Source organism: Flavobacterium sp., from assembly GCF_035292545.1.
GTDB lineage: Bacteria > Bacteroidota > Bacteroidia > Flavobacteriales > Flavobacteriaceae > Flavobacterium.
The window spans coordinates 1-57,528 of record NZ_DATDPV010000046.1 but is presented as its reverse complement, the minus strand read 5'-3'; the positions used below and the strand labels follow the sequence as shown (position 1 = coordinate 57,528).

The 57,528-nt window shown below is 34.8% G+C and carries 50 protein-coding genes, 1 tRNA gene and 1 pseudogene; 19 read left to right on the top strand and 33 right to left on the bottom strand.

Going from position 1 to position 57,528, the window contains the following annotated elements:
* From gldM to VI621_RS08105, 6 genes are all read right to left on the bottom strand, one after another.
* On the bottom strand, positions 1-1,003 hold a 1,003-nt coding region (gene gldM / locus VI621_RS08130; protein WP_324217881.1), incomplete at its 3' end, for a gliding motility protein GldM.
* A gap of 65 nt (positions 1,004-1,068) precedes the next feature.
* Positions 1,069-1,704, bottom strand: coding sequence for a gliding motility protein GldL (gene gldL, locus VI621_RS08125; protein ID WP_324217880.1), 636 nt, complete (start codon positions 1,702-1,704; stop codon positions 1,069-1,071).
* A 43-nt stretch (positions 1,705-1,747) separates the two neighbouring features.
* On the bottom strand, positions 1,748-3,151 hold the full coding sequence (gene gldK, locus VI621_RS08120; RefSeq protein WP_324217879.1) for a gliding motility lipoprotein GldK: 1,404 nt from the start codon (positions 3,149-3,151) through the stop codon (positions 1,748-1,750).
* A gap of 145 nt (positions 3,152-3,296) precedes the next feature.
* Entirely contained in the window at positions 3,297-4,448 is a 1,152-nt protein-coding gene (locus VI621_RS08115) for a formimidoylglutamase (protein ID WP_324217878.1), read from the bottom strand.
* 3 nt (positions 4,449-4,451) lie between these two features.
* Positions 4,452-6,968 carry a type I DNA topoisomerase gene (gene topA / locus VI621_RS08110; RefSeq protein WP_324217877.1) on the bottom strand — a complete coding sequence of 839 codons (2,517 nt, stop codon included), beginning with the start codon at positions 6,966-6,968 and terminating at the stop codon, positions 4,452-4,454.
* A 544-nt stretch (positions 6,969-7,512) separates the two neighbouring features.
* Positions 7,513-7,740: a hypothetical protein gene (locus VI621_RS08105; protein ID WP_324217876.1), complete on the bottom strand. Its 228-nt coding sequence runs from the start codon at positions 7,738-7,740 to the stop codon at positions 7,513-7,515.
* Between the two features lie 537 nt (positions 7,741-8,277).
* On the opposite strand from VI621_RS08105, the gene miaB reads away from it, so the two are divergent.
* From miaB to VI621_RS08065, 8 genes are all read left to right on the top strand, one after another.
* Positions 8,278-9,723, top strand: coding sequence for a tRNA (N6-isopentenyl adenosine(37)-C2)-methylthiotransferase MiaB (miaB, locus tag VI621_RS08100; RefSeq protein ID WP_324217875.1), 1,446 nt, complete (start codon positions 8,278-8,280; stop codon positions 9,721-9,723).
* Between the two features lie 288 nt (positions 9,724-10,011).
* Positions 10,012-11,268 (top strand): sigma-54 interaction domain-containing protein, encoded by a 1,257-nt coding sequence (locus VI621_RS08095; protein WP_324217874.1) that lies wholly within the window; start codon positions 10,012-10,014, stop codon positions 11,266-11,268.
* Positions 11,269-11,342: 74 nt separating this feature from the next.
* Positions 11,343-11,846: an LptE family protein gene (locus VI621_RS08090; RefSeq protein ID WP_324217873.1), complete on the top strand. Its 504-nt coding sequence runs from the start codon at positions 11,343-11,345 to the stop codon at positions 11,844-11,846.
* Between the two features lie 67 nt (positions 11,847-11,913).
* A complete protein-coding gene (locus VI621_RS08085; RefSeq protein WP_324217872.1) occupies positions 11,914-12,789 on the top strand; it encodes a tetratricopeptide repeat protein in 876 nt (291 codons plus the stop codon).
* Between the two features lie 2 nt (positions 12,790-12,791).
* Positions 12,792-13,172, top strand: coding sequence for a preprotein translocase subunit SecG (gene secG, locus VI621_RS08080; protein ID WP_324217871.1), 381 nt, complete (start codon positions 12,792-12,794; stop codon positions 13,170-13,172).
* Positions 13,173-13,312: 140 nt separating this feature from the next.
* A complete protein-coding gene (locus VI621_RS08075) occupies positions 13,313-13,588 on the top strand; it encodes a co-chaperone GroES (RefSeq protein ID WP_324217870.1) in 276 nt (91 codons plus the stop codon).
* Between the two features lie 41 nt (positions 13,589-13,629).
* Positions 13,630-15,258 carry a chaperonin GroEL gene (groL, locus tag VI621_RS08070; RefSeq protein ID WP_324217869.1) on the top strand — a complete coding sequence of 543 codons (1,629 nt, stop codon included), beginning with the start codon at positions 13,630-13,632 and terminating at the stop codon, positions 15,256-15,258.
* A 95-nt stretch (positions 15,259-15,353) separates the two neighbouring features.
* Positions 15,354-17,711 (top strand): MG2 domain-containing protein, encoded by a 2,358-nt coding sequence (locus VI621_RS08065; RefSeq protein WP_324217868.1) that lies wholly within the window; start codon positions 15,354-15,356, stop codon positions 17,709-17,711.
* A 111-nt stretch (positions 17,712-17,822) separates the two neighbouring features.
* On the opposite strand, the gene VI621_RS08060 is transcribed toward VI621_RS08065, so the two are convergent.
* From VI621_RS08060 to xrtF, 8 genes are all read right to left on the bottom strand, one after another.
* Entirely contained in the window at positions 17,823-18,548 is a 726-nt protein-coding gene (locus VI621_RS08060) for a DedA family protein (protein ID WP_324217867.1), read from the bottom strand.
* Positions 18,549-18,826: 278 nt separating this feature from the next.
* Positions 18,827-19,168, bottom strand: a complete 342-nt coding sequence (locus VI621_RS08055) for a heavy-metal-associated domain-containing protein (RefSeq protein ID WP_324217866.1) — start codon at positions 19,166-19,168, stop codon at positions 18,827-18,829.
* Positions 19,169-19,187: 19 nt separating this feature from the next.
* Positions 19,188-21,200, bottom strand: coding sequence for a TonB-dependent receptor plug domain-containing protein (locus tag VI621_RS08050; protein ID WP_324217865.1), 2,013 nt, complete (start codon positions 21,198-21,200; stop codon positions 19,188-19,190).
* Between the two features lie 77 nt (positions 21,201-21,277).
* Positions 21,278-21,700, bottom strand: a complete 423-nt coding sequence (locus VI621_RS08045) for an HYC_CC_PP family protein (protein ID WP_324217864.1) — start codon at positions 21,698-21,700, stop codon at positions 21,278-21,280.
* A gap of 53 nt (positions 21,701-21,753) precedes the next feature.
* Entirely contained in the window at positions 21,754-23,109 is a 1,356-nt protein-coding gene (locus tag VI621_RS08040) for an MBL fold metallo-hydrolase (protein WP_324217863.1), read from the bottom strand.
* 16 nt (positions 23,110-23,125) lie between these two features.
* Positions 23,126-23,956, bottom strand: coding sequence for an ATP cone domain-containing protein (locus tag VI621_RS08035; RefSeq protein WP_324217862.1), 831 nt, complete (start codon positions 23,954-23,956; stop codon positions 23,126-23,128).
* A 60-nt stretch (positions 23,957-24,016) separates the two neighbouring features.
* Complete coding sequence (locus VI621_RS08030; protein WP_324217861.1) at positions 24,017-24,460, bottom strand: exosortase F system-associated membrane protein; 444 nt, start codon at positions 24,458-24,460, stop codon at positions 24,017-24,019.
* Positions 24,438-24,992 carry an exosortase family protein XrtF gene (xrtF, locus tag VI621_RS08025; RefSeq protein WP_324217860.1) on the bottom strand — a complete coding sequence of 185 codons (555 nt, stop codon included), beginning with the start codon at positions 24,990-24,992 and terminating at the stop codon, positions 24,438-24,440. Before xrtF ends, VI621_RS08030 begins: the two co-directional genes overlap by 23 nt.
* 74 nt (positions 24,993-25,066) lie before the next feature.
* Here xrtF and VI621_RS08020 point away from each other — a divergent pair, with 74 nt between their 5' ends.
* The 9 genes from VI621_RS08020 (at position 25,067) to rpe (ending at position 36,797) form a co-directional block, all read left to right on the top strand.
* Positions 25,067-25,522, top strand: a complete 456-nt coding sequence (locus VI621_RS08020; protein WP_324217859.1) for a GAF domain-containing protein — start codon at positions 25,067-25,069, stop codon at positions 25,520-25,522.
* A 150-nt stretch (positions 25,523-25,672) separates the two neighbouring features.
* Positions 25,673-25,939 carry a 30S ribosomal protein S15 gene (gene rpsO / locus VI621_RS08015; protein WP_324217858.1) on the top strand — a complete coding sequence of 89 codons (267 nt, stop codon included), beginning with the start codon at positions 25,673-25,675 and terminating at the stop codon, positions 25,937-25,939.
* Between the two features lie 147 nt (positions 25,940-26,086).
* The gene (locus VI621_RS08010) at positions 26,087-28,228 is read left to right on the top strand and encodes a polyribonucleotide nucleotidyltransferase (protein WP_324217857.1); all 2,142 of its coding nucleotides are present in this window, start codon (positions 26,087-26,089) and stop codon (positions 28,226-28,228) included.
* A gap of 212 nt (positions 28,229-28,440) precedes the next feature.
* A complete protein-coding gene (locus VI621_RS08005; protein WP_324217856.1) occupies positions 28,441-29,193 on the top strand; it encodes a hypothetical protein in 753 nt (250 codons plus the stop codon).
* A 5-nt stretch (positions 29,194-29,198) separates the two neighbouring features.
* Entirely contained in the window at positions 29,199-31,982 is a 2,784-nt protein-coding gene (locus VI621_RS08000; protein ID WP_324217855.1) for a TonB-dependent receptor, read from the top strand.
* Positions 31,983-32,000: 18 nt separating this feature from the next.
* Positions 32,001-33,182, top strand: coding sequence for a DUF4249 domain-containing protein (locus tag VI621_RS07995; protein WP_324217854.1), 1,182 nt, complete (start codon positions 32,001-32,003; stop codon positions 33,180-33,182).
* A complete protein-coding gene (locus VI621_RS07990; protein WP_324217853.1) occupies positions 33,170-34,945 on the top strand; it encodes a hypothetical protein in 1,776 nt (591 codons plus the stop codon). Before VI621_RS07995 ends, VI621_RS07990 begins: the two co-directional genes overlap by 13 nt.
* A gap of 153 nt (positions 34,946-35,098) precedes the next feature.
* Entirely contained in the window at positions 35,099-35,962 is an 864-nt protein-coding gene (locus tag VI621_RS07985) for a sigma-70 family RNA polymerase sigma factor (RefSeq protein ID WP_007137700.1), read from the top strand.
* Between the two features lie 172 nt (positions 35,963-36,134).
* Positions 36,135-36,797, top strand: coding sequence for a ribulose-phosphate 3-epimerase (gene rpe / locus VI621_RS07980; RefSeq protein WP_324217852.1), 663 nt, complete (start codon positions 36,135-36,137; stop codon positions 36,795-36,797).
* Positions 36,798-36,845: 48 nt separating this feature from the next.
* On the opposite strand, the gene VI621_RS07975 is transcribed toward rpe, so the two are convergent.
* From VI621_RS07975 to mraZ, 18 genes are all read right to left on the bottom strand, one after another.
* Positions 36,846-37,265: a CBS domain-containing protein gene (locus VI621_RS07975; RefSeq protein ID WP_324217851.1), complete on the bottom strand. Its 420-nt coding sequence runs from the start codon at positions 37,263-37,265 to the stop codon at positions 36,846-36,848.
* Between the two features lie 183 nt (positions 37,266-37,448).
* The gene (locus tag VI621_RS07970; RefSeq protein WP_324217850.1) at positions 37,449-37,868 is read right to left on the bottom strand and encodes a CBS domain-containing protein; all 420 of its coding nucleotides are present in this window, start codon (positions 37,866-37,868) and stop codon (positions 37,449-37,451) included.
* 79 nt (positions 37,869-37,947) lie between these two features.
* Positions 37,948-38,754 (bottom strand): zinc-dependent peptidase, encoded by an 807-nt coding sequence (locus VI621_RS07965; RefSeq protein ID WP_324217849.1) that lies wholly within the window; start codon positions 38,752-38,754, stop codon positions 37,948-37,950.
* Positions 38,755-38,870: 116 nt separating this feature from the next.
* Positions 38,871-38,944 (bottom strand) — tRNA-Arg (locus tag VI621_RS07960).
* Positions 38,945-39,015: 71 nt separating this feature from the next.
* Positions 39,016-39,465, bottom strand: a complete 450-nt coding sequence (locus VI621_RS07955) for a GatB/YqeY domain-containing protein (protein ID WP_324217848.1) — start codon at positions 39,463-39,465, stop codon at positions 39,016-39,018.
* A 268-nt stretch (positions 39,466-39,733) separates the two neighbouring features.
* Complete coding sequence (ftsZ, locus tag VI621_RS07950; RefSeq protein ID WP_324217847.1) at positions 39,734-41,671, bottom strand: cell division protein FtsZ; 1,938 nt, start codon at positions 41,669-41,671, stop codon at positions 39,734-39,736.
* Positions 41,672-41,769: 98 nt separating this feature from the next.
* A complete protein-coding gene (ftsA, locus tag VI621_RS07945) occupies positions 41,770-43,143 on the bottom strand; it encodes a cell division protein FtsA (protein ID WP_324217846.1) in 1,374 nt (457 codons plus the stop codon).
* 9 nt (positions 43,144-43,152) lie between these two features.
* Complete coding sequence (locus VI621_RS07940) at positions 43,153-43,887, bottom strand: cell division protein FtsQ (protein ID WP_324217845.1); 735 nt, start codon at positions 43,885-43,887, stop codon at positions 43,153-43,155.
* Positions 43,874-45,223, bottom strand: coding sequence for a UDP-N-acetylmuramate--L-alanine ligase (gene murC / locus VI621_RS07935; protein WP_324217844.1), 1,350 nt, complete (start codon positions 45,221-45,223; stop codon positions 43,874-43,876). Before murC ends, VI621_RS07940 begins: the two co-directional genes overlap by 14 nt.
* Before the next feature lie 41 nt (positions 45,224-45,264).
* A complete protein-coding gene (gene murG, locus VI621_RS07930) occupies positions 45,265-46,359 on the bottom strand; it encodes an undecaprenyldiphospho-muramoylpentapeptide beta-N-acetylglucosaminyltransferase (protein WP_324217843.1) in 1,095 nt (364 codons plus the stop codon).
* Between the two features lie 3 nt (positions 46,360-46,362).
* On the bottom strand, positions 46,363-47,670 hold the full coding sequence (locus VI621_RS07925; protein WP_324217842.1) for an FtsW/RodA/SpoVE family cell cycle protein: 1,308 nt from the start codon (positions 47,668-47,670) through the stop codon (positions 46,363-46,365).
* A gap of 33 nt (positions 47,671-47,703) precedes the next feature.
* Entirely contained in the window at positions 47,704-49,035 is a 1,332-nt protein-coding gene (gene murD / locus VI621_RS07920) for a UDP-N-acetylmuramoyl-L-alanine--D-glutamate ligase (protein WP_324217841.1), read from the bottom strand.
* A gap of 1 nt (position 49,036) precedes the next feature.
* A complete protein-coding gene (gene mraY / locus VI621_RS07915) occupies positions 49,037-50,266 on the bottom strand; it encodes a phospho-N-acetylmuramoyl-pentapeptide-transferase (protein ID WP_324217840.1) in 1,230 nt (409 codons plus the stop codon).
* A 6-nt stretch (positions 50,267-50,272) separates the two neighbouring features.
* Entirely contained in the window at positions 50,273-51,736 is a 1,464-nt protein-coding gene (locus VI621_RS07910) for a UDP-N-acetylmuramoyl-L-alanyl-D-glutamate--2,6-diaminopimelate ligase (protein WP_324217839.1), read from the bottom strand.
* A complete protein-coding gene (locus tag VI621_RS07905) occupies positions 51,733-53,736 on the bottom strand; it encodes a penicillin-binding protein (protein ID WP_324217838.1) in 2,004 nt (667 codons plus the stop codon). Before VI621_RS07905 ends, VI621_RS07910 begins: the two co-directional genes overlap by 4 nt.
* Positions 53,730-54,080, bottom strand: coding sequence for an FtsL-like putative cell division protein (locus tag VI621_RS07900; RefSeq protein ID WP_324217837.1), 351 nt, complete (start codon positions 54,078-54,080; stop codon positions 53,730-53,732). Before VI621_RS07900 ends, VI621_RS07905 begins: the two co-directional genes overlap by 7 nt.
* A gap of 2 nt (positions 54,081-54,082) precedes the next feature.
* A complete protein-coding gene (gene rsmH, locus VI621_RS07895) occupies positions 54,083-54,991 on the bottom strand; it encodes a 16S rRNA (cytosine(1402)-N(4))-methyltransferase RsmH (RefSeq protein ID WP_324217836.1) in 909 nt (302 codons plus the stop codon).
* A complete protein-coding gene (gene mraZ, locus VI621_RS07890; RefSeq protein ID WP_324217835.1) occupies positions 54,966-55,439 on the bottom strand; it encodes a division/cell wall cluster transcriptional repressor MraZ in 474 nt (157 codons plus the stop codon). Before mraZ ends, rsmH begins: the two co-directional genes overlap by 26 nt.
* 373 nt (positions 55,440-55,812) lie before the next feature.
* Here mraZ and VI621_RS07885 point away from each other — a divergent pair, with 373 nt between their 5' ends.
* Both VI621_RS07885 and yihA read left to right on the top strand, forming a co-directional pair.
* The gene (locus tag VI621_RS07885) at positions 55,813-56,577 is read left to right on the top strand and encodes an alpha/beta hydrolase (RefSeq protein WP_324217834.1); all 765 of its coding nucleotides are present in this window, start codon (positions 55,813-55,815) and stop codon (positions 56,575-56,577) included.
* Between the two features lie 98 nt (positions 56,578-56,675).
* Positions 56,676-57,296, top strand: a complete 621-nt coding sequence (yihA, locus tag VI621_RS07880) for a ribosome biogenesis GTP-binding protein YihA/YsxC (RefSeq protein ID WP_324217833.1) — start codon at positions 56,676-56,678, stop codon at positions 57,294-57,296.
* 87 nt (positions 57,297-57,383) lie between these two features.
* Here yihA and VI621_RS07875 read toward each other — a convergent pair.
* Positions 57,384-57,528: pseudogene (locus VI621_RS07875) on the bottom strand (gliding motility protein GldC); the annotation flags it as partial.

The window sequence follows — 57,528 nt, the reverse complement described above, 5'->3', positions numbered from 1 at the left end:
AAATTGTAGCTGAATTAGGCTTAGGTACTACCACATAGTTTCCTTTGATTGGTATCTTAATGATTGAATCTCCCTCTTTAAATTGGAATTCACCAGTAATATCTTGTTCACCAATATTTCCAGCTCCGAAAGAGAATTCAGTATGTCCAGCTTTCATGGCATCAGCTCCAAGAGATCTTCCATTTACAGTTACGGCATGTGCTTTTAAATTTGGATCTTTTTTTCCTAAAATAATTCTACCCGATACTGTTTCACCAGCAAAAAAAGCAGTTTTGTCCGGATCTACAATGGCTTCAAAAGCTGACAAAGATGCCGCTCTTTTTGCTCCTTCAAGGAACATACCAGACATAATTTCGTTTTCAGTTACTTTGATATCATTTTGTAATTGAGTCAATTTAGTAACCGATGCAATTAAAGGAAATCCTTCAAAATTGTATTTTAACCAGTCAATAGTTTTTCCTTCTTTTTTAGAAACTACAGGAGCTACAGAAAATCTTTTATCTAGTTTAACTTTCACTTCTTCAAGTAAATCACTACCTGCGATTTTTTTAACTTCGCTTAGGTAATTTTTAATTTTGTTTACAAATTCATCCCCTTTTTTGGTATTTCTATCACCTGAAAAGAATAATTCATCAATTGTAGCGGTCTTGTCCATTGCTTCAAAAGGTAAATTACCATCAGAATCTACTTTGTATTCTTTAGTAATTTGAGTTTTGATTCCAGCAACATAGTTATTAAAGTCTGCTGACAATGCCATGATTTTGGCAACTTTCTCTTTTTTAGCACCATACTGACCTGCTTGATTGGCAGCACGCTCCGATAATTGACCAAATAAATCAGTGTTATTTGAATCTAAAAGAGTATTTGAATCTGAAATTTTATTATTTAAGATACCAAAAGCCGATAATACTTCTTTTGACATATTTAATGCTAACATCGCGATGAAAACCAAGTACATTAGGTTAATCATCTTCTGTCTAGGGGTTAATTTTCCTCCTGCCATTTTTTCTAATTAGTTTGTATTGTTATTAAAATATTTTGTCCTTTTAAAATATAGTTAGAAACTAATTATCCTTTGATACTCATTGCAGAAAGCATACCTCCATAAACATTGTTCAATGAAGACAAGTTTGATGTTAATGATTGCATTTGATCTTTTAATTTTAAATTGTTCTCAGCAACTTCATTATTGATTTGTGCATTTTTAGAAGCACTTTCCAATTGAATTTTATACAATCCGTTTAACGACTCCATGTGTGAAGCAGCTAATGTTAATTCTTCACTGTATTTCTTTTGACCAGCCATTGCGTCAACTGTTGGAGCAATACCTTTTGCTGCTGATTCAAAGTTTTTAATGCTGTTTCCTAAGCTTGCCATTAATTCACCATCAATTTTAGCTTCTTTAAGCATCATGTCTAATTTTTGAGACAAAAGACCTTGAGCTTCTTTAGGCTCTTCTTTCTTAGCCTCTTTTCTCATTGCTTCTCCTCCAGCTAATTCTGGATAAACAAGAGACCAATCTAATTCATTGTCTGGTTTATCAAAAGCTGATAATCCAAAAATCAAAGCTTCCACACTAAGTCCAACAATAAGCATAAGACTCGCTCCTGGCCAGTGTTGTATTTTAAATAGAGCTCCAATAATTACTACTGCTGCCCCCATACCGTAGGCGAAATTCATTGTTGTTTTGCTTAATAATGCCATAATAATAAAAATTTAGTTAGTTAAGTTATATAAATAGATTGGTTTAATTTTTTCCTGGTGTGCCAGTTGTTTGAAGTCCCATATAATCCTGAACGGTTCTAAAACCGATGTAACTTCTTGCTGAATCTGCATATTCAAAATCACGAGTACTTACTTGCAAGAAGTAAGAAACATCTTTCCAAGAGCCACCTCTGGTAACTTTACGTTGGTTAGTGGCATCCTGAACATTTGGGTTCATTGTTGATACATACTCATATGCTGAAGCATCATAAGACGAATCCGTCCACTCAGCTACATTACCAGACATATTGTAAAGATTATATCCGTTTGGTTCATACGATTTAGCTTCTACAGTATACAAAGCCTGATCTGCGGCATAATCTCCCCTATTAGGTTTGAAGTTTGCCATAAAACATCCTCTGTCGTTTTTAGTATAAGGACCACCCCAAGGATAAGTCGCTGATTCTAAACCACCTCTTGCAGAATATTCCCATTCAGCTTCAGTTGGCAAACGGAAAGAGTTAATCAAATCTCTTCCTTTTTTCTTTTTAACATAAGAATTCTTATTCAAAGTTCTCCAGGCACAAAAAGCTTTAGCTTGTTTCCAGGTAACTCCAACTACAGGATATTCGCCATAAGCCTGATGCCAGAAATAATCGTTGTGCATTGGCTCATTATAAGAATATGCGAAGTCTTTAATCCAAGTTGTAGTATCAGGATAAACTTTTACTTGCTCAGTTTTTATGAAGTCTTTTCTCTTACCAACTTTTGCTTTAGCCGCAGCCTGAATATCCATCCAAGAATAACGGAATTTCAATTTATTCACATCAATAGTTCTTAAACCATTGTACGCTTCAGCTACTGGCAAATACATAGTATCCATAACTTCTGTATAAAACTCGTCTGGATACTTAGCCGTATCTTTAATTAATTTTACTTTCCTGTTCAATTTTCTACCCGCATATTGATCATCAGCCGTACCAACACTATAGTAATTTTCATACATATATTTATCGTAAGCAGTCATTTTTGCCGGATCTGCATCATTAAATGCAAAATCACCAATACTTCCACCTTTTCCAGATGTAGCTTTTCCATCTTTACCACTAGTCATTCCTTGCTCATCGGCTAAAATCGCCAAACGAACTCTCATCGTAGAATCTTTTACCCATTCCACAAACTGACGGTACTCGCTATTTGTAATTTCCGTTTCGTCCATATAGAAAGATCTAACGGTAACGGTTTTTGTAGGCGCGTCTTGAACATTGGCTAAATCGTCGTCCGATTTACCCATGATATATGAGCCTCCTGGTACTAATGTCATTCCAAAAGGTTTCTCAGGATGCCATTTCTTTCCTTTCACTCCTACCAATTCACCTTTATCGCTTGAACGACCGCAACTAATCAACAAAGTGAATATTGCTGTAAATGCAACGAACTTCTTCATATAAATCTGGGTTATGTATGTATTCTTATTTGAGGGCGTAAACCTATTTATTATTTTTATAAAAAACAATTAATTTTATAAAAAAAAGTTAACTAATCAGCCAACAATTGTTAAAAAACAATCACGAACTAATTTACACCAATATTTAAACTATATTTTTTCTTTGTGCTTTCCACCATCTTTCGGGCACTTCTTGGTTGCATGCACCCAAATACTCGTCGTATGAACATGGTAATAACGTATTTCTTCTTAATTTATTATGCCCATTTGAAATAAATGGTATTTCTATCCACCATCGGTCTGTTTTATTGCTCTTATAGAAAATTAATTCCTCTTCTTCTAACGGAATTATGTATTTGAGGTAATTTTCCTTATTTCCAAAAGGATATTCTTTTGATCGATAATGATACCCTTCTATAAAATACCAAATAATTTGCGCGATTAAAACCGATTCCTGTTTTGAATTATTCTGATTAAAAATGCCAAATAACGAAACTTTATCACTAATTCCTGCATATCTGGATAAAGAACAAATTTCTTTTCCGTTAAAACCATTAGGTGTAAAAGTAGTGAAATTTCCTGAATCTGATGATTTTACAGAATTTAAATCCACACTTACCAAATCCGCATCCCTAAAAACTGGCTCCGCAATGGCTATATTATTTGAAACTTCTCCTAATCTGTACCCGTCAAAAAACAATTTCTCCACTAAATCTATCTCTTCCTGAGAATTGTAATACGTTTGATATCCAATATTGCAATAATTAAAAAGATTATTCGGTTCCTCAATTATTATTTTAGTCAAATAAGAATCGGAAGAAATTTCTTCTTTTTCTTTCCCAAAATCAAATTTACTGTCGATTGAAACCAAATTGACCATTTGTTCCAAATCATCGTAGGCTCTGTACAACGCGTAAGTTAAATCTTGCGAACCTCCAATAACGATTGGGATAATCTTTTTCTTAATTAAACTCGAAACTACTTTCTTTAATGCAAAATAAGTATCACTAGTCGAATTTCCGGCATGGATATCTCCTAAATCTGCAATTGAAGCATCCCAATTACCTGGAAATAAACCATATAATTCTTTTCGGATATTACTCAAATCAATATCAGCAACCGCATTTTCATCACCACGATTCTCCAAAACACCGATTATTGCAATTTTAATCTTATTTAAATCCGGAAACTGTTCTTTGGTATGCAAGACAATTTTACTTCCCAAATGCTGCGAAGACAATCCTTCAATTACTTTAAGGACCTCATTGTTCAAAGGCTGTAAAAAATCAAATTCCATAGCTTATTTCTTTTTGGCTACTGCTTTCTTAACTACCGTTTTCTTCGCAACTGCTTTCTTCGCAGGTGTCTTTTTCGCCGGCGTTTTCTTGGCAATCATTTCTTTTACCTCATCTAAGGTCAGTTTTGCCGCATCAACCTCTTTAGGTAATTCAATCTTGATTTTACCTTTGGTAATCACCGAACGTCCCCAACGGGCTTTTTCAACCAGAATTCCTTCGTCTTCCCAATTGTGTAAAACCTTGTCGATATTCTTTTGCAATTTATCTTCAATTAATTCCTCCACATCGGATTGTGATAAATTATCGAAATTGTATTTTTTACTGACATTAATAAACAAACCGTCCCATTTGATGAAAGGACCGAAACGACCCACCCCTTTTTGAACGCCTTCTCCTTTATAAATTGCTATCGGCGCATCAGCCAAAGCTTTTTCGTCGATTAATTCCTGTGCTCTTTTGAAATCTACATCCAAGGGATTTTCTCCTTTTGGCAAAGAAACGAAAGCGGCTCCGTGACGAATGTAAGGACCGTAACGACCATTGCTTACCTCAACTTCTTCACCTTTGTATTCCCCAAGATTTTTTGGCAGTAAAAACAAGTTTAAAGTTTCCTCTAAAGTGATGTTTCCAATATTCTGATCCGACATCAAGCTGGCGAATTTTTTCTCCTCATCATCTGCTGCTCCAATCTGAGCCATAGGTCCAAATTTCCCTAAACGAACCGAAACCGGCTTTCCTGTTTTCGGATCTATTCCCAAAATTCTTTCACCGCTTTCGCGATCTGCATTGGCTTCGACATCTTTCACCGTTGGGTGAAATTTATCGTAGAATTCCTGCATCATTTTGGTCCATTCCATATTTCCTTCGGCAATTTCATCGAAATCCTGCTCTACTTTTGCCGTGAAATTATAATCTAATATGTTTCCGAAATTCTTAACCAGGAAATCGGTAACAATGGTTCCGATATCTGTAGGAACTAATTTTCCTTTATCCGAACCTGTATTTTCTTTTAGTACTTTCTCTGCTAATTTTCCTGATTGTAAGGTCAGTTGGGTATAATTTCTTTCCTGACCTTCAAGATTGCCTTTCTCAACATAATTTCGGTTGATGATGGTAGAAATCGTTGGCGCATACGTTGACGGACGACCAATTCCAAGTTCCTCTAATTTCTTCACCAAAGAAGCTTCGGTGTATCGTGCAGCCGGACGCGAATATCTTTCGGTTGCTGTAATATAATTGTTTTGTAATTTCTCGTTGACTTTCATCGCCGGCAACATGCCTTCTTGCTCTTCTTCATCGTCATCGTGACCTTCAAGATATACTTTTAGGAAACCTTCAAAAAGCAACACTTCGCCTGAGGCTGTAAATATTTCGTTGTGGTTGTTGGCTTCGATTTTAACATTGGTTCTTTCCAATAACGCATCACTCATTTGAGACGCTAAGGTTCTTTTCCAAATCAAATCGTATAAACGCGCTTGATCTCTGTCGATGTTTACCGTGTGACGCGACATATCCGTCGGACGGATGGCTTCGTGCGCTTCCTGCGCTCCTTTGCTTTTATTGACAAAAGTTCTGGGTTTAGAAAATTCCTTACCGTACGATTTGATGATTTCAGCCTGAGCCGCTTCCATCGCGTCTTTAGAAAGGTTCACACTATCCGTTCTCATGTAAGTGATTAGTCCGGCTTCGTATAAACGTTGTGCCAATTGCATTGTGATGCCTACCGGTAAGTACAATTTACGCGCGGCTTCCTGTTGTAAAGTCGAAGTCGTAAATGGTCCGGTTGGTGCTTTTTTGGTTGGTTTTGTTTCCAAATCCGCTACCTTATATATAGAACCTATATTTTTGTTTAAGAAATCTTCGGCTTCTTTTTTAGTGGCGAAGTTCTTTGGCAATTTTGCTTTGAATGTTTTTCCGGATTCGTTAGTGAATTCGGCCACAATCGAATAAGAAGCAACTGCTTTGAAGTTTTGAATTTCACGTTCACGTTCTACAATCAAACGTACCGAAACCGACTGTACACGTCCGGCAGAAAGTCCTCCTTTGATTTTTCTCCATAAAACAGGAGACAATTCATAACCCACCAATCGATCTAAAACACGGCGGGCTTGTTGTGCATTGACTAAATTATAATCTATTTCTCGTGGATTTTCTATTGCTTTTAAAATCGCCGTTTTAGTGATTTCGTGAAAAACAATTCTTTTGGTTTTGCTTTTATCCAGTTTTAATTCTTCGGCAAGATGCCATGAAATAGCTTCTCCCTCGCGATCCTCATCACTTGCTAACCAAACCATATCGGCATTTTTTGCCAGGGTTTTTAATTTGCTGACCAAGGCTTTTTTGTCGGGCGACACTTCATATTTGGGTTTGAAACCATGCTCTACATCTACACCTATCTCCTTGGAAGGCAAGTCGGCAATATGGCCATAACTTGATTCTACCTGGTACTCACTCCCTAAAAATTTCTCGATTGTTTTTGCCTTTGCAGGTGACTCCACGATCACTAAATTCTTTGCCATGTTGCTCTTGTTTGAGCCGCAAAAGTATATTTTTTTTTTAGATATTGTGCTTTTGTGTTTTTAAAAGTAAATTTTATCGATGAATGGCAGGTTTTAGATTGTTCCGAATTACATGAAGAAACAACGAATTAATTCAAAACAACAATGTAGCTTTATTATTGTATGTATAAGTTTATGCATCTATAGAGTAACTTCCTAGTATTCACTTAGTACCACCCATGCACAAAAAACATTAGGATTAACGAATAAATCTAAATAACGGCTGCATATCTATACATTTAACAGAAAAACATCACTGATTACACCAAATTATCCCAAAAGTATACTCAATTCATCTTTGCGCTTTGCATCACAAAATATGTGAATTTTGTTATAGATTATATTTCCTCATTAGTGCCAAAGAAAATCGGATGGCAGGATTTTAAATATCCCGAATCTTTGAAAACAAAAAATTAAATAAAAACAGGTATAAATAACCCTTTGAAGAGTCATTTATACCTGTTTTTATTTAAAGAAGACAGTCTTAAAAAAGAGCGTAGTGTATTTAGTTACTGCTTTTACCTCTTACAAGCGCAACTATTATTATTAAAAAAACTGCTCCACCTACAACCCACATCCACGGTTGTGCATACCACTCATCCCCTCCTTTATCTATATTCAAATTCACATCCACTGTTTTATCCTGGGCCCATAGCATACTTTGAGAAAAGAAAAGTGCGGCTATTGCTAAATACTTTTTTGAGATTCCTTTGGTGTTTAATAACTGTTTCATGTTGAATTGGTTTTAAATTAATGATAAATATAATACTAAGAATTTTTAAAACACAAAAATAAAGCTGTTTTTTTGCGAAAATGTTACACAATTAAACGCAATAGTTATATAATTCCTATTGTTTAATCTAAAAACATGAATATAATACCAAATGCCTGGAATGGATATTTTTCAATCAGGGCGAGCATTTCATTCAGACAATATTATACATCATTCATATTCTGTCTTTGTTTAAGTCGATTAAGTTGCGTTTGAAATGGTTGTTCCAAATTCCTAAGTTTAGGATTTTATATTTACAGACACGCCAATAATTTCTCCCTTAGCCCCGAGTGCAGTGGAAATCCTTTTTTCTCGTTTCTTTAACGAGAAAAAAGATTACAACGGAAAGCGGGAATTGCATTTCCTAAAAATGCCCGAGCCATTCGCTACTGAGAAGAATTCTAAAACATTGTTAATTCTTCATCTGACATCTTGTCACATTCATTCAAATAATAGTATCTTTGTCCGAGAAGAATTTTACACTTTTGAAAGTGACTTATGGAAAAGATTATTGAAGAAAGCAAGCAGGGCGAAAGTCTTGTTTTAGAATACAAACCAGAGAATACCAAGAAACTTTTTATAGAAAGTTACGGCTGCGCGATGAATTTTTCGGACAGCGAAATCGTGGCTTCCATCTTGTCGGCCAACGGTTATAATACGACACAAATATTGGAAGAAGCCGATTTGGTTTTGGTCAATACCTGTTCAATTCGCGATAAGGCGGAACAAACCGTTCGGAAGCGTCTGGAGAAATACAATGCGGTAAAACGTATTAATCCAAAAATGAAAGTGGGCGTTCTGGGCTGTATGGCCGAGCGTTTGAAAAGCCAGTTCCTCGAAGAAGAAAAAATTGTGGACCTTGTTGTGGGTCCTGATGCCTATAAAGATTTACCGAATTTATTGCAGGAAGTTGAAGAAGGTCGTGATGCGATTAACGTGATTTTGTCCAAAGATGAAACGTATGGCGATATTTCTCCAGTGCGGTTGATGAGCAACGGGATTACGGCTTTGGTTTCTATCACGCGGGGTTGTGACAATATGTGTACGTTTTGCGTGGTGCCTTTTACCCGCGGACGCGAACGAAGCAGAGAACCGCAAAGTATCATGGGAGAAATTCAGGATTTGTGGGACAAAGGATTTAAGGAAATCACGCTTTTGGGTCAGAATGTCGACAGTTATCTTTGGTATGGCGGCGGATTGAAAAAAGATTTCACCAATGCAACCGAAATGCAAAAAGCAACTGCTGTTGGTTTTGACCAGTTATTGGAAAACGTAGCAGTTACTTTTCCGAAAATGCGTATTCGTTTTTCGACATCGAATCCACAGGATATGCATGAAGAAGTTTTGCACGTGATTGCGAAATATCCAAATATTTGTAAGCACATTCACTTGCCGGTTCAATCGGGAAGCAACAGAATTTTAAAAGAAATGAATCGTTTGCACACTCGTGAAGAATACATGACCTTGATTGATAAAATCAGGACTATTATTCCAAACTGCTCGATTTCGCAAGATATGATTGCCGGTTTCCCTACTGAAACGGAAGAAGATCACCAAGACACCTTGAGTTTAATGGATTATGTAAAATATAATTTTGGTTATATGTATTCTTATTCTGAACGTCCGGGAACCTTGGCGGGAAGAAAAATGGAAGATGATGTGACCGAACCAACAAAAGCACGCAGATTGCAGGAAATTGTCGATTTACAACAAAAATACGCCTGGTTGCGCAGTGAAGAATTCATTGGACAAACCGTGGAAGTATTGGTGGAGAAAGTTTCAAAAAAATCAAAAGAAGAATTTTCGGGTAGAAATTCACAAAGCATTACCGTGGTTTTCCCGAAAGAAGATTATAAAATTGGGGATTTTGTGAATGTGAAAATTTTGAGTTGTACGAGCGGTACTTTGATTGGAGAAGCTGTGGGATTGAGTGAGATGAATTAAATAATAAATATTCATAAAGAAAAGTTCAAAATATGATTTCAAGAAAAAACATAATAATTGCCTTAATTACCTTTATAGTCACATTTGGGATTACATTCTCTATCATTAGAACTTATTTCCCTAAACATAAAGTTGAAGAAACAACTACCGTAAAAGACACAGTAGCAAAACCACAATAATAGATCACTACGAATAGAATATTTTAAATAAGAAAGGTTCAAAATTTAAAGTTTAAAGTGCTCTCGATTACTTTCAACCTTAAACAAAGAAAACTTTAAACATAAAAATATGGAATCCATACAAGCCATAAAACAACGCTTTGAGATTATCGGGAATGACCCGAAACTCAACCGTGCGATAGAAAAAGCCATTCAGGTTGCCCCTACCGACATTTCGGTATTGGTAGCCGGTGAAAGTGGTGTCGGAAAAGAAAGTATCCCAAAAATCATTCATTCACTTTCGCACAGAAAACACGGAAAATACATTGCCGTAAACTGTGGTGCGATTCCGGAAGGAACGATTGACAGCGAACTTTTCGGACACGAAAAAGGCTCTTTTACAGGTGCTACAGGAACCCGTGAAGGGTATTTTGAAGTAGCCGATGGCGGAACAATATTTTTAGATGAAGTCGGCGAATTGCCTTTGACAACACAAGTACGTTTGCTGCGTGTTTTGGAAAATGGCGAATTTATAAAAGTAGGTTCTTCGCAAGTACAGAAAACGAATGTGCGAATTGTGGCAGCAACCAATGTGAATCTATTTGATGCTATTGAAAAAGGAAAATTCCGTGAAGATTTGTATTATAGATTAAGTACGGTTGATATTACTTTGCCGCCTTTACGAGAACGAAAAGACGATATTCATTTATTGTTTAGAAAATTTGCTTCGGATTTTGGACATAAATATAAAATGCCGCCCATTAAATTAGAGGACAATGCAGTTCCGTTATTACAAAAATTCCGATGGAGCGGAAATATCCGTCAGCTTAGAAATGTGGCAGAACAAATTTCGGTTCTGGAGACCAATCGCGAAATTTCATTGGCTACTTTGCAATCCTATCTTCCTGCGGAAGGCAGTAATTTGCCATCGGTTATTAAAGATCGGAAAACTGATAGCGATTTTGGTACCGAAAGAGAAATTCTCTACAAAGTGCTTTTTGATATGAAAAGCGATTTAAATGATTTGAAGAAACTGACTTTGGAATTGATGCAAAGCGGAACATCAAAAGTGCAAGAAACCAATCAGCATCTAATCAAAAAAATATACGGCCAAAAAGAAAGAGACAGCGAAATCGACTTTGAAGAAGAACCAAGAGCTTCATTAATGGCTTCTTCGGATGAGGAAAATGATTTTGAAGATCAGAACGATAATTACCAGTTTGCCGAAACAATTGAGGAGGAAGAAGTCTTGCGTCTGGAACAAAAAGAAATCGAAATGATTAAAAAATCATTAGAAAAAAATAAAGGAAAACGTAAAGCAGCAGCAGATGAATTGGGGATTTCCGAGCGAACTTTATATCGTAAAATAAAACAATTTGATTTGTAAATCAAATGACAATTGAAAATGAATATCTTTGACCCGAGCGTTAGCGAACTGGCGAAGCAATTTTAAAATTTATAATGAAATACTTAAAATACATAACCGTAATATTACTGTTCTTAACGCTTAACAGTTGTTCAGTCTATAACTTTACAGGAACCGGAAAAATTGATGCCAAAACCTTTCAGGTGAATTATTTTCAAAATAACGCCACGTTGATTGAACCCGGAATCGAAAGAACCTTTACACTTCGACTTCAGGATTTAATTCAGAATCAAACCAATCTGAACCTGACCAATTCTGGCGGTGATTTACTATATGAAGGCGAAATTGTAGATTACAGAATCAGTCCGATGACTGCTACTGCCGATCAACGTGCGGCACAAAACCGACTCTCTATTACTGTAAATGTTAGATTTACAAATAAAAACAAGGAAGCAGACGATTTCGAGAAAAAATTTACTTTCTTTCATGATTATGATGGAAACGATCAATTGGTTGGAGCAAAATTAACCGAAGCACTGGATGTGATTTTTGAAAGAATAACACAAGATATTTTCAACGAATCACTCGCTAAATGGTAAAGTTGTCTATTTGATAATTGGGAAACACAGCAAATAAACGAATAAACCTGAAGAACGAATAAAATAAATGAACGTAACTGATTACACCTATTTAATCAACAGTCCCAATGCAGTTAATGAACAGCAGACGGTGGCTTTGGAAAAAATCGTGGCTGAATTCCCGTTTTTTCAAAGTGCAAGAGCTCTGCGATTGAAAGGATTGTACAATCAGGACAGTTTCAGATATAATTACGATTTAAAAATCACAGCTGCTCACACCACTGACAGAAGTGTGTTGTTTGATTTTATTACTTCTGATACTTTTACTGCAATTCATAAAAATTTATACCACGAAAAAGTAGCCGAAATTCATGATATTTTGGTTGTTGGAAGTGAAGTTGTTTTTTCGGAAGAGAAAATTATACCCAAAATAAATCCATTAGAGCAATCTATTTTGACTTCAATTAAGGAAGCATCACCAATTGCTGAACAAGAGATTATGATTCAAAAAGAAGAATCTATTGTCGAAATCACTGAAGATAAATTAGCCATCGGAAAACCTTTAGATTTTTCTAAAGAGGAAAAACATTCTTTTCAGGAGTGGTTACAATTGTCTAAAATTCAACCGATAGAAAGAGAAGATACACTGCTAAGCGACGAAAAATTTTCCGAAATAGATTTAGAAAAAAAGAAACAAATGGCATTAATTGACAAGTTTATTGAAACGAGTCCAAAAATTCCACCGGTTAAACAAGATGCACTTCCAAAAATGGTTTTTGAGCCTAGCAAAGAGGACAAATCCTATTTAATGACCGAAACTTTAGCGCGGGTTTATCTGGAACAAAAAAAATATCCAAAAGCAATTCAAGCTTATGAAATATTAATTTTGAAATATCCAGAAAAAATTACTTTCTTTGCAGACCGAATTTCGGATATTAAGATTTTACAACAAAACAATAAATAACAATGAGCACATTTTCAATTTTTCTAGTTTTAATAACAATCGTTTGTTTTCTTTTAATTGTAGTCATTATGGTTCAAAACCCTAAAGGTGGCGGATTGTCTTCATCGTTAGGTGGATCACAACAAATGGGTGGTGTTCAAAAAACCACAGATTTCTTAGATAAAAGTACTTGGACATTGGCAACTGTATTAATTGCTTTAATTTTATTATCAAGTTTAAGCTTCACAGGAGCTTTGAGCGATACCGATTCGAAGATTATCGATAATACACAAACTGCGGCTCCAAAAACAGCAACTCCGGAACCTGTACAACCTGCAACAACTCCAACTGAAGCTACTCCAGTTCAGGCTGCACCTGTTGAAAGTGCCCCAGAAAAAAAATAATTTCACTTCAAAATATACAAAATGCCAGCCTGACAATGCTGGCATTTTTTTTAAGCAAAATTGTCAGTTTTTATCCATTGGCATAATTTCTGAAATCAGGTTATGCATTAAATTAATTGTAACAAAAAACATATAGTATTATGGCTTTAAACATTAAACCGCTTTCAGACCGTGTTCTTATTGAACCTATTGCTGCTGAAACCCAAACGGCTTCCGGAATTTTCATTCCTGACACTGCCAAAGAGAAACCACAAAAAGGAACTGTTGTTGCCGTTGGAAATGGTACAAAAGACCATACAATGACTGTGAAAATCGGAGATAGTGTCCTTTACGGAAAATACGCCGGTACAGAATTGAAACTGGAAGGAACAGATTATTTGATCATGAGAGAAGATGATATTTTAGCCATTATCTAAAATCGAATCAACCTATTAACGAATCAACAAATAAACATAAAATGGCAAAAGATATAAAATTTGATATAGAAGCACGTGACGGATTAAAACGCGGTGTGGATGCATTGGCAAATGCAGTAAAAGTAACCCTGGGACCAAAAGGACGTAATGTAATTATTGGAAAATCTTTTGGCGGACCAACCGTTACTAAAGATGGGGTTACCGTTGCAAAAGAAATTGAATTGAAAGACCCTTTAGAAAATATGGGTGCTCAAATGGTAAAAGAAGTAGCTTCTAAAACCAATGATTTAGCAGGAGACGGAACAACAACTGCTACAGTTTTAGCTCAGGCAATCGTAAAAGAAGGTTTGAAAAACGTAGCGGCCGGAGCCAATCCAATGGACTTGAAAAGAGGAATTGACAAGGCTGTTGAAGCTATTGTAGCTGATTTAGCAAAACAAGCAAAAGTAGTAGGAAGTGATTCTGAAAAAATAAAACAAATTGCTTCTATCTCTGCAAATAACGACGAAGTGATTGGTGAGTTAATCGCTAATGCTTTCGCCAAAGTAGGAAAAGAAGGAGTGATTACCGTAGAAGAAGCCAAAGGAACTGATACTTTTGTTGATGTTGTGGAAGGAATGCAATTTGACAGAGGGTATTTATCTCCTTATTTTGTTACCAATCCGGAGAAAATGGAAGTAGAATTGGAAAATCCTTACATCCTTTTGTATGACAAAAAAGTATCTTCTTTAAAAGAATTACTACCGGTTTTAGAACCAGTAGCACAATCAGGAAAACCATTATTGATTATCGCAGAAGATGTTGATGGCGAAGCTTTATCAACATTGGTTGTAAATAAATTACGTGGCGCCTTAAAAATCGCTGCTGTAAAAGCACCAGGCTTCGGAGACAGAAGAAAAGCGATGTTAGAAGATATTGCTATCTTAACAGGCGGAACTGTAATTTCAGAAGAAAGAGGCTACACGTTGGAAAACACCACACTCGAAATGCTAGGAACTGCAAAAAGAGTGACTATCGACAAAGACAATACCACTGTTGTTAGTGGCGCTGGTGAAGCTGATATGATTAAAAATCGTGTCAATCAAATCAAAGGTCAAATGGAAGCTTCGACTTCTGATTACGACAAAGAAAAATTGCAGGAACGTTTGGCTAAATTAGCCGGTGGAGTTGCTGTTCTTTATGTTGGTGCTGCTTCTGAAGTAGAAATGAAAGAGAAAAAAGACAGAGTTGACGATGCGCTTCACGCTACTCGTGCTGCTGTAGAAGAAGGAATTGTTGCCGGTGGAGGTGTTGCTTTGTTAAGAGCTAAAAACGTCTTAAAAGATTTAAAAGCTGACAATGCTGATGAAGCTACAGGAATTCAAATTATTTCTCGTGCCGTAGAAGCTCCTTTGAGAACTATTGTTGAAAATGCAGGTCTTGAAGGTTCTGTAGTAGTAGCAAAAGTGGCTGAAGGAAAAGGTGATTTTGGTTACAATGCAAAAACCGACGAATATGTAGACATGCTAAAAGCCGGAATTATCGATCCTAAAAAAGTGACTCGCGTTGCCTTGGAAAATGCCGCATCAGTTGCCGGAATGATTTTGACTACTGAATGTGCCTTGGTAGAAATTAAAGAAGAGAACGGTGGCGGAAACCCAATGGGTGGCGGAATGCCAGGAATGATGTAATACTTTTTTATTAAAAATATAAGAAAAACCCGAAGTATCTCTTTGGGTTTTTTTATATTTATACTCTAAAAAAAACCACATACTTATCCAAAATTATGAAAATTCAAAAAAAACTTTTTAATTTATTCTTGACTGTATTCGCTTTTTTTACAATTCAAAACATTCAATCACAATCAATTGAAGAAAAAATAGCCAATATTACCAGTCAATATTTTGAATTGGATAGAGAAAATTTTCACATTCAATTCAATAAAAGCATTTATTTAACAAATGAAAGTATCTGGTTTAAAGGCTTTGTATATGACAAAAAAAATAACATCCCAAATACAGAAACCACAAATATATATGTCATTTTATTTAATCCTGAAGGAAAAAAATTAGACACTAAATTGTTTTTTGCCGAAAATGGCGTCTTTCAAGGTGATTTTAAATTAAACAATAGCCTGAAATCAGGAAAATATTATTTACAGGTTTATACTAATTGGAGCAATAATTTTCATGAAGACGAGTCCTCTATTTTCAGAGTTAAAATCATCAATAGTAATGAAGGGGAAATTGCTTATGTGGCTTCCGATCCAAAAATAGAATTTCATCCAGAAGGCGGTATTTTTTTGGAAGGAATTAACAACACCATCGGAATCTCTGTAATGGATTGCAATAATGAAGGCTTATCTATTGCAGAAGCTAAAGTGATCAATGAAAAAGGAGAAGAAATCTCAAGTTTTCAGACCAATGCTTTTGGCTATGGCAAATTTGAAATAATGCGGGCCAGAAAAGAAAACTATAAAATTGTTTTCACTTATAATAATAATAAAATTGAGAAATTCCTTCCTTTACCGCAAGAAAATGGAACATTATTACTTGTAAACAATTTTTCAAATGAGGCTAAAACCTTTGTTTCGATAAGAACAAATGAGCAATCCAAAAGAAATTTGATTGGAAAAAATCTTTATCTCACAGTGAATCAAAATGACAGAATCAATATCGTGAATTTTCAAATAAATGAAAATGACCATCCCATAATTCTGTCAAATAAAGATTTATTTGATGGGATAAATGTTTTGAGAATCATTGATGAAAATTTAAATCAGCTCAATGAGCGAATTATTTATAAATCTCATAAAAATAATTTTGAACTTAATCTGGAAGTTTTCAAAAAAAAATCAGACAGCATTCAAATTAATGGCATATCAACTTCTTCAAATATAAAATTAGGCATTTCCATTTTACCGGAAGGGACCATTTGCTCCAACAATGAAAGTACAATTTTCAGCTCTTTGCTGCTAAATCCTTATTTGAAAAACAGTATTCCTAATAGTAATTATTTTTTTGAAAATCCTTCAAAGAGGAAATATTTTGATTTAGATCTCATTTTGTTGAACCAAAAAATAAGCAAGTATGAATGGGAAGCAATGAAAAAAATACCTATTGTTAAATATCCGTTTAACAAAGGACTTACATTAAAAGGGATAATTAACGAAACATTGGATGACAGGAAAAAATACAAAGTCCAGTTATTTTCATTTGTAGAAGGAATTAATGAATTAGCGGACATTAAAGAAAACAATGAATTCTACTTCAATAACTTTATCGCCAGTGATTCTTTAAAAGTTAATTTCACACTCGTGAAAAATGGAGAAAAATACAAAGAGTTGAATTACTACCCGCAAATCATCAACAACGACAAACCTTTCCTTAAATCTTTAGAAATCAAGAACAGCACTTGTAATCAAAATCAAACCAAGAATATTAATCCTGTACAAATTGATATTCCAACTTTAAAAGATGCTATCCAATTAAATGATATAAGTATAATTAGCGAACCTAAAAAACCGGTTTTAACCAATCAAGATAAATTTGGAAACAGCATGTCAAGAGGGTACAAAATAGCAGATGGTGATTATAAAATGTACAGCAATGTAATTCAATTCATTGCCGCACATGGATTTGATGCCGCTAGTCAAGCCGGAACAGTGTATATAAAAGGACGGACTCGAATATCGATTACAAGACCAAATATTCCATCGGTGTTTTTAGACGACGTTCAAATCTATGATTTTGACATACTTGACAATTTTTCCTTAAAATTTATCAATGAAATTTTCATAAATAAAAACGGCACAAACATTCAGTCGACCGGATCCGGCGTTATTAAAATTTATACAAACAAAGATTACAGAGCAGTTCCGAGAAAATCAAAATCAAAATCATTCTTAATCAAAAATGCATTTGCTGCTGAAAACATCTTCATAATGCCCGAATATGAATCTTTTGACAGTAATGGATTTAATAAATATGGCACCATTTTTTGGGAAGGCAATATTGAAAATGAAGGCAGTGTTGTTAAATTATCTATTCCAAATCTTAATCAAAAAAGTGTAAAAATCTTAATTGAAGGAATTTCGGCAGACGGAAAATTTATCTCCGAAGTTAAGACCCTTTCTTTAGAATAGTCCTCTCTAAAAATTAATCTTTTTCTTTAAACATATGACCAAACTTTTTAGGTTAAATAAAAAAACCCGTTCACAATGTGAACGGATTTTTTTATTTATGAAACTATTTCTTTATTCTTGTTTTTCTTCTTCCTTTTTTTGTTCTTCCAATCCTTCTTCCACTACTACTGGGAGTTTCTTGGCAAACTTATAAATAACTGGTAAAATAGTGATTGCAACCAAACCTATTACAATCAATTCGATGTGTTCTTTCAAATCTATTTGATACTTTTCAAGTAAAAAACCATACAAATAATGTCCAGCGAAAATTAAAGTGAATGACCAAAGAAAAGAACTTACAACATTGTAAAACATGAATTTCTTTTTCTCCATAGTCACAATTCCGGCAACTATTGGGGCGAAAGTTCTAAAGATTGGTAAGAATCTTGCAAAAATAATGGCTCTTCCTCCGTGTTTTTCAAAGAAATCTTTTGATTGAATAAGGTATTTTTTCTTAAACCAAAAAGTATCTTCCTTGTTGTATAAATAATAACCACTCTTTGAACCAAACCAATATCCTACGATATTCCCCAATATTCCAGCCACAGCTACCAACGTTGACAAAACTGTAACATTTAGGAAATCACTTCCAAGAATCATTACATTTTCCATCAACTCCCGGTTATAAATTCCCGCTAAAAAAAGCAGACTGTCGCCCGGTAAAAAAAAGCCGGCAAATAGTCCGGTTTCAGCAAATACAATAAATAAGACTATATAAATTCCTAATTTTATACCATTGACATCAAAGTGAATATAAAAAAGAGGATCAATCAAATTCTTCCAGTCAAAATCGTTCATTCTATGGGGTTTTATGCTTAAATTATTCGTGCGTGAAAGTACGGATAATTTACCTTAACCGCAATTTATTGCCTTCACTTTAAAGTTTAATTAACTATTTGAAGTAAAAAATCAATATTTCGAAAATCTTGATGCAATTTTATCAAATTTTACTATTGGTTGTTATAACAATATTTAAACACGCAATATCTTTTCTATGAATCATCGGAATTTTTGAATTTATCAGAGTTATCTAATTTCAAAAAAAAAGCCCAAAATTTTCATTTTGGGCTTTTAAATTATTTCCTTTCATATTGACAGCAAGTATGAAGATTATCATAATCTGCTTGTGTCGCTTTTGCCTCGTCGGTATCATGACCAGCTTTTGCAATCTCATTTTTAATATTAAGAGTAGAAGTCTTTTCTTCATTTACTATTAAATTCAGGTTTTGAGTTTCAATACTCCAAACTGCCGATTTTACTCCGGGAACCGAATAGGCTGCTTTTTCGATACGCTTTTTGCACATGTCACAGTTTCCACTTACCTGAAATTCCACTTTGGCATTTTTATTCTTTTTTTCTTGTGCTTGAGTTGTAAATCCAACAAATATCAGCAACATTACGATTATTATATTTTTCATAATTTGATATATTTAAAAATTATTTGATTTTAAAACGCAATCCGGCATAATACATTTGTCCAAAAACCGGCGCATAGATTATTGATGTATCAAAAGTAGGGCCAAATGGGTTTTCGCTACCAAGAATTGCTTTATCCTGTTTATAATTCCCAATGTTTTCCCCTCCAACGTAGACTTCAAAAGTAGAAGAAAAAGTTCGGGTTACCTGTGCATTCATCACAGAAAATGACGGAGAAAATTCAGGTAATCTGTCTGCTTCCGGATTTGTTGATGTATTGGGTAACTGTTGTTCTCCTAACCAGTTAAAGGTATAATCGAATTTCCATTGTTTTCCTTTTTCTGCAATATGCGTTTCATACCCTAAATTTCCAAAAAAACGATGTTTCGCCTGTAAAGGTCTTTGATAAGTTCCTGATAAATAATCCGTTTGAATATCATAGTATTTGTAAGCGGTTCTCAAATTGAAATGTTTCATCAATTCATAATTGAATTCGATTTGCAAACTATTTGCATAGGATTTTCCATCCAAATTATAAAACAAAACCTGTTGTGGACTTTGCATCAAATCAACTACCGCCTGATTCTGAAAATCGGTTCTGTAGAAATCGAAACCCACATCTGCAGTTCTATTAAATAAAATAAAACCCTGCATAAAACTTAAACCGTAATTCCAAGCAATTTCAGGATTCAGACCGTATATTTTTCCATTGGTATCCAGAATATCAAACGTTCTTGAACTGGCGAAAAGCTGTTGGTTTTCGGCAAAAATATTGGCGTTTCGTTTTCCTCTTCCGGCAGAAAATCTTAAAACTCCTTTCTCCCAGGGATTGTATCTCGCGTGTAATCTTGGCGTTATAAAAGTCCCCAAACGGTTGTGATTGTCAATTCTTCCTCCAAGAACTAAACTGAAATTATCGGTATTATCATAGGTATATTCAAAAAAAGCACCTACCGAATTATCTATTCTGCTAAAATCACTCACGTTGACGAATTCATCATACTGATCATACGTGAAATTCAAGCCTGTAGCGAACTTATGCATCGTATTACTGATAATTGAATTGAAAATCAGATTCGAATAGTAACTTTTTTGTTTGATATTGTATTGGTTCAAACCAAAATAAGAGCCTTGGTCATGGCTGTTAAAAGCATTTTGAAAACCAATGCTTTGATAAGGCATATCCGGAAAAACATAACCTAATTTAGTCGAAACATCAAAGCGTTCCGTATTGATTTCGGAACCCCAATAATTGGTTGTGCCTTTATCTCTGTCCGGATCGAAATCCAGTTCTCCGGTTTGCTTTTTGTCATTCATATACCGAAAATTGATAAAACTCACCCACCCTTTTTCGGCATTGGTATATTGCCAACGGTTTAAAACATTGATTTGTTTTGCCAAAGGATTATCAAGAAAACCGTCATCGTTCATATCGTTTTTAGAAACTCTGGTGTTTCCGTGAACGAACAAACTACTACTCCATTTGTCCGAAATTTTCTTATTGAAATGGGTGTTTAATTCAAATCGGGAATCTGTAGAACCGTAGACATTCAGGAAAAACGGAATGTCATTTACCGGTTTTATCAATTCGGTATTGATTTGTCCCGAAATACTTTCGAAACCATTCACCACCGAGCCTGCGCCTTTGGTGATCTGTATACTTTCAACCCAGGTTCCAGGCGTAAATGATAATCCATACGCTTGGGAAGCGCCACGAACCGAAGGGATATTTTCTTCGGTAATCATCAAATAGGGACTGGTTAAACCGAGCATTTTGATTTGCTTCGTTCCGGTCAGTGCGTCCGAAAAATTGACGTCTATCGAAGGATTGGTCTCAAAACTTTCGGCAAGATTGCAACAGGCAGCTTTAAGCAATTCTTTGCTTGTTAATATGGTCGTATTTGCCGTTGTGGTATATGATTTTTTTAAACTTTTACGACTGGCTTCCACTTTCACCGCTTGCAACGTATCTTGCGCAAAAGACTGGAAAAGAGAAAACAAGCACACTAAAAGTATTGAAATTTGTTTTTGCATAAAAATGATTTTAATGTTTTTAAAAAGAAATTTTAAACCGCAAAAAAGAACGATTTAACTTTTACAAAACATTAGAATCAGGCGTAGAAAATATATTGATGGTATAATTTGAAAAACGGAGGCGCATTCGCATCACAAAAATACGAAGTGATTTGACTGCTTTTGAAATTTGGAATTGAAGAAAAAACAACCGGTTTCCATTCTTCAATTAAAAAAGGAATATCTAAATGAAATGAGAATATTTTTATAACTGAATCATCCGCTTTGTCCTGAAGATTAACCACTTTGTCTTTGCAACAGCTTTCGTGCGATTTTGCTTTTTCAGCACAACATTTTTTTTCTGCAGGCTGAACCGGCATCTCACAAATCTCACTTTTTGAAAAAACAGAAGAAACAGATGATATTTTTCCTTCACAAAAATGCACATTAAATGCTATTCCTGAATTGGAAACCAACAGGAAAAATGCCAGAATGAAACTAATGTGCTTTTTGAATTTCATTTTGCAAAAGTAATCATTTAATGAACTTATAAAATCAAATTCCTGTTAAAAATTTACAAATCAAACTCTTGTCCCATTAAAGGAACAGTACAATCAAAACCATATTTTTCTTGAATTTTTATACGGAGTTCGTCTGCCGGTTCATTTTCGCCATGAACCAAGAACACTTTTTTAGGTTTATTTTCCAATGCGGAAAGCCAATTGAGCAGATCTTTTTGATCACCGTGGGCCGACAAGCCTTCTATTTCCAGAATGTTTGCCAAAACCGGATAATATTTTCCATACATTTTAATTTCTCTTGCCCCTTCCAATAATTTTCTGCCACGCGTCCCTTCAGCCTGATAGCCTACGATAATCACGGTAGTTTGTGGTAAGCCAATATAATGTTCGAGATAACTCAACACTCTTCCGCCGGTAACCATTCCGCTTGCGGCGATTACCACTTTAGGCTGCTTGTCAAAAATAGTTTGCATCGTTTCCTGGTAATCAGAAACCAAAGCAAACATTTTAGCCATTTCGTAACACTCTTCCAAAGACAATTTATGCCATTTTGGATTATTGGTAAAAATATCCAACGCACTAATTCCCATGGGCGTATCTATGATGTATGGAATAGTTGGAATTTTGCCTTCTTTTTTAAGTTGCCAAAGTAAATACATGATACTTTGGGCGCGTTCCACAGCAAAACTCGGAATAATGACGGTTCCGCCTTTTTCTACGGTGTTGTTGATATAGGTTTCCAGTTCTAATTTGGCATCCGTGTCGGGATGAAGGCGATTGCCGTAGGTGCTTTCCAAAAAGACATAATCAGCTTTTTTGGGTTTCGTCGGCGGATATACTAATACATCATTGTCACGACCAATATCTCCAGAAAAAACCAGGGTTTTATTTTCGAGCATCAGTTCAATACTACAGGCGCCAATGATATGTCCCGCATTGATGAAAACTGCTGAAATTTCCGCATCCAAAGGAATTGGCTCATTGATTTTAATGACTCTGAAAAGCGGGAAAACTTTTTCGGCTTGTTCCACAGTGTAAAGTGGTTCCGCAATTTTGTGTTTGGAATAATGTTCCTGATTGGCTTTATTGGCTTCTTCTTCCTGTATTTTGGCGCTGTCCAAAAGTATGAGCTTAGTAATATCTTTTGTTGGACTGGTACAATATATTTTTCCTTTAAAACCCTGATTGACCAATCTCGGCAACCAGCCGCAATGATCTAAATGACCATGGGTCAACAACACAAAATCTATCGTTGAAGGCAAAATGGGCAACGGTTCCCAATTGAGTTCCCGCAACGGTTTAATGCCTTGAAATTGTCCGCAATCTATCAGAATCCGAATGCCATTGCTTTCAACTAATGTTTTTGAACCGGTTACAGTTCCCGCGCCACCAATAAATTTTACTTTCATTTGATGTTGTTTTAATTTAAACCCACTTACATAATTCTGATGCTTCTCTCATCACATTTTTTATCCTATTGGAACTCAATCCAATTTTATCCAGACTATCAGAATTATTTACTAATTCTTTTACCAGAATCACATCCAAAATCAATAATTTTTCTTTCTCAGCTAGGGTCAAAGTTGTTAAACATGTTACCGGATACAGACAGTTATCATCATTTTTGGTTTTTAAATTGTTGTTTTTAGGATAATCCCAACTCAACAAATTCAAATCCATGCATTTTGCAAAATCGACAGCATCTGATGTAAATCTTTTATTGGTAACGATCCAACATTTGGTCACCATATCTTTATTGGTAAAAATGGATTGTTTTCTTTCTTTTAAATCATTAAATCTAGACAATACATACATCGGCGTTTTTACATCCGAAGCAGCGTCCCTTCCGACATGAAATTTACACTCAATCATGGAAAAAACATCATTTTTTTGTGCTAAAACATCGATCTCATGCGACACGCATTTACCAAATAAAGTTAAATTGGTTATGGTTTTATATTTTTCTGAAGCGAAAAGTCGGGCGATATATTTTTCAAAGAAAAAACCAGCCGGGCCTAATAATTGGATGGCGGCTTTCAAATTGTAACGTGCAGCATTAGAATTGGCCGTTTTCTTTAATAAACCAAAAGCCATTTTGTAGATTTGCTTGGTAGATATTCCTTCATAAACTTCCTTTTTAATCGCTTGTAGAATACTTTCGACCACTAAATTGCTAGCACCAGATTTCAAGAGTGAATTTTTAAGTTTTTCGGGATTAAATTCAACGATGTCTCCAGAATGCTTTACTATTTTCATAACCTTGGTTATCTGACAATTAAATAAATAAAAACCATCATTAAAGGTACAGAAAAAAGATTACTTATTTTGTTTCTGGTAGAAAAAAGCAGGGATAAATAATAATAAAAATAGTGGCTGAATCAGAAATCGACGGATATAAAATAACATCATTTTATTTTCTTCACCATAAAATGAAAGCACAAAAAAGAAAGCGGTAACAAGAATTATAAAAAACACAAGATATAAGACAGAAGCAAATTTGGTCAGCCCAAAATCTTTAAAAAGGATATAAATTATAGCCAACGATAAAATCATGTTCAGGAAATATCGAAAAAATAATCCGAAAAACAATTGGACATTATCAATTTTCGGCAGTGGCAAATTGGTATAATCCATTTTGAAATAATTCAAAAAAGGATCGTAAAACAACGTGTTTTCGTATGCCCGTACCAAAACTAAAAGTATGGCAAACATCATTGCTAAGGCTATTCTCAACTTATTATTTAGCAGTTTTTTTAGCATATAATGAAAATTTATTAACCCAAATAACCCACAAAATAAAGACAATACCATAAATAAATAACGGAAAAACCACTCCATGTAAAACAGGTTCCTGATTTGGAAAATGATATAAAGCTACCGCTAAAAGCGCAATTCGAGCAATATTCAGCACATGAATCAGCAAACTTCCTCCTATTATGTATAAAAGTGTGTGTTTTAATTTTCCGGTAAAAGCGACCACAAAAGCGACAAAAAGAATAATCACGCTTAATGCATTGCAGCCTTCGATAATTCGCGCTACATATTTTTGATTGTAAAAAAGTTTCACGTTAGGCTGACTAGGATGCAACTCGGTATTCGCATCTCCATTGAAAAACAACAAAGTTTGTTCGGTTTGTTTTGCAACCAATTGCGTAAACCCATCTACTTCGAAAGTTTTTTCGTCAAATTGATTCAGGTAACCCTGATAGATAATGGTCAGAACCAAATAGGTCAAGGCAAATTTTCCGAGAAAAAGCAAAAAAGGCTTGTATTGAATCCAGTAATTTTTCAAATTGGAATTTTTAACAAATTTATATAAAATTAGATACCCATATTTAAATACTTTTGCATAAAAATTTTAAGCACATGACTTTCGAAGCATTAAAACCAAAAGTAACTGAAATTACAGCAAACACATCTATTTCAAAAGACGAGAAGTTGATGAAAATTTGTGAACTTCTTGAAGCCAATGTAGATTATTATACTTGGGTTGGTTTCTATTTTGCAAACCACGAAACTAAAACGTTACATCTTGGCCCTTATGTTGGCGCACCAACAGACCACACGGTTATTCCTTTCGGAAAAGGAATCTGCGGACAAGTGGCGGTTTCAAACGAGAATTTTGTTGTGCCGGATGTTCAGGCACAAGACAATTATATCGCCTGCAGTTTTACGGTAAAGTCAGAAATTGTGGTTCCGCTTTTTGTAAACGGCGAAAATATTGGTCAGATTGACATTGATTCAAATGTTTTAGATCCTTTTACAGAAGCTGATGAGCGATTTTTGGAGTTTGTAACTGCTGAAATTGCAAAGTTGTATTAATTCGAATTCCACAATAGTTTAATTAACTGGCAAACAGAAAATTAAACTATTAAAAAGATTTATTCTTGTATTTCCAAAAATAAATATTACTTTTGCACGGTCGTATAATAGATATACGTCATACATAAAAATCATTAAACCAATATTGGAATGTATTTAACTAAAGAGATTAAAGCAGAAATCTTCGCTAAACACGGAGAAGCAACGAACACAGGTAAATCAGAAAGTCAGATTGCTTTGTTCACATTTAGAATTAGCCACTTAACTGAGCATTTGAAAAAAAATCGTCACGATTTCAACACAGAACGTTCATTAGTATTGTTAGTAGGTAAAAGAAGAAGCTTACTTGACTACTTGAAGAAAACGGAAATCAACAGATACCGTGAGATTATCAAAGAATTGAATATTAGAAAATAATCAATAAAAAAGAGGTGCTCACGCGCCTCTTTTTGTTTTTACACATATTGCGAAAAAAAGTTTGGTTTTTCATTGGGTTTTAGACAAATAACTACACAACAACTACAACACAACTAAAACCCATTGTTTAATCACGAAAATAAAATTATGATTCCAAAAGTTTCAAGAGAAATTATCGATTTAGGAGATGGAAGAAGCATCTCAATCGAGACAGGGAAATTGGCCAAACAAGCTGATGGATCTGTAGTAGTACAAATGGGAGACGCTATGTTGCTTGCAACCGTAGTATCTGCCAGAAAAGCAAGTCCAGGAATTGACTTCTTGCCTTTAACATTAGATTATCGCGAAAAATTTGCTGCTGCCGGACGTTTTCCAGGTGGATTCTTCAAAAGAGAAGCAAGACCTAGTGATAGTGAAATATTAACAATGAGATTGGTTGACCGTGTATTGCGTCCACTTTTCCCAAAAGATTATCACGCTGAAACGCAAGTGATGATTCAGTTAATGTCTCATGACGAAAACGTAATGCCAGACGCATTAGCAGGTTTAGCAGCTTCGGCAGCTTTATCTCTATCTGACATTCCTTTTTCAACATTGATTTCTGAAGTTCGTGTTGCAAGAGTTGACGGTAAATTTATCATCAACCCAAGCCGTACGCAATTAGAATTGTCTGATATCGACATGATGATTGGTGCTTCAAAAGATTCTATCGCGATGGTAGAAGGTGAAATGAAAGAAATTTCAGAACACGAAATGGTAGAAGCCATTAAATTTGCTCACGAAGCAATCAAAATTCAAATTGCTGCTCAAGAAAGATTGGTTGCTGCTTTTGGTAAAAAAGAAGTAAGAACTTACGATCAGGAAAAAGAAGATGAAGCCATTTTCGCAAAAGTAAATGCTGCATCATACGATATGTGTTACGCTATTGCAAAACAAGGAACAGCAAAACACGAAAGAACAGCTCAATTTGCAGCAGTAAAAGAAGAAGTAAAATCTTTATTTACTGAAGAAGAATTGGCAGAAAACGGAGATTTAATTTCTAAATATTTCTCTAAATCTAATAAAGAAGCGGTTCGTAATGTAACTTTAGATTTAGGAACGCGTCTTGACGGAAGAAAAACTACTGAAATCAGACCTATCTGGGCTGAAGTAAATTATTTGCCATCGGTTCACGGATCGGCTCTTTTTACAAGAGGAGAAACTCAAGCATTGGCAACAGCTACTTTAGGAACATCTAGAGAAGCAAACCAAATTGATTCGCCATCTCAACAAGGAGAAGAAAAATTCTACTTGCATTATAACTTCCCACCTTTCTCTACAGGTGAAGCAAAACCTCTTAGAGGAACTTCAAGAAGAGAAGTAGGTCACGGAAACTTAGCACAACGTGCTTTGAAAAACATGATTCCTGCTGATTGTCCTTACACGATTCGTATTGTATCTGAAGTTTTAGAATCTAACGGTTCTTCTTCTATGGCTACAGTTTGTGCTGGAACATTAGCGCTTATGGATGCGGGTATTCAAATGATCAAACCCGTTTCTGGTATTGCAATGGGATTAATTTCTGACGAAAAAACAGGTCGTTTTGCTGTATTGTCTGATATTCTTGGTGATGAAGATCACTTGGGAGACATGGACTTTAAAGTAACCGGAACTGCTGACGGAATTACTGCTTGTCAAATGGATATCAAAATCGAAGGATTGGCTTATAACATCATGGAAGAAGCATTAGCTCAAGCTCGTGATGGTCGTTTGCATATCCTTGGAAAAATAACAGAAACATTAGCTGCACCAAAACCTACAGTTAAGAAATATGCCCCGAAAATCATCAAGGTAACTATTCCTGGTAATTTCATTGGTGCGTTGATCGGACCTGGTGGAAAAGTGATTCAAGAATTACAAAAATCTACCGGAACAACGATCGTTATCAACGAAGTGGATGAGCAAGGTGTAGTTGAAATTCTTGGGACTGATCCTGACGGAATCGAAGCTGTATTACGTAAAATTGACTCGTTAACTTTCAAACCAGTTGTGGGAGAAGCTTACGAAGTGAAAGTAATCAAAATGCTTGATTTTGGAGCGGTGGTAGAATACCAAGCAGCACCAGGAAATGAAGTATTGCTTCACGTATCTGAATTGGCTTGGGAACGTACAGAAAACGTTGCTGATGTTGTAAAAATGGGTGATGTTTTTCAAGTGAAATACTTAGGTATGGATCCAAAAACAAGAAAAGAAAAAGTGTCAAGAAAAGCACTTTTACCAAGACCTCCGCGTGAGGAAAGAAAAGAGTAATCAGATCTTAGTTTACTAAAGGTTTATTTATAGGAAGTCCCGTTTCATTAATTTGAAACGGGATTTTTGTTTTTCAGACTTATTTCTTTTTCATAAATTTATATGTGAAAATATTTATTTAAATTTATGTTTTTGTAAGATTTAATTTTATTTTTGTGGAAATATAATTAAAACAACACCAAATTAATTATACAAGAAACCAACACAAAAGGATGCAATCAGGAAAATCAAAAATTCATTTATCGACAATAACTTTATTAGTCATTTTAATCAATGGATTCAGTACTTATGGCCAAATAAGTTCTGAGATTTCTCTATATAATTGGTTTGACAATATCGTAGGAAAAGAAAATTTGGCAATAAACAATGGAGCACTTCATATCTACCCTTACAAAACAATAGACAAAAGTGACAGCTATTATATCACGGACAAATTCAGCAAAGGGAATGTTAGCTATGATGGTCAGGTTTATTATGATGTTAATCTTAAGTATGACATTTACAGAGATCTATTGGTCTTAAAACCAAACAGTGCATATGATTATATGGGTCTAAATCTAACCCAGGAAAAAACAGACTCTTTTTTAATCCACGGAAAAAACTTTGTAAATTTAAGTAACCTCAAATCACCAAAACCTGAATTTATCAATGGATATTATGAAGAATGTGTAATTGGAAAAACCTATATATTTTATATAAAACATCACAAGGACAGAAGAGAATTTATAAATGTTAAAACTGTTTATGATGTATTTGAAGAGGACAACGAATATGTTTTATATCACAAAAACACCTTTCAAAAAGTAAGCTCTAAAAAAGACATCAGAACAATATTTCCTGAGTATAAAAATCAAATCAATGAATTTTATCTGATGAACCAAAAAATGGAAAGATTAGACAAAAAACAATTCATGGAAAACCTAATGAAATATATTAATAATTTTCTCCAAAACGGATCTAATTAAAACTCATGAGAAAACTTATATTAACAGTACTTCTTTTAACTTTTCATCTAATACTTTTCGCGCAGGAGAAAAAAGATAAAATATCATTAGAATTCAAAGACATCAATCGAAAAACAGCGTTACAAAACATTGAACAATCAACAAATTATAAATTTTATTTTGACCCAGAATGGTTAGAAAATGAAAACAGTCTAATTTCCGGAAGTTATATTAATATGCCAATTGAGGAAATCTTAGAAGCTATTTTTAACCGCACAAGTCTGAATTTTTTTATTGACAAAAACACGGTAATATTAACTAACAATAGTATTATTTATGATAAATTACCAGAAAATTATTTTGGTTTTTTAACTTCAAATAATACGACTAAAGTACCGAATGAAGTTTTGGAAAAACCGATATTCCATAAGGAATACAATTCTACAGATGATTCTGATTCTAAAAAAAATGATGCACTAACGCTTATTGGGAAAGAAACTAAAAATACAGATAAAAAACTTCTCATTCTCTCCGGTCAAATCAAAAATTCTAAAACTGGAGAACCGGTTCCAAATTTAACCATCAGGGTAAAAAACAACAATAGCAGTGCGGTCACCAATAATGAAGGTTATTATACAATTCAGCTTTCTCCAGGTGTTAATATAGTTGAAACTGAATCTTTGAATCACATAAAAGTGGTTAAAAAACTGGTGCTTTATAATGACGGAAAGTTAGATCTAAACGTTGATGAAAAGTCAAACATACTTGATGAAGTAATCATAAATACTAAACTTAACAATAAAATTAAATCCACCGTTACCGGACTGATTTCAATAGATATCGAATCAATCAAAAATGTTCCCTTAATTCTTGGAGAAAGAGATATTTTTAAAGTTGCCACAACATTGCCTGGCATAAAAACTACCGGTGAAGGCTCTGCAGGATACAATGTCAGAGGTGGAAAAGAAGACCAAAACCTAATTCTTTTGGATAATGCCGTCTTATATAATCCAGCGCACTTTTTTGGCTTTTTCTCCTCAGTCAATCCTTTTACAACAAAAAAAGCCGACATCTATAAAGGAAGTATTCCGGCAGAATTTGGCGGAAGATTATCTTCGGTTTTTGATATAACATCAAAAAAAGCCAATATGGAAAAACTAACCGGCGAAGGAGGTATTGGTCCGGTTACCAGTAATCTTTCCATTGGAACACCAATAATCAAGAACAAATCCAGTTTGTTATTAGGCGGAAGAGCAACTTATTCTGGCTGGATATTAAGATCCTTAGAAGAAGAATCCTTAAAAAACAGTGAAGCTTCATTTTATGATGGTATTATAAAATACAACCACGACTTCAACAGTAATAATTCTCTTGAATCAACAGTATATTATAGTCATGATGCCTATAGTGTATCTTCTGATTCAGTATATAAATATAGCAACCGATTGGCTTCCTTAAAATGGGATCATACTTTTAATGCCAAAAATAAAGGGGCTTTTATTTTTACAAACAGTGAATATAAATTCAATATTAACTATGAAAATACCAATTTGAATTCATTTGATTTTGGTTATAAATTAAATGACACCCAATTAATGTTAAAACTCAACTATCTGATTAATGACAGGCACAAATTGAGTTATGGTATTTCAAGTAAACTCTACAATATCAGTCCCGGTGATTTTAATCCAAAAAGCAGTGAATCTCTTTTAAATCCTATAAATATTCAAAAAGAACGGGGATTAGAATCTGCCGTTTACCTTTCAGACAATTTCAAAGTAAGCGACAAATTATTAATAGATGTCGGATTGCGCTATTCTTATTATGCCGCTTTAGGAAAATCAAATCAACGAATTTATCAGGAAGGCGTTCCTTTAAACGATGCCACTGTTATCGAAGTAAAAGAATTTGACCGTAACGAAGTAATCAAAACTTACGGAGGAATTGAACCTCGTATTGCAGCAAGATACTTTTTGACCGATGATTTTTCTGTAAAAGCGAGTTATGACAAAACCAATCAATACATCCATTTGCTATCCAGTAATACAACTCAATCGCCAACTGATACCTGGAAACTTTCTGATTTAAATGTAAGGCCCCAACGCGCCCAACAGTTGTCATTAGGCTTCTATAAAAATGTGTATAAAAATGATTTAGAATTGAGCTTAGAAGGTTATTACAAAAAAACAAAGGATATTCTTGATTATAAAGTCGCTGCACAATTGCTTTTGAATGAAAATATTGAAACTGAACTTTTACAAGGCGAAGGAAAAGCATACGGAGTCGAATTATTGCTTAAAAAAGAAATCGGAAAATTAAACGGCTGGATTGGTTACACTTACTCCCGTACTTTTATAAAACTGGATAGTGAATTTGATGATGAAAAAGTAAATAATGGGGAATTTTTTCCGGCGAATTTTGATAAACCCCACGAAATGAGCATCGTGATGAACTATAAAATTACAAAACGCTATAGCATTTCTTCTAATTTTATTTATCAAACCGGAAGACCAATAACTTTTCCGATTGGGACTTATACCTATGGCGATTCCGAATACACCCTTTACAGTGATCGTAACATGTACCGTATTCCTGATTATTATCGATTAGATATTGGTGTTAACATTGAAGGGAATCACAAAATAAAAAAACTGGCACATAGTTTTTGGAACATATCTGTTTATAATATTTTGGGAAGAAACAATCCATACTCTGTTTATTTCGTTACAGATGATGGGAAAATAAAAGCATACAAGACATCAATATTTTCAATTCCGGTTCCAACCATAACTTATAATTTTAAGTTTTAATAAATAAAATAAATAATTTTGAAAAAAATAATCTTTATAAAAACCTTAACCCTGCTTCTACTGTCAATTCTGATAGTAAGTTGCACGGAACCTTATGCTCTACAAACAAACACCTTTGAAGAAGCAATTGTTGTTGAAGCAAGCATTACCAATGAATTTAAAAAACAAGAAATAAAAATTTCGAGGACCTACCGTTTTGAAGAGAATGGACCAACATTTGAAACTGGAGCCACAGTTATTATCACTGATGATCAGGGAAACACCTATGATTTTGAAGAGCAATCAGAAATGTATATTTCGACTTCTGAGTTTCAGGCAGTTCCCGACAGACAATATAAATTGAATATCACAACCGCAGATGGCAAAACCTACCAGTCAAATAACCAAACTTTAACTACAGCAAACCAAATAGAAAGCCTTATTCCTACTGTTGTAACGAAAGGTGACGGCGAAAGAGGGGTTCAAATAAACGTCAACAGCTTTGACCCTACAAACACTTCAAAATATTATCGTTACACTTATGAAGAAACATATAAAGTCATTGTTCCAAAATGGAGTCCAAATGATTTATATTATAATTCGCTTTCAAATGCTTTTGAGCTTTCAATAAGAGATCCCAATACAAGAATTTGTTACTCTTCTGTTAATTCTAATACTAATATTTTAACGAGTACTAACGAACAAAGTGAAGACAGGGTTAACTTCCCCGTTCGATTTATAAGTGATCAAAATTATATTATTTCGCACAGATATAGTATTTTGGTCAAACAGTACGTTCAAAATCTAGAATCGCATACATTCTATAAAACCTTGAAAGATTTATCTTCTTCCGGAAGTATTTTATCCCAAAATCAGCCCGGATTCTTCTATGGTAATATAAGAGCTATTGAAAATCCTAACGAAAAAGTAATTGGTTTTTTTGACGTTTCATCCGTTTCAACAAAAAGAATGTTTTTTAATTATGCCGATTTATTTCCAGATGAACCATTACCGCCTTACTTTAATGATTGTCATATTGTTACTTTTAACCTTACAGATCCAGGCCCTCCTTCAACGACATCAGAACTTATAAATGCAATAGAGAATAACACCGTTCGCTATTTTGCTCACGGCTATCCAGAATATCATATGGTTATACCTGTATGTGGCGACTGCACTTCTTTTTCATCTAACATAATCCCTTCATTTTGGATAGAATAAAACACCTATTACTTTTATCATTTTTGATGATTTTAAGTCCAGAAAGCCGGGCTCAAAAAACTGTTGTTTCAGCGGAAAATAAGTCTTTTATAAATGCTTTCAATGAAACCATTTACGTTCATTCCAACGCGACGACCTTTGTTTCAGGCGAGACTTTATACTATAAACTTTATTGTTTAAATCCTGTAAATTATAACATCAGTACACTTAGCAAAATAGCTTATGTAGAACTTATTGATAGTAATAAAGAAAATGTATTTAAACAAAAGTTTTTCCTTAAAAACGGAACCGGCCAGGGTGATTTTTTCATCCCTACCACACTTCAAACTGGTAATTATAAACTAATTGCATATACGAACTGGATGCTTAACAAATCGGAAGAGGCATGTTATCAAATGGATATAACTATAATCAATCCATTCCAGGTTAGTCAGGAAATGAGTATCAAGCCAGCCAATCCTTCCATTTCATCAGGCGAAAACAAATCGGAAAATCAATCTGCGAATGAATTAAACACCTCTGAAAATAAAATTTTCTCAATAGGGTTGGATAAAAAAACATATACAAATAGAGAACTTGTTAATTTAAATATTAAAACTTCTAACATTGATTTTGAAAACGGCAGTTATTCCCTATCGGTAAGAAAAGTCGAAAACTTACCTTCAAAAAAACAATTAAATTCAATCGATTTTGCTAAGTCTTTTATAAATCCAACAAAAAACTTTCAAGGCAACGAAAATGAAATTTTTCTACCGGAACTCCGTGGAGAAGTTATTTCAGGAAAAATAGCATCAAAAACCGGACAAGAACGGATTGAAAATATAGCTATAGCTTTATCGCTTCCGGGAAAGCCTTTTGTCTTTAAAATCATTAAAACTAATGCATCCGGTGAATTCATTTTTAATCTTGAAAAAGCTTATTTCAATTCAAATATGGTTATTCAGGTTATGGATAAAAACAAAGAAAATTTTATTGTAACTCTTGATAAACCTCGTACTATCGATTATTCAAAATTCTCATCACAACCATTTAAAGATTTATCGACTGAATTAAAAGAAAGTCTCGAAAAAAGATCAATTGCAAGCCAAATTGAAAATGCTTATTACACTAAGAAATCAGATTCCATTGCTAAATCAGAAAATTATAAAACTTTTTATGATCCTTTAGCCAAAGATTATATTCTTGATGATTACAGCCGTTTCCCAACTATAAAAGAAACTATTGTCGAAGTTATTAACGATGTGTATTTCACCAAAGAAAATAACAAATATTCCATACGCATAGAGGATCACGATCCCCTTAATGAGCTTCCGCAACCCACATTGGTTTTGGTTGACGGATTATTAATTCAGGACATCGATGAACTTTTTGATTTTAAAGCCGAAAACATCTATAAAGTAAGTTTTATTGCCGGTGGTTATTATTATGGAACCAGTATTTTTAATGGCCTATTAAATTTTATTACTAAAAACGGTAATTATGAATCCAAACTTAGTGGCGATTACATTATAAAACCTAAAATCATACGGCCTTTTATCAATAAAAAATATTACCAGCCTGATTATTCGGCCAGCTCTAAAAACGATAGAATTCCAGATTACCGTTATCAATTGCTATGGATTCCTGATCTAAAATTGGAAAGCAAGGAAAGTTTAACTTCATTTTATACTTCCGATGTGTCTGGAATATTTGAAATAACAATAGAAGGCTTTACAGCAAAAGGAACTCCTATCTCGCTAAAAGACATCATAGAAGTAAAGTAAAACAGTATCTTTAAGGTAGAATCAACATCCCGTTTCATCCATTTGAAACGGGATTGTTTTTTTATTATTAAAATATTTTCATAACTCCTGTAACTTTTTGTTCACTCCCTACGTATAATCACTTGTACACTTTAAAATTGAGGAGACAAAAATATGAGACAACTTAAAATCACCAAGCAGGTAACGAACCGTGAAACTGCTTCATTAGACAAGTATTTACAAGAAATTGGAAAAGTTGACCTTATTACCGCTGACGAAGAGGTAGAATTAGCACAAAAAATTAAAGCCGGAGACCAGAAAGCATTAGAGAAATTGACGAAAGCCAATTTACGTTTCGTGGTTTCTGTTGCAAAACAATACCAAAATCAAGGACTTACCCTTCCCGATTTAATCAACGAAGGAAATTTAGGATTAATCAAAGCAGCACAACGTTTTGATGAAACGCGTGGTTTCAAATTCATCTCATACGCTGTATGGTGGATTCGTCAATCGATTTTGCAAGCATTGGCTGAACAATCCCGTATCGTTCGTTTGCCTTTGAACAAAATTGGTTCTATCAATAAAATCAACAAAATGTATGCTTTGTTAGAGCAATCTAACGAAAGACCACCTTCTGCTGAGGAAATTGCAAAAGAGCTTGACATGACCGTAAATGACGTGAAAGAGAGCATGAAAAACTCTGGTCGCCACTTATCAATGGATGCACCTCTTGTAGAAGGAGAAGATTCTAACCTTTATGACGTTTTACGTTCAGGTGAATCTCCAAATCCAGACAGAGAATTAATCCACGAATCATTGCGTACCGAAATCGAGCGTTCATTGGAAACATTGACTCCTAGAGAAGCTGATGTAGTTCGTTTGTACTTTGGTCTTGGCGATCAACACCCAATGACTTTAGAGGAAATCGGAGAAACTTTCGACCTGACTCGTGAGCGTGTGCGTCAGATTAAAGAAAAAGCGATCCGCAGATTGAAACACACTTCAAGAAGTAAAATATTAAAAACATATTTAGGTTAATCCTAAATTACCACAACAACAGTCTCATGACTGTTCGTTTTTTGATTGATGATTGAAACTCCGGCTGATTACCGGAGTTTTACTTTTTAGGAATCTATCCTAATTTTTTTTAAAATAAAAAATCAACAAATCCACGAATAAACTACTTTTGCACAAACAACACAACTACACCATGAACAATACCATTATTGCCCCTTCCGTACTAGCGGCAGATTTCGCCAATTTGCAACGTGACATCGAAATGATCAACAACAGCGAAGCCGACTGGTTTCACATAGACATTATGGATGGCGTTTTTGTTCCTAATATTTCTTTCGGGATGCCTGTTTTGGAAGCAATTACAAAACATGCCAAAAAAACAATCGACGTACATTTAATGATTGTAGATCCGGATCGATATATCAAAACATTTGCAGATTTAGGCGCAAATATATTATCCGTTCATTACGAAGCCTGCAACCATTTACACCGCACATTACAGGCTATAAAAGCCGAAGGTATGAAAGCCGGAGTGGTACTTAATCCGCATACGAATGTAAGTTTACTGGAAGATATCATAAAAGACATTGATTTGGTTTGCATCATGAGTGTAAATCCTGGTTTTGGCGGACAATCTTTTATCGAAAATACTTATAAAAAAGTAAGAGATCTAAAAGAAATCATCACTAGAAATGGTGCTACAACCCTAATTGAAATTGATGGCGGCGTTACCGATAAAAATGCCGTTCAGCTGGTAGAAGCTGGCGCAGATGCATTAGTGGCAGGAAATTATGTATTTAAGGCAGAAAATCCAACCCAGACGATTTCGGATTTGAAGAAATTGACAACAATTTAAAAAATAATAAAAAAGGCTCCCAAAAATATCGGAGCCTTTTTTCATTAATCAATACTGATCGATTAAATATTTAATTAAATCGGTGGTGGTCACAATCCCGACCAACAGATTTCCTTCGCAAACAGGCAAGGCATGGAATTCTCTGGTTGACAGAATTTCTGCCGTTTCTTTAATTGTAGTTTCGGGACTTACGGTAACTAATTTTTTCGCCATAACCTGCTCAACTGTAAACATATTATAAACCGTAGTGTCCACTATTTCTGAGTCATCATCAACGGCGTCTACAAAAGAAATCCTTAACAAATCGGTATAACTCAACATTCCTAAAACTATATTTCCGTCTACTACAGGAATATGCCTTATTTTATTTTGTTTAAAAAGCAATTCGGCTCTTGTTAAATCATCAGCTATATTTAATTTAATTACATTTTTGGACATAATGGCTGATACTGGTTCGCTATGTTTCATAACTTTTAGTTTTAGATTACACTCAAAGTTATTCGATAATAAAAAACAAAAACATGATGTTTATCAGTAAATCTGATTAAATATATTTATTATTTTCAAATCCTAAATCTTGATTTGATATTTATGCCTTGAGCTGACCAAAAGCAGAATTAATAGATTACCCAGAATCTTTTTAAATTCAAATCAATACTGGTCGATTAAATATTTGATTAAATCAGTGGTGGTAACAATCCCGACTAACAGATTTCCTTCGCAAACTGGCAAGGCATGGAACTCTCTTGTAGACAGAATTTGTGCGGTTTCTTTAATTGTGGTTTCGGGACTTACGGTAACTAATTTTTTTGCCATAACCTGCTCAACAGTAAATAAATTATAAACTGTAGTATCTACGTCTTCGTCATCATCATCGACTGCATCCACAAAACTAATTCGAAGTAAATCGGTATAACTCAACATCCCTAAAATCACATTCCCATCAACTACCGGAATATGTCTTATTTTATGTTTTTTGAAAAGAGTTTCGGCCTTTGTTAAGTCATCTGACAGATTAAGCTTAATCACATTCTTAGACATGATTGAAGCAATGGGGACATGTTGTTTCATGATCGTAATCTTTTGAACGTAAGCAACTTACGTATTGTAAAATTACAAAAAAAATTGTTCTAAAATCGTAACAAACCAATTATTTATCATTATAATTAATCATTAGCCGTACTTTCTCAAAAAGTTCAGGAAATTCTTTCTTGAAAATCTGAGGCGTTTCGAAGAAATGTTCTAAAACTACAGCCAAAAATTCCATTTGATTAGTGTAGGCGTAAATCCTGAAATAATTCGATGCCACGAGATGGTTTAGAATATTGGGCTGGACCAGATATTCTTTTATTTTGACATAGGTATCCGAAAATACTATGCTACTTTGATCGTTACACTTTAATCCATGAAAATGTAAAGCATGCGCAAATTCGTGCAACCCGAGATTTAGATTGTCTTTTTCAAATTGAAAACCTTGCTGAAAATCTTCCCATGAAAAAACCAAGGCTTTCATTCTAGGATTAAATTCCCCTTTCTGATATTCTTGATTGACTGTTGAAAAATAGGGTTTTGGATAAATAATGATTTTATCAAAAACATCAATCAGATAGAAACGCATTCCAAAAGTCAGCATCACAGAAGTTGCAGAAACCAGCACCAAAATTTGATCTGTAATCACCAAATCATCCTTTCCGATAAATTGATACTTATTAATAAATGAAGCCATCCGATGCTCAAAAAATCGCTTCCTTTTATCAGATAATTTCCGATAGAAAATGAATTCCTGTTCTAGAATATATCTTTGTGATTGTGTAAGTTTTCTTGGAAACGGATAACAGTGTACATAAAGCGGTTTATTAAAAATAAACACATACAAAGGTTCAATAATAATATTGAAAGATCCAACGACAACAAATAAACCAAATAATGCTAAAAATAAAATTTGAAATATATTCATCTTTTATAAATTAAAAAAAACTGTTTGAATCAATTCTGAAAAGTAATGTTTTTAAAATAAAAAACGCAAAACCATAAAAGTAAACTTTGCGGTTTTGCGTTTTTCAATAATAATTGTGACCTCGGAGGGGTTCGAACCCCCAACCCTCAGAGCCGAAATCTGATATTCTATCCAGTTGAACTACGAGGCCATTTTTATCGATTGTTAGATTTTTTTGATTATTCGAATTATCAAAAAATCTAACAATCGAACTATCTATATTTATACTAAAAGTTTCTTAACGATGGTAGAAATGGTTTTCCCTTCAGCAGTTCCTGCTAATTGTGCCGAAGCCAATCCCATTACTTTTCCCATGGAAGCAATTCCTGACGCTCCGGTTTCTGCAATGATCTTAGCAATAACTGCTTCTACTTCTTCTTCGCTTAATTGAGCTGGAAGGAACTTTTCGATTACGGCGATTTGTGCCAATTCAGGTTCAGCAAGATCGGGACGATTTTGTTCGGTAAAAATTTTCGCGCTGTCTTTTCGCATTTTTACCAGTTTTTGCAATAACTTAATTTCTTCGTCTTCTGATATTTCTTCTTTAGCTCCTGAGGATGTTTGCGCCAATAATATTTCAGATTTTATGGCACGCAATGCTTCTAAGGCAACGGTATCTTTGGCTCTCATGGCTGTTTTAATATCTTCCATGATTTGTGTTGATAAACTCATATTCTTTGTTTATTTGGTTATTCGTTTTAGAATTCCTAAAACTTATAAATATTAAAATGATTTGTCTTATAGCCCCGATCGGAGCGGCATCCTTTTTTATACCTGACAGGTATAAAAAAGATATAGCGGACAGCGGGAAAATGATTTATAAAAAAGCACTTACTTTTCGCTCCAAAAAAAATTTAAAATATTTACTGCGAAGGTAAAAAAAATAACCCGAAAATCACATTGATTATTCGGGTTAAAAAGGGTTTTTTTTGGTTTTTGATTAATCTACATTGTCATGCAAAAAAGAGTTGTTTGATCGCAATTGAATATCGTTATTACTATCCATTCCCAATGAAATACGGGAATTCAAGTTGTTTGTCTGTGTGTTTGAAATGTCAATTCCGGATCTTTTGTAGGCTGGCTCTTTCTCGAACTCTTCTACTCTTGATGGATTATTATGGAATTTATAATTGAAATCTTTCAGTTTTCTTCTTCTTTCGTCAGCTCTGAATTTCAAGGTTTCTTCGATTGACATGTCTACCGGAGAAATTGCTTCGAAGCTGGTATTGAAGTTTGAATCCAAATCTACCTGCTTCATTGTTATTTTTAACTCTTCGGCAATTTGTTCCACTTTCGCAGCTACTGGTTTTGATTCCAATAAATCGTTCTCTTTCTCCATATATTCTTCCAAAGAATATTTGATGATTCCACTTTCATTTAACTCGGTCATTGGAATTACCTGAACCGGCTGATTTACTATGATTTCTTTGGTTTCTTCAGTTAATTCAAAAAGAATTTGCTCCGCTTTTGGCGTTTCAACTTCCACTTTTTTAATCGGTAAATCGAAAGAAAACGTGATTTGTTCTTCTTCATAAGCTACGAATTCCGGCTCACGAACTTCAATTTCTTTTACTTCCGGAGTCGTAAAATAAAAATCCTGATCCTGAGTTGGCGAAACGATTTCGAAAGTCACCTCGATATTCTTGATGAATTCCGATGTTGGCACCATTTCAATTTCGAAAGTTGGCTCAACCACAACCGCAGCTTCGATCACTTTATCTTCCATTAAATCGTAAATAATTTTGGCTTCAGTTGGAGAAATTTCTTTCTCAATCGCCAAAAAATCGAATGAAGGTATTGTTTTGTTTTTTGATAAATCCTGAACCAATTGTTGATCTCCATCCAAAGTATGAATGATTTTCTTAGGCTCGGTATTTACAATTTCATTTTGTTGTTCGACATTGAATCCAGTAGCAATAATAGTTACCGCTACAGCATCTCCAAGCGATTCGTCTTCACCAACACCCATAATAATATTGGCGCTGTGACCTGCTTCGGCTTGAATATGGTCATTGATTTCACCGATTTCATCAATCGTAATTTCATTGGTTCCAGAAACGATAAGCAACAATACGTTTTTGGCACCTGATATTTTGTTGTCATTTAACAAAGGAGAATCCAATGCCGAAACGATAGCTTCTTTAGCACGATTTTCCCCGCTAGCCGTCGCAGACCCCATAATGGCAGTTCCGCTGTTTGACAATACGGTTTTGGCATCTTTTAAATCGATATTTTGTGTATAGTGATGCGTAATTACTTCGGCAATACCACGAGAGGCGGTGGCCAAAACTTCATCCGCTTTAGAGAAACCGGCTTTGAAACCAAGATTCCCGTAAACTTCTCTTAATTTATTGTTGTTGATAACAATTAAGGAATCGACTTGTTTTCTTAATTTCTCAACACCTAATAATGCTTGTTCCTGACGCACTTTCCCTTCGAATTGGAAAGGAATGGTTACGATTCCGACAGTCAGAATATCTCTTTCTTTGGCTAATTGTGCAATTACCGGCGCAGCACCTGTTCCGGTTCCTCCACCCATTCCTGCGGTGATAAAAACCATTTTGGTGTTGCTGTCCAACATTTTTTCGATGTCTGCAATGCTTTCAATTGCAGATTGTTGACCTACTTCCGGGTTAGCACCAGCGCCAAGACCTTCAGTCAAATTAACTCCTAATTGAATTTTATTAGGCACCGGGCTGCTTTGCAAAGCTTGTGAATCGGTATTACAAACGATAAAATCCACACCTTTAATCCCTTGTTTAAACATGTGGTTGATTGCGTTGCTTCCGCCTCCGCCTACACCTATAACTTTAATTACATTTGATTGGTTTTTTGGTAAATCAAATGAAATACTTCCAAATTCTGAGTTGCTCATCATAATATTTGGTTTTTGAATTCTTGTTTAGTACTAATTTTTTTTACTTCTTTTGACTTGGGACAAAAGGAGAACAGATAACATTTTTATTATTGATAATACTATTCGGCGTTATCTAAAAAATCTTTAATCTTATCTACATATTTATCAAAAAATGATCTTCTGATTTTTGTTTCTGTAGATTCTTCATGCTGCATTTTTTCTTCGGCTTCTACGGGAATCTCAACTGGAGACTCAGGAGCCTGAACAATCGGCGCTCTGTAAACGGGAACTTTTTCAGGTTCCTGGATATAGAATTTCACGGCACTTTGTGTTTTATTTTCGATGCTGTTCATTACCAATCCAACTGCGGTGGCATATAATGGACTTGAAATTTCTTCATCAGAATTCCCAGCCAAATGTTCGTTTGGATAACCAATTCTGGTATCCATACCTGTGATATATTCTACCAATTGTTTGATGTGGTTCAATTGTGCTCCACCTCCGGTAAGGACGATTCCTGCAATTAATTTCCTGCGCGGATCATCATGTCCGTATGCTTTTATTTCTGTAAAAACCTGCTCGATAATTTCCACCACACGGGCGTGAATTATTTTAGACAAGTTCTTTAACGAAATCTCTTTCGGTTCCCTTCCTCTTAAACCTGGAATAGAAACAATTTCGTTGTCTTTATTTTCTCCTGGCCAAGCCGATCCGAATTTTACTTTTAATAACTCCGCTTGCTTTTCAATGATAGAACAACCTTCTTTAATATCATCGGTAATTACGTTTCCTCCGAAAGGAATAACGGCAGTATGACGAATGATTCCATCTTTGAAAATAGCCAAATCCGTTGTTCCTCCACCAATATCAATCAAGGCCACACCGGCTTCTTTTTCTTCCTGGCTTAAAACCGCATCAGCTGAAGCTAAAGGTTCTAAGGTCAATCCCGATAATTCAATTCCGGAACTTTGGATGCATCTTCCCACATTTCTGATGGATGAAGCCTGGCCCACCACTACGTGAAAACTGGATTCTAATCTACCGCCACACATTCCGATTGGTTCTTTAATCTCCGATTGCCCGTCGATTTTGAATTCTTGTGGCAAAACGTGGATGATTTCTTCACCTGGAAGCATCGCTAATTTATGCACCTGATTGATTAACAAGTCAATATCTTTATCGCCGATTACTTCTTCCGCATTACTTCTGCTGATGTAATCGCTGTGTTGAATACTGCGTATGTGCTGTCCTGCAATACCTACCACTACGTCTTTTATTTTGTAACCTGAATTATTTTCCGCTTCCTGAACCGCTTGCTGAATCGATTGGATCGTTTGGGTAATATTATCAACCACACCTCTTTTTACGCCAAGGCTTTTGGATTTTCCAATTCCCAAAATCTCTAGCTTCCCATACTCATTTTTCCTGCCAATCATGGCAACAATCTTGGTTGTCCCAATGTCTAAACCTACTGCAATGTTCTCTTTTTCCATAACCTCCTTTTATTTTGTGCACACTACCTGCTGCGTAAACTTCAGATTTATTTTTTTGTAATGATATAACGAACTATCTAAAACTGCTTTTTGAAAAAACGCTTTATAATTGTTGAATTTCTTCTCCATATTTATCGTTTTGCCAAAATCGATTTCATAATTAAAATTCCTGTTCATCATTTTTAAGCTCCCATTTGGCAAAATCTGTATGCCAATAATGTTTTTTTTCAAAAATGCATCGTCAAAAATAAAGCGCAATAATTCGTTTAAATCTTTGCTGTTTTTATCATTTATTTCCCCTGAAACCAGCGGAACTCTTGCCGTAAAATTATCCGAAAGCGGCATTTTATTCCCTTGATAATCATAATAAAAAGACCCGTTTTCACCAAAAACCCTTGCTATTGGTGTCTTTTGTTTTACTACAACTTTTAGGACACCATCAATACTGACAAACACCTGAGATTTTTCAATCATATGGTGGTTGTCGATGGATTTTTCCAGCTTATTCAAATCTAATTTATCTTTTCTTATGGTTTGCGCCTTTTGATTATTTTCTATTAACAATTTATTAACCGTTTCATGGGTTACAAAAAGGTTGTCATCCCCAAGAAAAACCACGGCCGATTTGGTCAATTTTCTATCTGAATTTCGCTTAGAAGTGAAAGAAAATAGAAAAATAACTACTGAAAACATCAGTACTAATCTTACGTTTATCCAAATATTTGTCCAATTAAACTTTCTCATTTAATGCTTTTTTAATTGGTTTGACAAATTCTCCAATATCACCTGCTCCGATGGTCACAATTATTTTGGCATCACTTTGCAAAATTGTCGGAATTAAATCCGATTTAGAAACCAATTTTTTATGATTATTGGTCATTTTATCCATCAACCAAGCTGATGTAATTCCTTCCATTGGCAATTCGCGTGCAGGATAAATATCCAATAAAATCACTTCATCAAAAGCAGAAAGACTTTTAGCGAAATCATCCGCAAAATCTTTTGTTCTGCTGAACAAATGCGGCTGAAAAATAGCCAGCACTTTTTGGTTCGGATACAATTCAGTAACCGCCTGATGCACTGCATTTATTTCGGTTGGATGATGTGCATAATCATCAATATAAACTAAATTTTCTTCTTTTATCTGATAAGAAAATCGTCTTTTTATTCCTTTGAAGGATAATAAAGCTTTAGCAATCGCCTGGGTTGGGGTGCCAAAAGTTTTTGCCATTGCCAAAGCCATTAATGCATTCATTAAATTATGTTTGCCAGGTAGTGCAAATTGTAAATTTTGAATCGTTTCCGTTGGCGTTTGCACATCAAAAACATATTGACTGTTTTCTATTCTGACATTAAAAGCTTTGAAATTTGCGTCTTCATTTACCGCAACGGTAATTCCTTCCAATGGTAAATCTTTGGTTATAAAAAGCTTGCTCTTATCTTCTACTTTATTTGCAAATTCAACAAACGAAGCTTCAATAGCGGCGCTGTCTCCGTAAATATCCAAATGATCGGCATCCATTGAAGTGATGCAAGCAATATTGGGATGCAAATGCAGGAACGAACGGTCGAATTCATCTGCTTCAACAACGGTAATCGTTTTTCCGTTTCCTATTAAATTCGAATTATAATTTTCGACAATTCCGCCTAGGAAAGAAGTTACATCTGCTCCACTTTCGTATAAAATATGTCCTAAAATACTTGAAGTTGTTGTTTTTCCGTGTGTCCCGGCAACTGCAAAACAGAAGGTATCTTTGGTAATGATTCCTAAAACTTCGGCTCTTTTCTTTACTACAAAGGCTCTTTCCAGAAAATAATTCCATTCGGAATGATGGATTGGAACCGCCGGCGTAATAATCACCAAGGTGTTTTCAGTATAAAAATCGGATGGAATTAAATCGATATTATCTTCGAAATGAATCGAGATTCCGATGCTTTGCAATTCTTTTGTAAGTTCGGTTTCGGTTTTATCATAACCAGATACGTTTTTTCCGATGGCTTTGAAATAACGCGCTAAAGCACTCATTCCGATTCCTCCGATTCCTATAAAATAGACGTTATGTATTTGGTTTAGATTCATTTTATTTTTAAATATTGAATATTAAATGATTGAAAAGATTATTATTTACTAATCAGCTTTACAATTTCATCTACTATATCTTTTGTTGCATTAACTTTTGCTAATTTTTTGATATTTTCGGATAACTCTTTTTGCAAATTTTCATTTGACAATAAATTGTTGAAAACGATATTGAATTGTGTATCCAATTCATTTTCTTTAATCATTAACGCGCCATTTTTTTCAACAATGGCTAATGCATTTTTGGTTTGATGGTCTTCGCTGACATTTGGAGATGGAATAAAAATCACTGGTTTTCCAACCACACATAATTCCGAAACCGATGAAGCGCCAGCACGCGAAATCACGATATCTGCCGCAGCATAAACCAAATCCATCCGGTCTATAAACGATAAAACCTGAATATTTTCGTTATCGCTAAAATGTTTGTATTCTTCAAAATACAACTTACCGCACTGCCAAATCACTTGTACATTTTGAGCTGAGAATGCTAAAATTTCTTTTGCAATCAATTGGTTTATTCTTCTTGCCCCAAGGCTTCCGCCGAGAACCAAGAGTGTTTTTTTATTGGCATCCAAATTAAAATATTTGAGAGCTTCTGCTCTTTTGCTTTTAATATCAATTAAATCCTGACGTATTGGATTTCCGGTCAGAATCATTTTCCCTTTCGGAAAAAAACGTTCCAGATTTTCGTAAGCCACGCAAATTTTATTGGCTCTTTTGCTCAATAATTTATTGGTAATTCCCGGAAAGGAATTTTGTTCCTGAATTACTGTCGGGATTCCGGCAATTGCCGCTACCTGCAATAAGGGTCCACTTGCGAAACCACCTGTTCCAATAACTACATCGGGTTTAAAATCACTGATTATGGTTCTTGACTTCAATAAACTGCTTAATAATTTTATTGGAAAAAGCGTATTATCAAAAGTCAGTCTTCGTTGTAAACCGGCAATCCAAAGTCCAATTATTTTATAACCGGCCTGAGGCACTTTTTGCATTTCCATTTTGTCTTTTGCACCAACAAAAAGAAATTCAGCATCGGGAAAACGAGATTTCAATTCATTGGCAATAGCGATTGCCGGGTAGATATGTCCACCGGTTCCGCCGCCGCTTAATATGAATTTTAACTTTTTCATTTTCTATTTATTTAAAACCGCATTCATCGGATTAGCAGCTTTATCTTCTATTGAATAATCATTAGCTAACGCATAATCTTCGTTGAAAGCATCTTCTTCTTCTAATTGCTTATCTATTAATTTTTGAAGCGCATCTGCTCTTCGTTCTTTATTTTTTAATTCTTCTGCAATTTCCTCGTCTTTCTTGGTTACCCCGATAATGATTCCAAGCGAAACACAAGTCATCCAGATGGAACTTCCTCCGCTACTGATTAACGGCAAGGTCTGTCCAGTTACCGGCAATAATTCGACGGCAACCGCCATATTAATCAGCGCCTGAAAAATCATTGGAAATCCTAACCCCACAACCAGTAATTTTCCGAAAAGTGAATTGGTTTTATGTGCTGCAACGATAAATCTAAAGAACAGCAATAAATACAATCCAAGAACCAGTAAGCCACCAATTAATCCATATTCTTCGACAATTATCGCGAAAATAAAATCGGAAGACGATTGAGGTAACAAGTTTTTCTGTACACTTTTACCCGGTCCTAAACCGTAAACACCACCGGATGCAATGGCAATTTTCGCTTGTTCTATTTGATAAATATCTTCATCAGGCTTATCGGTGGTGAAATTTTCAATTCTATTGGTCCAGGTTCCGACTCTGCTAAAAAAGCGAGAATCCGGAAATGACTTGGCCACCAAAATAAAAAACATTAGAAACACGACTCCGGTTCCAATAACAAAACCTATATATTTCAACGGGTATTTCCCAACAAAAGCCAACATGACAACCATAGCAAAAATCAGTGCAGTAGTGGAGAAATTCGCAGGAAGAATAAGCATCAAAGTGACAAAAACCGGCGCCCAAAGTTCCCACAGGGAAGATTTGAAAGTCATTGGTACATCATTCTTTTTGGATAAATATCTCGCCACAAAAACCATTAAAACTACAAAAGCGAACGTTGATGTTTGAAATGTAATTCCAATAAACGGCACTTTTATCCAACGACTGGCATTCGCACCGGCAATAACCGTTCCTTTTATCAATGTAAAAGCCAATAAAATCCAAACAATTGGCAAAGCAAATTTGGAAATCCCTCTAAAATAATGATATGGCACTTTATGAACCGCATAAATAATTATAAAACCCATAAAAATATGAGCCAAATGGGTAAACAAGAAACTGATTGTGTTCCCGGTTCCATGGTTCATATAGGCCAAATTACTACTTGCACTAAAAACAGGCATAAACGAAAACAAGGCTAATAAAGCCACGAATGACCATATTCCTTTGTCTCCTTTTAGTTTACTGATTAGTTCTTTCATCTGGAATTTTTGGGTTTACTTTTTAAAGTTTATTTATAAATTTTGGACTGCATTTTTAAACTGTTTTCCTCTGTCTTCGTAGTTTTCGAATAAATCGAAACTGGCACAAGCTGGAGACAATAAAACGGTGTCACCTTTTTCTGTTAATCGCTGCGCCATTTTTACGGCATCATTCATATTGGTCACTTCAATCATTACGTCAACTACGTTACCGAAAGCATCAATTATTTTTTTATTATCGACACCAAGACAGATAATCGCTTTCACTTTTTCGCGAACCATGGGCATCAGTTCCGAATAGTCATTTCCTTTATCTACACCACCTACAATCCAAACTGTTGGTGTGTTCATGCTGTCTAAAGCAAAATAAGTAGCATTTACATTGGTCGCTTTAGAATCGTTAATATATTGGACGTTTTGAATTTTCAAGACTTTTTCCAAACGATGCTCCACCCCTTGAAAATTAGACAAACTTTCGCGAATGGTCGCTTTACGAATTTGCATCAATTTTGCTACAGAGGTTGCCGCCATTGCATTTTTCAAATTGTGTTTACCTTCTAATGCGATGTGTTCTGTTTCCATTACAAATTCTTCGTCGTTGATCTTGATCTCCATATTGTTGTCTTTTATAAATGCTCCTTGTTCAAAAGTTTTTGTCAATGAAAAAGGAATTAGTTGGGCTTTAGTTTTATTGTTTTTGAACCATTCTGCAATCGCCTGGTCATCAGCGTCATAAATGAGAAAATCTTCCTCAGTTTGGTTCATTGTCACTCTGAATTTCGATTCAATATAATTTTCAAATTTATAATCGTATCTGTCCAAATGATCCGGGCTTATGTTGGTAATAATGGCAATGTGTGGTTTGTAATTTATGATTCCGTCTAATTGAAAACTGCTTAACTCCAACACATAGCAATCAAATTTATCTTCGGCAACCTGCCAGGCAAAACTCTTTCCGATATTTCCTCCAAGACCTACATTGACACCAGCTGATTTTAACAAATGATACGTCAGCATTGTCGTTGTCGTTTTCCCGTTACTGCCTGTAATTCCGATTGTTTTTGCTTTTGTAAAAGGGGCTGCAAATTCAATTTCAGAAATTACCGGAATATTGTTTTTAATAAGTTTTTTGATAATCGGCGATTTATCAGGAATTCCGGGACTTTTCATAACCACATCGGCATTCAAAATCTTTTTTTCCGTATGGGCTTCTTCTTCCCATTTGATACCATTTATATTAAGAACTTCCTTATAATTTTCTTTTATTTTCCCGAAATCGGATACAAAAACTTCATATCCTTGCTTTTTTCCGAGAATTGCGGTTCCAACTCCGCTTTCGCCTCCACCTAAAATTACTAATCTCATACTATCTTAATTTTAGTGTGACAATGGATAAAATGGCCAATAAAATTCCAACAATCCAAAAACGGGTTACAATCTTACTTTCATGATAGCCTTTCTTTTGATAATGATGGTGCAAAGGTGACATGAGAAAAATTCTTTGTCCTTCTCCAAAGCGTTTTTTGGTATATTTAAAATAACTGACTTGTAAAACCACCGATAAATTTTCGGCCAGAAAGATTCCGCATAATAATGGAATCAATAATTCTTTTCTAACAGAAATGGCCAGAACCGCGATGATACCACCAATAGTTAAACTTCCCGTATCGCCCATAAAAACAGATGCCGGATAGGAATTATACCAAAGAAATCCGACCAAGGCTCCGACAAATGCCGCAATAAAAACCGTCATTTCACCCGAATTGGGGATATACATAATATCCAAATAACTAGAAAAAATAATATTCCCTGAAACGAAAGTAAAAATCCCGAGTGCGAGTACTGAAATAGCCGAAGTTCCTGCTGCCAATCCATCGATACCATCCGTTAAATTCGCTCCGTTTGAAACCGCCGTAATAATAAAAATAACTACCGGAATAAAAATTAACCAAGCCCATTTTTCATAACCATCACCCATCCATGCTAATAATTCGGCATAATTAAATTCGTTATTTTTAAGAAATGGAATTGTTGTAGCAGTCGATTTCTCTTCAATAGGCACCTCATTGATTACATTTTCAGTTTGATTGATCATAATACTGCCCTTAAGTGTATCCTGTCTAACCGTAACTCCCGGATGTATATACAAAACAGAACCTACAATTATCCCTAAACCAACTTGTCCGATAACTTTGAAAATACCTTTAAGTCCTGCTTTATCTTTTTTGAAAATTTTAATATAATCATCAACAAAACCAATGGTTCCCATCCAAAGTGTGGTAACTATTAATAAAATGATATAAATATTATTCAGTTTTGTAAACAACAGCACCGGAATTAAAGTGGCAATGATGATGATTAAACCACCCATTGTTGGCGTTCCCGCTTTTTGCGTTTGACCTTGAAGACCTAATTCCCTAACCGTCTCACCTACTTGCTGGTTTCTAAGAAAGTTGATGATTTTCTTACCAAAAATAGTAGAGATCAACAATGACAATAAAAAAGCCAATGCGGATCTAAAAGTGATATACTGAAAAACTCCAGCACCTGGCATGTTTAGTGTTTTGTCTAAATATTCAAATAAATAATACAGCATATATTTCTATTTTTGGAGTTGATCTAAAATTTCTGTAACGATTTTCATATCGTCAAAATCATGGCGAACACCTTGAATTTCCTGATAAGTTTCATGTCCTTTTCCTGCAATTAGGATAATATCATTAGGCTGGGCCAATTGGCAGGCAGTTTTTATCGCTTGTTTTCTATCGGTAATTGCCACCGTTTTTTTATAATTATGAGCTTCCACGCCTTGTTCCATTTCGGCAATAATCGTTTCCGGATTTTCTGTTCTTGGATTATCCGAAGTCAAAATCACCTTATCGCTTAATGTTGTCGCAATGTTTGCCATTATGGGACGCTTGGTTTTATCTCTATCGCCACCACAACCAACAACGGTAATCAATTGTTCGTTCTTGGTTCGGATATCATTGATGGTTTTCAATACATTTTCCAATGCATCCGGTGTGTGTGCATAATCAACAATTACGGTGACATTTCCTTTAGAAACAATAAATTGAAACCTTCCGGAAACACTTTCTAATTCTGATAATAATCGCAAGACTTCAAAACTGTCTAATCCTAATTCAACCGCAGTTCCATAAATCGCCAACAAATTATAAGCGTTAAACGTGCCTATTAATCGAACCCAAACTTCGTTATCATTAATTTTCAACAGCAATCCTGATAATTGATTTTCGAGAATCTGTGCTTTATAATTGGCATAGGATTTTAAGGCATATGTCAATTTTCTGGCTTGGGTATTTTGCAACATCACCTGGCCGTTTTTATCATCGACATTGGATAATGCAAAAGCCGTTTTTGGCAAATTGTCAAAAAACGATTTCTTTACATCTCTGTATTCCGCAAAAGTGGCATGATAGTCCAAATGGTCATGAGACAAATTCGTAAAAACGCCACCTGCAAAATGCAAAGCTTCCGTTCTTTTTTGATGAATTCCGTGCGAACTCACTTCCATAAAACAATAGTCAACTCCTGCATCATTCATCTCTTTTAGATACTGATTGATGGTAATGGAATCCGGTGTAGTATGCGTGGCCTTATATTCTTTATCGTCCACCAAAATTTTAACCGTAGAAAGCAAACCTACTTTGAAACCCGCTTTTTTAAACAATTGATATAATAAAGAAGCAATGGTTGTTTTTCCATTGGTTCCTGTAATTCCTACTAATTTTAAGTTCTGAGAAGGATTTCCAAAATAATTCGCAGCCATAAAAGCCATCGCTTTATTGGTGTCTTTCACCTGAACATAAGTTATTCCGCTAACAATTACTTCCGGAAAAGTATCGCAAACAACTGCAATTGCACCGTTGTTGATTGCTTTTTCAATAAACTCGTGACCATCGGAAACGGAACCTCGAATGGCTACAAAAACATCATTCTTAGAAATTTTTCTAGAATCGAAATCCATTTTATCGATAGCAATATCCGTCGGTCCTTTTACGGCTTCGATGGCTACTTTGTATAATATGTCTTTTAAAATAATCACGATAATTCCAGTGTTATGGTTGTGTTTTTATTTAAACTTTCTCCCGGTTGAAGCGATTGTGTTTTTACTTTTCCCACCCCAATTACTTTGACTTTTATTTTGAGATTTCCCAATAATGCTACAGCATCCATTCCTGACATGCCTTTTACATTTGGAACAACATGATGTTTTTGTTGGGATTTGGTATAATAATCGGAATAGTTTTTTTCTTGTTTACGATTCTTTTTATCCAAATTTTTAATCTCATTCATTGATGGCGCATCGGTGAAAATCTTTTGCGCAATTCTTTTGAAAACCGGTCCCGCAACATCGGCTCCGTAATAATTATTCTTGGATGTATTCGGTTCATGAACTACTACAATACAAGAATATTTAGGCGTGTCAGCAGGAAAATAACCCACAAATGAAGAAATATAATGTTTCTCAGAACCTCCTTTTGTAGCATAATTTGCTTGAGCTGTTCCTGTTTTTCCGGCCATCGAAAAATCTTTCGAATATAGTTTTGAACCCGTACCTCTTTTAACTGCGTTTTCCAGAACAGCTTTCAATTTCAGGATGGTTTCTTCTGAACACACTTTAGGGTTGATCACTTCTTTATTGTATTTTTTAATGGTTCTGTTCCATGCTTTAATTTCTGAAACAAACTGAGGCTTTACCATTTCTCCATTATTTGCAACTGCATTATAATAGGTCAATGTTTGTAAAGGTGTGATAGAAACTCCATATCCAAAAGCCATCCACGGCAGTGAAATATTCGACCAGTCTTTATCTGTTGGTTGTGGTACACGTGGTTTTCCTTCTCCTTCAAATTGCAATCCCAAACGATTATTTAATCCGTATGAATTCAAATGATTTACAAATTTTGATGGATCATTTTTATAATTCTCATAAACGGCCTGAACCATAATGGTATTAGACGAAACTTCAAAACCCCTTGCCAATGAAATTTTTCCATATCCGCCTTCGTGAGAATCGCGGACTTTTTTCCCTGAATAGGTAATTACGCCACCTTTACTGTCAAAAACAGCACTGGTATCGACTTTTTTGTCATCAAGAAGTGCCATTAAATCGGCTAATTTGTAGGTAGAACCCGGTTCATGTGATTCAGCTACAGCATAATTTGTGGTTTCATAATAAGAACCATTAGCATGTCTTCCTAAATTTGAAATGGCTTTTACCTGGCCTGTTTTGGTTTCCATTACTACAACACAACCATGATCGGCTTCAAAAAGCTCTAATTGCTTCAACAAAGCATGATGGGCAATATCCTGGATGTAAACATCTATAGTCGAAATAATGTCGTAACCATCTTGCGGCTCGACTTCATTGACATCTCTAATCGGTTTCCATTGTCCTTTGGCAATTTTTTGTTTGAGTATTTTTCCGTCTTTTCCGTTTAAATATTTTCTAAAAGCCCATTCGATGCCTTTTCCGTCAGGATTTCCGTTGGGTGTAATTCTTTCATAACCAATCGTTCTTTCGGCAATTTCGCCAATTGGATGTTCGCGAATGGTTCTTTGATCTGTAATAATTCCACCTTTATAAGCGCCCAGATTGAATAATGGAAAACTCTTAATTCGCATATATTCGGTAAAACTCAAATCACGTGCAATCAAATAATACCTGTTTTTATTCGCTCTTGCTTTTCTTAATTCCGATTGAAAATAGCTGCTTGGTTTTCCTAATAAAACAGCTAATGAATCGGCTAATGGTTTTACATTTTTCTGAAAAGCTTCCGATTTTGGTGTCACTGCATCGAATCGAATGTTGTAATTCGGGATTGAGGTGGCCAATAAACTTCCGTCGGCTGAATAAATATTTCCTTTATTGGCAGGAATTACAAAATTCCTTACGGTTCTTTCTTTTGCTAATTTTCTATAATAGTTTCCTTCAACCCACTGGATATTGGTGAGTTTAACGGTAATTGCGATTGCCATTATAAAAACAGCAACTGCAACCAGATAAATTCTGTACGTAATATGTTTATCTTCTACTACCATACTTTTTTAAGGAAACTTTTTTCTTCTGTTTTTTTTACTTTTATTTTTGTTGGAGGAACTGATGACGGGAAAATTCCTTTTTCTTCCATTTTAGCGGAAACTGTCGATTCCATTTTTAATTTCATTAATTCCGAACGCCTGTCTACAAATTCGGAGCGTAATTCTTTTACTTCGTTTGTTAAAGCAATAATTTTAAACACTTTTTGGTCGAAATGATTGTTGTTTCCAATCATTATAATAGCAAGAAGAATCAGAAAAATGATGAATCGCCAGTTTTTTGTGGCATTTGCTTCTTCATTAATCAGAAATCTGGCTTTTAATATGCTGTAAACTCCATTTTTCATCTTTATCTCTTTTCGGCTATTCTCAATTTCGCGCTACGGGCTCTGTTATTAATCTTGATTTCCTGAAAATCAGGAACAATTAATTTCCCGATGGTTTTGAATGGAACGGAGAAGTTTCCAAAGAAATCTTTCTCTGGCTCTCCTTCAAACATGCCGTTTTTCATAAATCTTTTTACCAATCGGTCTTCCAAAGAGTGATACGAAATCACGCTTAATCTTCCGCCCGGCTTCAAAATCTCTAAGGATTGTTCTAAAAACTCTTTCAAAACATCCATTTCCTGATTTACTTCAATTCGGATGGCCTGATACATTTGGGCCAAAATCTTATGGCTTTTATGCGCCGGCAAAAAACGCCCTAAAACCGTTTTCAATTGCTCGGTGTTTCTTATCGGACTTTCTTCTCTAGCCTCTAAAATCACTCTTGCAATAGCCGGAGCGTTTTTTAATTCGCCATAGTCCAAAAACACGCGTCGCAAATTGGCTTCATCGTATTCATTTACGACTCTGTAAGCGTTCAAATCATTTTTCTGACTCATTCTCATATCCAATTCGGCATCAAAACGAGTTGAAAATCCTCTTTCAGCCACATCGAACTGATGCGATGAAACGCCTAAATCGGCCAGAATTCCATCGACACTTTTTATATTATGAAAACGCAAAAAACGTTTTATGAACCTGAAATTTTCATTAATCAAAATGAACCTTTCGTCCGGAATAGTATTTGCCAAAGCATCTTCATCCTGGTCGAATGCAAAGAGTCTTCCGTTTGGTCCCAGTCGGCTCAAAATTTCCCTTGAATGTCCGCCACCACCGAAAGTCACATCAACATAAATACCGTCAGGCTTGATATTTAAGCCGTCAACTGATTCTTTTAATAAAACCGGATTATGATATTCCATTGTCATTGTCATTTATGTTTCCCATTACCTCTTCTGCTAAATCCGCAAAATCTACATCTTCACCGGAAATCGATTTTTCATATAAATCCTTATCCCAAATTTCTACAATATTCACTGCCGAGGACAACACCAAATCTTTCGAAATAGATGCAAATCCCACTAAATCTTTAGGAACTAATAATCTCCCCAAATTGTCAATTTCAACCACTTTTACACCAGCCGTAAATCGTCGGATGAAGTCGTTATTTTTTTTACTAAATCGGTTGAGTTTATTGATTTTCTCCATCATCAAATTCCATTCTGCCATCGGATATAACTCCAGACAAGGCTGAAAAACAGAACGTTTCAAGACGAAACCGTCCTGAAGAGAAGCCGTCAATTGCTTTTTTAAAGGCGCTGGCAAAAGCAGCCTTCCTTTAGCATCGACTTTACATTCATATGTTCCAACTATTGTATTCAAAGAATTGTTATTTGAAATGGTTTTGACAAAAATATAAAAAATATTACCACTTTTTACCACAATATACCACTTTGTTGATAAGTTTTACCACTTACCCAAGTAAACAAGCAATTAACAAGTTTTTTAGCATAAGAGCTTATTTGACAAATTGTTAAGAAATATTCAATAATCGAAAACTATGGTTATAAAAAGGGTTAAGATTTAATATAATTTTGCGTTTTTTACAATTATAAAGCTTGAAAAAAGAAATTAAATATTGAGAATTAAATAATTAGGCATTTGTTTAGAAATGACTTCATAAAAATTCTCCAAAAATTCATTTTAAGCTATAAAATCTTATATTTGTGGAAATTTGAAATGCCAAAAAAAGACAATGGATCACAATTTAAAAAAAGAAGGAAAATATACTTATTTTGAAGCTGGAGAAGGAACGCCAATTATAATACTACACGGCTTAATGGGCGGGTTGAGTAACTTTGAAGCTGTCGCAGATTATTTTTCTGAAAAAGGATACAAAGTTGTTATTCCAGAACTACCTATTTATACGCAAAACATTCTAAAAACCAACGTAAAGGCTTTTGCCAAATACGTGAAAGACTTTATTACTTACAAAGGTTTTGACCGGGTGATTCTACTTGGGAACTCCCTTGGAGGACACATTGCTTTGTATCATGCTAAAATGTATCCGGAAAAAATGCTGGGATTAGTCATTACCGGAAGTTCCGGCTTGTATGAAAGCGCTATGGGTGACAGTTACCCAAGACGCGGAGATTATGAATACATTAAGCAAAAAGCCGAGTCTGTTTTTTATGATCCGAAAACAGCCACAAAAGAAATGATTGACGAAGTATTCAGCATGGCGAATGACAGAATTAAACTGATCAAAACGTTAACCATTGCTAAAAGCGCCATTCGTCATAATATGGCTAAGGATTTACCAAAAATGCACGTCCCAACTTGTATCATTTGGGGGAAAAATGACAATGTAACGCCTCCTGATGTTGCTGAAGAATTCCATAAATTATTACCAAATTCCTCTTTATATTGGATTGACAAATGCGGTCATGCCGCCATGATGGAACGTCCCGATGAATTTAACGATTTAATGTTCGAATGGTTAAAAGAAACCCATTTGTAACATTCTAAAACTATTTTTAACCACAACTTTTCCTGAATTTATTCCAGAAAAGTTGTGGTTCTTTTTTTTAACTACCTTTGCAAAAATTAATACCTGTTATGAAAATCAATACTGCCGAATTTATAATCAGCAATTCAGAAGTTGACAAATGCCCGAAAGATTTCCTGCCCGAATATGCATTTATAGGCCGTTCCAATGTTGGAAAGTCCTCGTTAATCAATATGTTGACCAACCATAAAAATTTGGCGAAAACTTCCGGAAGACCTGGAAAGACCCAGTTAATTAATCATTTTTTGATTAACAACAATTGGTTTTTGGTCGATTTACCAGGTTATGGTTATGCCAAAGTATCCAAGAAAACAAAATCTGTTTTTCAGCAATTCATTACCGATTATTTTGAAACCAGAGAACAACTCGTTTGTGCTTTTGTGCTGATAGATATTCGCCACGAAGCCCAGAACATTGACATTGAATTTATGTCGTATATGGGAGAAAGTGAAATTCCTTTTTGCATTGTTTTTACCAAAGCTGATAAAATAAGTAAAGTAAAAATCGATTCTCATATTGCGGCATACAAAAAACAAATGTTTGCAAACAATTGGGCCGAAATGCCACAATATTTCGTGACTTCAGCAACAGAATCAACTGGAAAATTGGAATTACTTACTTATATTGACGAAGTAAATCAAGAGGTTTTCAAAAATAATAATCAGTTTTAGAAAACACGTTTTTTAAATAAATAAGCAAATAAAAATCCCAAACTGAAATTGCAGTTTGGGATTTTTTATTTTAAAATTATTGGAGAATTACTTCTTCAAATCTAATTTTTCTGCAAAATAATCGCAGAAATCTTTCATCGTATCGGCCATTTTCTCGTCATCAGTAGCACGCTTAAATGTATCGGACATAGCCACTAAAGTTTGATGAAAGAAAATCTTCATTTCATCTACC

What these genes read in the sequence shown, in the direction of transcription:
- gldL (WP_324217880.1), bottom strand. Translation starts at nt 1,704, where the DNA reads ATGGCATTATTAAGCAAAACAACAATGAATTTCGCCTACGGTATGGGG.
- gldK (WP_324217879.1), bottom strand. Translation starts at nt 3,151, where the DNA reads ATGAAGAAGTTCGTTGCATTTACAGCAATATTCACTTTGTTGATTAGT.
- VI621_RS08115 (WP_324217878.1), bottom strand. Translation starts at nt 4,448, where the DNA reads ATGGAATTTGATTTTTTACAGCCTTTGAACAATGAGGTCCTTAAAGTA.
- topA (WP_324217877.1), bottom strand. Translation starts at nt 6,968, where the DNA reads ATGGCAAAGAATTTAGTGATCGTGGAGTCACCTGCAAAGGCAAAAACA.
- VI621_RS08105 (WP_324217876.1), bottom strand. Translation starts at nt 7,740, where the DNA reads ATGAAACAGTTATTAAACACCAAAGGAATCTCAAAAAAGTATTTAGCA.
- miaB (WP_324217875.1), top strand. Translation starts at nt 8,278, where the DNA reads ATGGAAAAGATTATTGAAGAAAGCAAGCAGGGCGAAAGTCTTGTTTTA.
- VI621_RS08095 (WP_324217874.1), top strand. Translation starts at nt 10,012, where the DNA reads ATGGAATCCATACAAGCCATAAAACAACGCTTTGAGATTATCGGGAAT.
- VI621_RS08090 (WP_324217873.1), top strand. Translation starts at nt 11,343, where the DNA reads ATGAAATACTTAAAATACATAACCGTAATATTACTGTTCTTAACGCTT.
- VI621_RS08085 (WP_324217872.1), top strand. Translation starts at nt 11,914, where the DNA reads ATGAACGTAACTGATTACACCTATTTAATCAACAGTCCCAATGCAGTT.
- secG (WP_324217871.1), top strand. Translation starts at nt 12,792, where the DNA reads ATGAGCACATTTTCAATTTTTCTAGTTTTAATAACAATCGTTTGTTTT.
- VI621_RS08075 (WP_324217870.1), top strand. Translation starts at nt 13,313, where the DNA reads ATGGCTTTAAACATTAAACCGCTTTCAGACCGTGTTCTTATTGAACCT.
- groL (WP_324217869.1), top strand. Translation starts at nt 13,630, where the DNA reads ATGGCAAAAGATATAAAATTTGATATAGAAGCACGTGACGGATTAAAA.
- VI621_RS08065 (WP_324217868.1), top strand. Translation starts at nt 15,354, where the DNA reads ATGAAAATTCAAAAAAAACTTTTTAATTTATTCTTGACTGTATTCGCT.
- VI621_RS08060 (WP_324217867.1), bottom strand. Translation starts at nt 18,548, where the DNA reads ATGAACGATTTTGACTGGAAGAATTTGATTGATCCTCTTTTTTATATT.
- VI621_RS08055 (WP_324217866.1), bottom strand. Translation starts at nt 19,168, where the DNA reads ATGAAAAATATAATAATCGTAATGTTGCTGATATTTGTTGGATTTACA.
- VI621_RS08050 (WP_324217865.1), bottom strand. Translation starts at nt 21,200, where the DNA reads ATGCAAAAACAAATTTCAATACTTTTAGTGTGCTTGTTTTCTCTTTTC.
- VI621_RS08045 (WP_324217864.1), bottom strand. Translation starts at nt 21,700, where the DNA reads ATGAAATTCAAAAAGCACATTAGTTTCATTCTGGCATTTTTCCTGTTG.
- VI621_RS08040 (WP_324217863.1), bottom strand. Translation starts at nt 23,109, where the DNA reads ATGAAAGTAAAATTTATTGGTGGCGCGGGAACTGTAACCGGTTCAAAA.
- VI621_RS08035 (WP_324217862.1), bottom strand. Translation starts at nt 23,956, where the DNA reads ATGAAAATAGTAAAGCATTCTGGAGACATCGTTGAATTTAATCCCGAA.
- VI621_RS08030 (WP_324217861.1), bottom strand. Translation starts at nt 24,460, where the DNA reads ATGCTAAAAAAACTGCTAAATAATAAGTTGAGAATAGCCTTAGCAATG.
- VI621_RS08020 (WP_324217859.1), top strand. Translation starts at nt 25,067, where the DNA reads ATGACTTTCGAAGCATTAAAACCAAAAGTAACTGAAATTACAGCAAAC.
- rpsO (WP_324217858.1), top strand. Translation starts at nt 25,673, where the DNA reads ATGTATTTAACTAAAGAGATTAAAGCAGAAATCTTCGCTAAACACGGA.
- VI621_RS08010 (WP_324217857.1), top strand. Translation starts at nt 26,087, where the DNA reads ATGATTCCAAAAGTTTCAAGAGAAATTATCGATTTAGGAGATGGAAGA.
- VI621_RS08005 (WP_324217856.1), top strand. Translation starts at nt 28,441, where the DNA reads ATGCAATCAGGAAAATCAAAAATTCATTTATCGACAATAACTTTATTA.
- VI621_RS08000 (WP_324217855.1), top strand. Translation starts at nt 29,199, where the DNA reads ATGAGAAAACTTATATTAACAGTACTTCTTTTAACTTTTCATCTAATA.
- VI621_RS07985 (WP_007137700.1), top strand. Translation starts at nt 35,099, where the DNA reads ATGAGACAACTTAAAATCACCAAGCAGGTAACGAACCGTGAAACTGCT.
- rpe (WP_324217852.1), top strand. Translation starts at nt 36,135, where the DNA reads ATGAACAATACCATTATTGCCCCTTCCGTACTAGCGGCAGATTTCGCC.
- VI621_RS07975 (WP_324217851.1), bottom strand. Translation starts at nt 37,265, where the DNA reads ATGAAACATAGCGAACCAGTATCAGCCATTATGTCCAAAAATGTAATT.
- VI621_RS07970 (WP_324217850.1), bottom strand. Translation starts at nt 37,868, where the DNA reads ATGAAACAACATGTCCCCATTGCTTCAATCATGTCTAAGAATGTGATT.
- VI621_RS07965 (WP_324217849.1), bottom strand. Translation starts at nt 38,754, where the DNA reads ATGAATATATTTCAAATTTTATTTTTAGCATTATTTGGTTTATTTGTT.
- VI621_RS07955 (WP_324217848.1), bottom strand. Translation starts at nt 39,465, where the DNA reads ATGAGTTTATCAACACAAATCATGGAAGATATTAAAACAGCCATGAGA.
- ftsZ (WP_324217847.1), bottom strand. Translation starts at nt 41,671, where the DNA reads ATGATGAGCAACTCAGAATTTGGAAGTATTTCATTTGATTTACCAAAA.
- ftsA (WP_324217846.1), bottom strand. Translation starts at nt 43,143, where the DNA reads ATGGAAAAAGAGAACATTGCAGTAGGTTTAGACATTGGGACAACCAAG.
- VI621_RS07940 (WP_324217845.1), bottom strand. Translation starts at nt 43,887, where the DNA reads ATGAGAAAGTTTAATTGGACAAATATTTGGATAAACGTAAGATTAGTA.
- murC (WP_324217844.1), bottom strand. Translation starts at nt 45,223, where the DNA reads ATGAATCTAAACCAAATACATAACGTCTATTTTATAGGAATCGGAGGA.
- murG (WP_324217843.1), bottom strand. Translation starts at nt 46,359, where the DNA reads ATGAAAAAGTTAAAATTCATATTAAGCGGCGGCGGAACCGGTGGACAT.
- VI621_RS07925 (WP_324217842.1), bottom strand. Translation starts at nt 47,670, where the DNA reads ATGAAAGAACTAATCAGTAAACTAAAAGGAGACAAAGGAATATGGTCA.
- murD (WP_324217841.1), bottom strand. Translation starts at nt 49,035, where the DNA reads ATGAGATTAGTAATTTTAGGTGGAGGCGAAAGCGGAGTTGGAACCGCA.
- mraY (WP_324217840.1), bottom strand. Translation starts at nt 50,266, where the DNA reads ATGCTGTATTATTTATTTGAATATTTAGACAAAACACTAAACATGCCA.
- VI621_RS07905 (WP_324217838.1), bottom strand. Translation starts at nt 53,736, where the DNA reads ATGGTAGTAGAAGATAAACATATTACGTACAGAATTTATCTGGTTGCA.
- VI621_RS07900 (WP_324217837.1), bottom strand. Translation starts at nt 54,080, where the DNA reads ATGAAAAATGGAGTTTACAGCATATTAAAAGCCAGATTTCTGATTAAT.
- rsmH (WP_324217836.1), bottom strand. Translation starts at nt 54,991, where the DNA reads ATGACAATGACAATGGAATATCATAATCCGGTTTTATTAAAAGAATCA.
- VI621_RS07885 (WP_324217834.1), top strand. Translation starts at nt 55,813, where the DNA reads ATGGATCACAATTTAAAAAAAGAAGGAAAATATACTTATTTTGAAGCT.
- yihA (WP_324217833.1), top strand. Translation starts at nt 56,676, where the DNA reads ATGAAAATCAATACTGCCGAATTTATAATCAGCAATTCAGAAGTTGAC.